We start from the raw sequence: 55,967 nt of genomic DNA on the forward strand, positions 1-55,967 counted from the left end.
CCGGTACCCGACCCGTCGTCCCGTGTTGCCTGATAGACCAGCGCTCCCGCGATCAGCAGCGCCCCGACGACCCCGGCCACCAGGACGGGCCCCCGGCGGGGCGCGCCACGTGACGGCGCGACCCGTTGCGGCTGCTCCGGTGACGTACGGGAAGGGGCGGGGGCGCCTGCCTCCCCGGTCCGCTCGCCCCGGGGCGGGGCGGACGCTTCCGCCGACCCGCCGGAGGGCTTCGCCGTCCCGCCGGCGGCCAATCGGCTCAGCTCCTCCTCGATCTGTTCCGCCGTCACGGTGACCTCTCCGCCCACCAGTCCGTCGACCACCGGGCCCAGCGGCCCGGAATCCGCCTCCGTGGCCGCCGCCAGGATCTGTCCGAGCGAGCGCAGGTCCGCCACCGGGCCCGGATCGTCCTCCGGTGCGCTTCCGAACCCGGTGATGACGATCCGTCCGTCATTGGCGAGGAGGACGTGCTCGGGGTCCGCGCCCCGGTGGGGTGCGCCCGCCTCCCGGGCCGCCCGCAGGCCGGCGAGGACCTCGGCGCCGACCCGTGCGGCCTCGCGCACGGGGAGGGGGCCGTCCGCTTCGAGCGCTTCGGCCAGGCTGAGGCCGGGGACCAGTTCCGCGGCCACCCAGGGGAGACCGTCCGCGGAGACCACCCGGAGGATCCGTGCGACGGAGGGGTGCGAGATCCGGGCGGCGGCCCGGGCCCCCCGTTCCCGCCGCGCGCACCACGAGGCCGCTTCGTCGGCCGGCAGTCCGGCCGGGGGCCGGAACTCCTTGAGCGCGACCACCTGGCGGTCCGCTTCGTCCAGGGCGCGCCAGACGGTGCCGCTCGCCCCCTCGGCGAGGACGTCCAGGAGCCGGTAACGACCTGCGATCACCGTCATGTCATCACGGTAGCCGAGGAACCTCCGACGGGCTCGGGTCCTGCACCGGTCGCACATCGCGCAAGGTCGTGGGGATCTTGGTGGTGGAGATCACACGGGACTGCGGACCCGTAGGGGAGGGATCGGAGTGCAGGATGGTTCGTGATGGTTCGGCAGGTGTTCGAGTGCTGTCCAACTCGCCCTGGAATCAGATGTATTCAGACAGTCATCGTCAACCCCCGTACGAGTGCGATGAACCCCGCCGGCGGGATACACGGGTGTCACGACGGGGCGATAGGGTTAACCTGCCCGGGTCGGGTGCCCTTGTACGGGTGGGGAGTGACATGGAACAGATAACGATGCGCGGCAGGCCGCGAGTGCCTGCCATCACCTGCGGGAGCAGTGCGACCAGTTCGCGGCTCGACCGCCATCTCGCGGTGCTCGGCGGACCCGCCGTGCCCCAGCGCGAGGCGGCCGAAGCGACCCTGCTCATGCGGGAACTGACGACGCGTACGCACGAGGCACCGGTGCACGGCCAGCGCAGCCGCAGCGCGCGGGTCTCCCTCTTCGCACCGCTCCGCCGCCTGCGCCGCTCGCTCTTCGGCACGCGTCACTAACCCGGGCCGCCCGGCCGCTCCACGGCCCCGACCACGCCCCCGCCGGACGCGTCCCCGCCCGTCCGGCGATCCGTCGTACCCCGAAGCCCAGCCGCTGAGGGTTCGGAAGCCCAGCGGTCCAGGCACTCGGAACCTCCGTGCCCCGTGCCTGGACCCCGACGGCCCGTCAGGCGATCACTCCCGCGCCCCTCAGTTCCTTCACCTCCGACTCCGGCAGCCCGAGCTCCCCGAGCACGTCGTCCGTGTCCTGACCGAGGGCCGGGATCCGCCCCATCCTGGGCTCCGGCGCGTCCGGGAACACGATCGGCGGCAGCAGCGCGCGCAACGGACCCACCGGCGATTCCACCGGGCGCCAGCGGTCGCGGGCCGTCAATTGCGGATGCTCCGCGAGCTCGGCCACCGAGTTGAGCCGGGCGCATGCGATGCCCGCCGCGTCCAGGGCGGCCAGTGCCTCGGCCGCGGTCAGCGGGGCCAGCGCCGCCGCGACCGCCGCGTCCGTCGCGGCGCGCCCGGCCACCCGTGCCGCGTTGGTCGCGAAGTCCGGATCCTCGGCCAGTTCGGGCCGGCCGAGCACCCGCTCGGCGAGCCGCCGCCACTCCCGGTCGTTCTGCACGGACAGCAGGACCAGACTGCCGTCCGCCGTCGGATAGGCGTCGTAGGGGGCGATCACCGCGTGGGCGAGTCCCGTGCGCGCCGGGGCCGTACCCCCGTGCATCCCGTGGTGGAGCGGGTGCCCCATCCACTCGGCGAGCGAGTCGAGCAGGGAGACCTCCACCGGACCTCCCCGGCCGGTCGTTCCGCGCCGGACGAGGGCGGCGAGGACGCCCGAGAAGGCGTACATCCCGGCCGCGATGTCGGCGGCCGGGATCCCCGATTTGACGGGCCGGTCCGGCGTGCCGGTCACCGACACCAGGCCGGCCTCGCACTGCACGAGCATGTCGTAGGCCCGCTTGTGCGCGTACGGTCCTTCCGCTCCGTAGCCCGAGACGTCCACCGCGACCAGCCGCGGGTGCGTCGCGCACAGGGTGGCGGCGTCGAGGCCCAGACGGGCCGCCGCGCCCTGTGCCAGGTTCTGCACGAAGACGTCGGCGCCGGCCACCATCCGCTGGGCGAGCGCCAGCCCCCGTGGGTCCTTGAGGTCGATCGCCACCGATTCCTTGCCTCGGTTGCACCAGACGAAATGGGAGGCCAGGCCCCGGGCCGCGCTGTCGTACTCCCGGGCGAAGTCGCCGCCGTCGGGGCGCTCGATCTTGATGACGCGGGCGCCGAGGTCGGCGAGCTGCCGGGTGGCGAAAGGGGCGGCGACGGCCTGCTCGACGGCGACGACCGTCATTCCGGAGAGGGGGAGTGGCTGAGTGCTCATGACCGTCCTGCCTACCGTGCCGAACCGGGCGCTGTCACCAGGGGACGCGTCACTGCGGCCGGCCGCCCGCCGGACCGGCCCCGGAGAGGGCGGCGCACCACGGCGGGGCGAACGGTGCACCACGGCGCGGCGGGGTCAGAGGAGTGCGAACTGCCCTCCCGGGCCCTCTTCCCGATGGTCCAACACGGACGCGGGGCGGCGGGCGCGGGGCGGCGGCGGCAGCACCCCGGCGGCCCGGAGCTCCGCCCGCCCGAGGCCACCCTCCGCGAAAGCGGCCCGTTCCGGTTCCCGCGCCCCGAGCAGTGCGAGCGCCGTGATCAGGTCCAGCAGCTCCGAGGTCCACTCCCGGGGCCAGGCGGCCGGTCCGATCGCCTCCAGGGAGCCGGGTTCCGCCGGAGCCGTTCGGCGTGCGAACCACTGCTCCAACACCCGCACCCCACCGACCCGGTACTCCCAGGCCTCCTCCGGCACGGGGGAGATCCGCCCGCCGTCGAGGTCCAGGAACTCCCCCTCCGAGGCGTACGCCAGCGTCGTCGGCCGGTCCGGCACCGCCGCTCGCACATAGGGGCGTCGCCCACCCGGTAGCCGGGGCTTCGCCCCGCTCAGGGCGCCGCGCAGCTGCACGTCGGCAAGGCTTCGGCCGAGGGCCACGCCCGCCGCCCACACCTCCGGGTCCCTGGGCAGCGGGACGCGGCAGCCGGCGGCGGAGGGCAGCGCCGCGGCCACCGTCCACGCCAGCCACTCATGGGCACCGACCTCGCGCCGGTACCGAGCCCCGAGGAGGTCGAGCAGACCGGGGGCGACATTGGGCTCCCGGCCCCCGGGACGGCGGAACAGCGGTCGGATGCGGCCCGGGCGGCCCGCCGGTGAACGGCCCTCCGGCAGCGCCGCCGTCACCAGGAGCGGAGGGCCGCCCGCCCCCGGCAGGTAACCCTGCTCGACGACGAAGACCTGTGGTTCCCCCGTCACCCGCCACAGCTCCGGCCGGGCGGTGTCGATGAGTCGGTGGTCCGGCAGCAACCACTGCTCCTCGAACGGCCCGGAGACCACCCGCACCGGGTCCGGGCACGGCCCCGACTCGCCCGCCAAGCGCGCGGTCCCGGTCCGCTGCCCGGGCAGCGCACCCACCGTGCTCCCCGGTGTCCGCGCCCGACTCGACCGGAAGAGGGCCTCCCGCTCCGTCCCCTCGGCGGCCATCAGCCGGTCCCAGCGGGTCCGCAGCGTGCGGGGGTCGGGAGCGACGATCCACGACCGCCCGAACCGCAGCGGTGCCACGGACCACGGCATCAGCTCGTCGAGGAGGGGTGCCTCGTCGACCGCTCCGGGGATGTCCGTTCCAGGGGCTTCCGTCACGCCCCGCATGCTAACGACCGCCGTCAGTGCGCTTCCACCGTGACCGTGAAGGAGAAGCGGTCGCCGCGGTAGCGGATGCGGGCCACGTCGACGACCCGGCCGTCCTCGTCGTACGTGACGCCGGTGTAGTGGAGGATCGGGGAGAGCAGCGGCACCTGGAGCAGTCCCGCCGTCTCCGGGTCCGCGAGACGGGCCTCGACCGTGTCCGTGATGCGGCTGATCCGCACCCCCACCACGTCCCGCAGCACCTTCGTCATCGGCCAGCGCTCCAGGTCGGCCGGGTCGATCGCGGCGGCGAGCTCGGGCCGCACCGCGTTCTCCGCCCAGTTCGTCGGCTCGCCGCTCTCCCCGTCGCTGCGCAGCCGTCGGTACGCCACGACCTCCGACACGTCCGGGAAGTGCTCCGCGAGCTCCCCGGGCACCGGCTCGGTGCCGTGTCCGAGGACCGTCGTCCGTTCGCCCGACTGCTGGGCCACGATCGCGTCGATCGAGCCCAGCAGCCGGCGCGGGGCGGACCGCCGGGCACCCGGCTCGATGAACGTGCCCCGCCGCCGGTGCCGGCTGATCAGCCCCTCCTCCTCCAACTCCTTGAGGGCCTGCCGCATCGTCAGCACGCTCACGCCGTAGTGGGCGGCGAGCTGCTCCTCGGTGGGCAGCCGCAGCGAGGCGTCGGGCGTGCGGCCCAGTATCGAGGCGCGCAGCGACTGCGAGACCTGGTACCAGAGCGGCAGCTTGCGGTTCAGGACCAGCGAGTCGGGGGCGAAGGCGGTCACGGCGTTCTCCGTACGACGGCGTTACGTCCGGGCTCTACGACCGGAAGTGGCGCTCAAGACCCTGCCACACGTCGTCGTACCCCTTCTGCAGGTGGTCGGCGTTCGCCGCCTGCGGGGTCGCCGTCACCGGCCAGCGGGTCTCGAACATGAAGGCCAGGCCGTCGTCGATCTTCTGCGGCTTCAGCTCGGCGGCGCTGGCCTTGTCGAAGGTCTCCCGGTCCGGGCCGTGCGCGGACATCATGTTGTGCAGCGAGCCCCCGCCCGGCACGAAGCCGCCCTTGCCCGCGGTCTTGGCGTCGTAGGCGCCCTCGATCAGGCCCATGTACTCGCTCATGACGTTCCGGTGGAAGTACGGCGGGCGGAAGGTGTCCTCGCCGACCAGCCAGCGCGGTGCGAAGACCACGAAGTCGACGCCCGCGAGGCCGGGGGTGTCGGACGGCGAGGTCAGCACGGTGAAGATCGACGGGTCGGGGTGGTCGTAGGAGATCGTGCCGATGACGTTGAAGCGCCGCAGGTCGTAGACGTACGGAGTGTGGTTTCCGTGCCAGGCGACGACGTCCAGGGGCGAGTGGTCATACGTCGCCGACCAGAGGTTGCCGCAGTACTTGTTGATCACCTCGACCGGACCCTCGACGTCCTCGTAGGCGGCGACGGGCGCGCGGAAGTCGCGGGCGTTGGCGAGCCCGTTCGCACCGATCGGGCCGAGGTCCGGGAGCTGGAACGGGGCGCCGTAGTTCTCGCAGACGTAGCCGCGGGCGGTCGCGTCGAGCAGTTCCACGCGGAAGCGGACCCCGCGCGGGATCAGGGCCACCTCGCCCGGGTGGGCGGCGAGCAGGCCCAGCTCGGTGCGGAGGAGGAGCCCGCCGCGCTCCGGAACGATCAGCAGCTCGCCGTCCGAGTCGCCGAAGACCCGGTCCATGGAGGTGTTGGCGTGGTACAGGTGCACGGCCATGCCGGCGCGCTGGGTCGCGTCGCCGTTGCCGCCGAGGGTCCACAGACCGGCCAGCCAGTCGGTGCCGGGAGCCGGCTCGGGCAGGGGGTCCCAGCGCAGTCGGTTGGGATCGGGCACGGTCTCGGTGAAGGGCGAGCCGATCAGGGCGCCGTTGTCGATCCGGGTGAACGGCGGGTGCGCGGCCGAGGGCCGGATCCGGTAGAGCCAGGAGCGGCGGTTGTGGGACCGCGGCTCGGTGAAGGCGCTGCCGCTGAGCTGTTCGGCATAGAGGCCGAGGGGTGCGCGCTGCGGCGAGTTGCGCCCGTCCGGCAGCGCGCCGGGCACGGCCTCCGAGCCGTGCTCGTTGCCGAAACCGGTGCTGTAGGTGAGCGCCTCGGCCGTCTTTCTGGCCTGCTCCGTGGTCATCGCCCGCTCCTGTCCTGAGGCCACAAGGGAATCCTATGGATGACCGTAGGATTCCCTTGTGCCTCTCGTCAACGGGGACGCCCGGCGTGATCGGCATCGAACGGAGGAAAAGCGGGGCTCGGGGCTCGGCCCTCGGGGTGACGGGTGCGGGGCGGATTGCAGGGTGCACGACGGGGTCAAAAAGATGAACACTGCTCTACTCTCACGCGCATGTCGTGGACCCGAAGGTTCGTCTCCGTGCTCTCGGTCGTGCTGGTGGCCCTTGCCGCAGCCCTGTTCACCGCTCCTCCCGGCCAGGCCCACGAGGAGCGCCCCGTCACCCTCCCCGACGGATCCGGCACCGTGCCCGCACTCCGCACGGGCGAACCCGACCTGCTCGTCTGCAAAACCGACCGGGCCGATTTCGAGCAGCGGATCTCCGGCTTCCCCGGCCCCCTCAAGGCCCGCAACCTCAGCCTCTTCGACCGCTGTGTCCGCGACGGCCACCGTCACCTCCAACAGGCCGTCGACGCGGTCGACCGGCCCGGCCTCACCATCGCGATCCTCCCCGGCCTCTACGAGGAGGAGCCCTCGCTGCCCCCGCCCACCGGAGCCTGCGCAAGCCTCGACGCCCCGCAGTCCGCCCTCGGTTACCAGATCCTCAGCTATGCCCAACAGCGACAGTGCCCGCACAACCAGAACCTGGTCGCGATCCTGGGAAAGAAGAACCTCCAGGTCGAAGGCACCGGCGCCTCCCGACTCGACGTCGTCATCGACGCCAAGTACCAGAAGCTCAACGCCATCCGCGCCGACGGCTCCGACGGCATCTACTTCCGGAACTTCACCGCCCAGCGCACCACCTTCAACTCGCTCTACGTCCTCGCCGCCGACGGGTTCGTCATCGACGACGTCCTCACCCGCTGGAACGACGAATACGGCTTCCTGACCTTCGCCTCGGACCACGGTCTCTACAAGGACTGCGAGTCCTACGGGAACGGCGACTCCGGCATCTACCCCGGCTCCGCCTCGAACATCAACGACGGCCGCGGCTACGACGTCCCCCGCTACTCCATCGAGATCACCGGCTGCCGCAGCCACCACAACATGGTCGGCTACTCCGGCACCGCAGGGGACTCCGTCTGGGTCCACGACAACGAGTTCGACCACAACATGGGCGGCGCCTCCATGGACTCCGCCTTTCCCGGGCACCCGGGACTGCCGCAGAACCACGCCCGTTTCGAGCGCAACCTGATCCACCACAACAACCAGGACTACTACCCGTACGTCGCCGACGGCACGTGCGCCAAGCCGCCCGTCGACCGCGGATACGAAAAGGGCGTCGTCTGTCCCCAGATCTCCATGCCGCCCGGCACCGGCATCATCACCGCGGGCGGCAACTGGAACCTCTACGAGGGCAACTGGATCTACGGGCACCAACGCGCCGCCTTCTTCCTGAGCGCCGTCCCCGCCTTCATCCGCGGCGAGTCCGCCTGGGACAAGCAGACCGACACCTCCCACCACAACCGCTACGCCGGCAACCACCTCGGCGTCGACAAGGACGGCACGGCACGGCCCAACCGCACCGACGTCTGGTGGGACGGCCAGGGCAGCGGCAACTGCTGGCAAGTCGACGTCGACGCGTCCACCCCCGGCGCCCTGCCCAGCTGTGGAGCCCGCCGGGGCGAGGTGTCAGGCGCCACCGGCCGGATCGTCGGCGAGCCCGTCAAGCTGGCCCAGCTCCTGGTCTGCGCCGACTACAGCGTCCAGGCGCGCCGTCTCCCGGCCGGCTGTGACTGGTACGGCGCCCGCGGACTGCAGCGCGTCGAGACCCAACTCGCCCTCGGCAGCGCCCTGGTCCTCGCACTCGTCGGCGCCGCACTCCGGCGGCGGCGCCTGCGCGGCAACCGACTCGCGGGCGCAGCCCTCCTCATCGGACTGGTGGGCCTGGCCCTCGACGTGGCAGGTTCGACCCTCGCGCTCACCGCGACCTTCCTCCCCGCGCTCGCCCTGCTCCTCATGGGCGCCTGGTGGACCCTGACCGGTCACGCCTTGCGCCCCACCCGCCCCGCCCTGGCCTGGACCACCGTGGCCCTCGGCGTCCTCACCCTGCTCGACGCCTTCGACAAGGCGGTCCTCATGATCCCGGGCATCCCCCTGAGCCCCGCCTGGCTCCGCCTCCTCCTCGGTCTCGTCTGGCTCCTATGGGCGGTGATCGCGGCCGGCGCCCGCACCTCCGCCCCGGTCGCTCCCGCGGCCGACCGCCAGGAAGCGGTGACGACGTGACGCCCCGACACGCCGATCCCCACCCGGCCACCGCTCCGTCAGCAAGCTCCGGTCGGCCCGGGGGTGCCGCATCCCGACGGGCCGTGTCCGAGCGGCGTGCCGCACCCGGGCGGGCCGGCGCGTCCCTGGTCGCCGCCGCGCTGCTCCTGGTGGGCTGCGGAGGACGGGCCACCACCCACCACAAGCCCGGCACCAGCCACCAGGAGGCCACCGGAAGCAGCGGCGTCCTGCTCCCGACCCGGGACGAGGCCGGCCATCGCCTCAGGGAGCTCCCGGCGGCGGTCGCCCCCACCGTCCGGGCCGATGCCCGTCCCGACCCCGAAGGCGGTTGGAACGTCCACCTCACCGTGGAGAGGTTCCGCTTCACCCCGGAGAGCACCGGCGCCGCGGCCCTCCCGGGCCGGGGCCACGCCCGTCTCCTCGTCGACGGCCGCGAGACCGGTCGCCTCTACGGCCCCTGGGGGTACGTGCCACCGGGGGCCCACACCCTGACCGTCCGGCTCCACGCCGACGACCACACCGTCTGGGCGGTCGCGGGGGAGGCCGTCCAGAGCACGGTCTCCCTCGACGGCCTTCCGTCTTCCGCCCCCACCGGAAGGTCAGCCCCCACCGGAACGCCCGCCCCCTCCGTGTCGCCGACCCCCCGGCCCGCCGAGTCCGATCGCACCCTCACCCTCACCGTCACCGGAACGACCGTCCAACCACCTCCTTCCCGCATCGAACTGAAGAAGGGGGAGCGCCTCACCCTCCGCGTGACCAGCGACCGTGCCGACACCCTCCATGTGCACGGCTATGACCGCGAGCTGCCGCTCGCTCCCGGCATGCCGGCGTCGCTCACCCTCACCGCGGACCGCACCGGCCTCTTCGAGGTCGAGACCCACGAGTCCGGACTCCTGCTCACCCAACTCGCCGTCCGGTGAGCGCTGCCTCGGCCGCCCAAGCCGGTGTCCATCCCCAGACCGGAACGCTCGGCACCCCACTCGCCCATGGCATCGGCTCCCCACACGACCTCCCCCTCCCGCCGTTCTACGCCTATGCGGGAGCCTTCGCCGCGCTCCTCGTCTCCTTCCTCGCCCTCGGCCTGCTCTGGTCCTCCTCCCGGTTCCGCGGCGACCTCGCCGGCCGTCCGCTTCCCGCCGCCCTGCAGGGGGCGGCCGATGCGCCGGCCACCCGCACCGCCCTCCGCCTACTCGGTGCCGCCACCGCCCTCCTCTTCCTCCTCCACCTCCTCCTCGGCCCCGACGACCCGGACCGCAATCCGGCGCCCGGCGCCCTCTACGTCCTCCTCTGGGTCGGGCTCGTCCCCGCCTCCCTCCTCTTCGGCCCCGTCTGGCGCCTCCTCAACCCGCTGCGCGCCCTCCACGCCCTCCGTCCACCCCCGAACCCGCGCCCCCTGCCGGCCGCGGTCGGCATCCGTCCCGCCGCCGCCGGGCTCTTCCTCTTCACCTGGCTGGAGCTCGTCGCCCCCGACAGCGCCTCCACCACAACCCTGTTGGTCGCCCTCGCCGTTCACGCCTGCTGCCAGCTCCTGGGGGCCGCCCGCTACGGCGACCGGTGGTTCGCCCACGGCGACCCCTTCGAGGTCTACTCCTCCCTCCTGGCCCGGCTCTCGCCCCTCGGTCGCCGCGCCGACGGCCGGCTGGTCCTCCGGTCCCCCTTCGACGGCCTCGACTCCACGCCACGGGTCCCCGGTCTCGTCGCCACCGCCTGTGTCCTCCTCGGCTCCACCGCCTACGACGGGATCTCCGACAACCCCCGGTGGATCACCGTCCTCCAAACCTCCCCCCTCGGTCCCGTCCCCGTCGCCACGCTCGGCCTCCTCGCGGCGGTCGCCCTCGTCGCCGTGTGCTACGGCCTCTGTGCCGGTGCCCTGCGCCTGATGAACCCCGCCCTCACCACTCCACTGACCTCCTTCGCCCATGCGCTCCTGCCCATCGCCCTCGGCTATCTCGTTGCCCACTACTTCTCGCTCTTCGTGCTCGAAGCGCCACGTACCGTCATGTTGGCAGGGGGGGCTGACAGCGCGCCCCCACCCGCTCCACCACTGGGTCCCGGAGGCCTGGCCACCCTCCAGGTCGGCGCGATCGTCACCGGTCACGTCCTCGGTGTCGTCGCCGCACACGACCGGTCCGTGCGGCTCTTCCCGCCGGCCCGGGCCGTCGCCGGTCAACTCCCGCTGTTCGCGCTGATGATCGCGTACACCCTCGGTGGCATCGGCCTGTTGATCGCCTGATCGCCTGATCGCCTGATCGCCTGATCGCCTGATCGCGGCGCGTTGCCCCGTCCCCGGCCGATCGCGCATCCGATCGGGCGGCGTCCCGCCCTCGGGGCCGGAGCCGGACCGGTGGCCGCCCGGCCCCGCACGAGGCCAACCGATCGCCCCGGCCGGGCCGGGGCGGCATCATGGACCCGTGCCCCAGACTCGTGCTCGAACGCCGCAGCTCCTCCGCCGTGCCCCCGTGCAACGGCGCAGCGCCGAGCGGCTGACCCGGATCCTCGACGCCTGTGCCGTGCTCCTCGACGAGTCCGGGTACGAGTCGTTGAGCACCCGCGCCGTCGCGGCCCGCGCGGGCGTTCCCATCGGTTCCGTCTACCGCTTCTTCGGCAACAAGCGGGCGATGGTGGCGGCCCTCGCCCACCGGAACCTCGACCGCTACGCGGAGCGCGTTTCGAGCCGCCTCTCCGTGGCCCCGCTCCTCGACGCGCGCGGTGCCATCGACGGCGTCCTCGACGAGTTCATCGAGATGAAGCGGACCGTCCCGGGCTTCGTGCTCGTCGACTTCGGCCTGCCCGCCGCCGCGACCGGGACGGACGAGGAGGCCGACGGCCTCGCCGGCGAGGACCCCAACCTGCTCGTCGCCGAACGGATCTGTGCCCTCCTCGCCGCCCATCTGGACCGCCCCGCCGACGCGGACCTGCAGCGCAAGGTCCTGGTCGGCGTGGAGGCCGCGGACGCCCTGGTCCGGCTCGCCTTCCGCGCGGACCCCTCCGGGGACCCGTCCCTCGTCGCCGAAACGCGCTGCCTGCTCCACGCCTATCTGGCCCCCTCGCTCTCCTAGGACGCGCTTCGAAGGACCTTCCCGGTCTGCGAGGTTCCCGCACGCCCCTCCCGCCCGTGCCTACCGGTCGGTATGCTCGGCGTCACCCGACGCCTCCAGGGAGACGCCATGTCCAGCGCCCTGCGCATCTGCCCCCTTTGCGAAGCAACCTGCGGACTTGCCCTGACGCTCGACGGCACCCGCATCACCGGGGCGCGCGGCGACCGGGAAGACGTCTTCAGCCAAGGCTTCATCTGCCCCAAGGGTGCCGCCTTCCCCGAGATCGACGCCGACCCCGATCGGCTGCGCACCCCCATGGTCCGCAAGGACGGCAGGCTCCAGGAGGTCACCTGGGGCGAGGCCTTCGACACCATCGCCGCCCGCATCCGACCGCTGGTCGAGGATTGCGGGCCGGATTCCGTGGGCATCGTCCTGGGCAACCCCAATGTCCACACGATCGCCGGCGCCCTCTATCCACCCCTGCTGATCGGTGCACTGGGCACGCGGAACCTCTTCACCGCTTCCACGCTCGACCAGATGCCCAAGCACGTCTCCAGCGGGCTGCTCTTCGGGGATCCCCTGGCCGTCCCCGTGCCGGACCTGGACCGCACCGACCACCTGCTGATCCTCGGGGCCAACCCACTGGACTCCAACGGCAGCCTGTGCACCGCCCCCGACTTCCCCGGCAAGCTCAAGGCGCTGCGGCGGCGCGGTGGGACCCTCACCGTCGTGGACCCCCGGCGCACCCGTACCGCCCGCCTCGCCGACCGGCACGTCGCCGTCCGCCCCGGCACCGACGCCCTGCTGCTCGCCGCACTCGTCCACACCCTCTTCGACGAGGAGCTGGTCGACCTCGGCCCCCTCGCCGCCCACGTGCACGGCGTGGAAGAAGTCCGTCGCGCCGTGCACGAGTTCAGCCCCGAGGCGGTCGCCCCCGTCTGCGACCTGGACGCGGAGACCGTTCGCGCCATCGCCCGGGAGCTCGCCGCCGCGCCCACTGCCGCGGTGTACGGGCGGATGGGCAGCTCCACCGTGGCGTACGGCACCCTCGGCAACTGGCTCGTCGACGTCCTCAACGTCCTCACCGGCAATCTCGACCGGCCGGGCGGAGCGCTCTTCCCGCTCTCCGCCACCGCACCCGCCCCACGTCCCGCCGGTCCCGGCAGGGGCTTCGTCCTCGGCCGTCGTCACAGCAGGGTCTCGCACCATCCCGAGGTCAAGGGAGAGTTGCCGCTCGTCGCCCTCGCCGAGGAGATCGAGACGCCGGGGGAGGGGCGCATCCGTGCACTGATCACCATTGCGGCCAACCCCGTCCTCTCCGCACCCGACGGAGACCGACTCGACGCGGCGCTCGGTTCCCTGGACCTGATGGTCGCCGTCGACCCGTACCTCAACGAGACCACCCGGCACGCCGACGTCCTGCTGCCCCCGCCCCCGCCCTCCCAGAGCGCCCACTTCGACTTCGCCTTCAACGGCTTCGCCGTCCGTGATCAGGTCCGCTACACCCCCGCGGTCGTCGCCCTCGAAGCGGGGCGCATGGACGAGTGCGAAATCCACGCCCGGCTGATCCTCGCGGTGTCCAACGGGGACAGTCCCGGAGCGAGTCGCCCCGGGACCCCGGGAGAAACGGGCGCTCCGCCCTCCGTCGTCGACGACCTCGCCATCGACCTCACGCTCGCCAAGGCCGTCACGCAGCAGCACTCGCCGGCGTACGGGGCGGACCCCAAGGAGTTCGCGGCCCGGCTCACCGGGGGCACGGGGGCCGAGCGGCGGCTCGACCTGATGCTGCGACTCGGCCCGTACGGTCTGACCCTCGACGAGTTGAAGGCGCATCCGCACGGCATCGACCTCGGCCCGCTGAAGCCCCGTCTGCCGGAGCTGCTGAAGACCCGGAGCGGACGGATCGAACTGTTCCCCGGCCCGCTCGCCGCCGATCTGCCCCGGCTGCGTGCCGCCCTGGACGCCACACCCGACCCCGGAGTCCTCCAGCTCGTCGGCCGCAGACACCTGCGCTCGAACAACAGTTGGCTGCACAACACACCTGCTCTGGCAGGAGGTTCGAACCGCTGCACGCTTCAGGTCCACCCCCGGGACGCCGAACGGCTCCGGCTGGTCGACGGCGCCCCGGCCCGGGTGAAGGGGGAGGGGGGCGAGCTGGAAGTGCCGGTGGAGGTCACCGATGACGTGCGCCCGGGTGTGGTGAGCCTTCCGCACGGTTGGGGGCACGACCGGCCGGGCACCCGGCTCGCCGTGGCCTCCGCCCGTCCCGGCGTCAACGTCAACCAGTTGCTCGACGGGTCCCGCATCGATCCCCTCTCCGGCACCGCCGTCCTGAACGGCTTCCCCGTCGAGGTGGCGCCCCTCCAGGACTGACCGGCCCTCCCTCCGATAGGCCCCTCCCGCGGGGCGCCGTAGTGGGCGGGAGCCGCCCGTGTTCCGCGCGTTGCCCCCTTCGCGGCGGCGGAAGCAGGGGGCTGGTGTCCGTTCCGGCCGTCGCTCGGCAGCGGTCCGTCGAAGGCCGTGGCACCCCTGGATGCGGGCCGGTCCCGCTCCGGCGCTCCCACCGGAACACATGATTCTGCTGCCGGGCGCCGTCGATGTCTGCGGAGCCCGGTGCGACCGGTGGGCACCGCTCCCGGGGGGCGAACCGGCATTGCGGCCCGACCGGTTCCCGTACCGGGCGGGCCCGTCGGCGCGCCATCGTGCACCTGCTCGCCGGCCCGGTGAGGGCGGGCCGGGGGCGGTGCGGGCGCACGGCGGTGCGGGTGGGCCGGTCCCCTGCCGTACGGGTGGCGGAGGATTTCCTCACGCGGCGGTCCGCTCCGGCCCCGGGCGGTCTGCCCTCGGCTCCGGCCCCGGGCGGTGCGGGGAATGGGCCGGACGGGCGAAGTCGGAGGGTGGTGCGGCCGGGTCGACACGGGAGACGGTCGATTCGTCACGGATAGTCCGATTATCGCACTAATCATGTGCCGTGCTCACGACTGGAGGACCCTCCCCATGACGAATGCCCCCACCCGCACCCTGCTCCGTGCGGTGCTCGCCACCCTGGCGCTCGGCGGTGTGGCCGTCGCCGGCGCCCCGACCGCGTTCGCCGCACCCGGTGACAACGGCGACGTCAAGGTCCACCGGTCGACCACGAGCGACAGCAGTCAGGTCAACGAACCCCACGTCGGATGCCCGTTCCGCCTCGCGGCCTTCAACTTCGACGGCCTCCAGAGCCTCCACTACGAGATCTTCCCGCAGCCCGGCCAGCCGGGTAATCAGGACGATCCGGTGACGGACGGAGACATCGTCGTCAACGCCGACGGTGATGGACACACCGGCAACATCAACCTGCCCACGGGCATGTACAAGCTCGAGTGGACCTGGCAGGGCCAGAACGGTGCGGCGAAGCAGAAGGTCTTCCGCGTCACCTGCGTCAACGGCAACGACAATGGTGGTCCCGGGGGCGGTCCCGGGGGTGGCCCCGGCGGCCCCGGGCGGCCCCCGCACGGCCCGGTCGGTGCAGGCGGCGGCGGAAGCGCGCAGATCGCTGCCGAGGACTCCTCCGCCTTCGGCATCGGCGCGGCCGTCGCCGCCGGTCTCGCCGGCACGGCCGGAATCGTCCTGATCCGTCGCTCGCGCCGCCGCAACGATGGCGCCGCGTAGGTCCCGCTTCACGCGCAGGCAACGGCGCTTGCTCCGGCTCGCCAGGACGGTGGTCCTCACCACCGTCCTGGTGGTCGGGGGGTTCTGGTGGATCGGTGGCGAGGAGCCGGCCGGCCCGAGACCCACTGCCGGACCGGTTGCCGCCGATCGGGTCGGTGTGACGCCAACCGGACCGTCCGCCGGTCCGGACCAGAAGGCGAAGCCCAGGGCATCGCCCAAGGCCACGCGTGCACCCCGATCCACGTCGCCGTCCGCGCCGGCCCCGCTCGCCCGGTCGCGCCCCCTCGTCGTCGCCGTTCCGGCCATCACCATCGAGTCCCCGGTGATCGAGCTCGGCCTCGACGACGAAGGTCGGCTGGGGACCCCTCCCGCCGACGACCCGAGGGTCGTCGGCTGGTACGCCAAGGGGCCCACCCCCGGCGAACGCGGGACCGCCGTCGTCGTGGGTCACCGCGACACCCGGACCGGCCCCGCCGTCTTCCTCAACCTCGACTCGCTCAGTGCCGGAAACACGGTCCGGGTCGCCCGTGCCGACGGCAAGGTCGCCGTCTTCACGGTCGACCGCGTCCAGACGTACGCCAAGAGCGACTTTCCCGACAAGGAGGTGTACGGGTCGACCGGGCGGCCCGAGTTGAGACTGCTCACGTGCGGTGGGGCGTTCGACCGGGGCAAGGGCTACGAGGCGAACGTCGTCGTCTTCGCCCACCTCACCGAGGTCGCCCAGAAGGTCTGAGGATCGGGCCAGGGGCGGGTCGGGGGCAGGGCCGGTGTGCCGGGCCGACCGCTGACGGGCCGGCCACGGGGCGTGCGTCCCCGGGCCGGAGACGGTCGGTCAGGAGCCCCGGGGCGCCGGGAGCCCCCGTCCGGTCGCACGCGAGCCCGGAACAACCGAATGCGCGCCCCGGTCGACGGAATCCAGCCGCTCCGTCGACCGGGGCGCACGTCGTGCCCGCTCCGCACCCGAGCCGGTGGGGCGGACCGGGGGCCAGGGGGCGTTTCGACCACCGGTGCGCCGCCCCGGTCCGTGCCGCCGACCGGAGGGTCGGAGCGCGACCCCGTTCCTCCCGAAAGGCATCGAGGGCCCGACGGGGCAAGGGGGCACCTGCCAGTTCCCGGGGCGCACTCCTGTCCGGGTGCGAGGTGGACGGCGCGCGGGTCCGACCGGCACGATCGAGCGACGCGGTGGATCGCTGCCGGGTGAGACCGGGGGCACTCCGGCAGGCCCTGGCGCCACAAAACTAACGACGCTAGTTTGGGCGCGACGGCGGATCGGACGGGACCGCGGACCCCACCGTGGACCGCACGGAACCGCCGGTGAACCGGTCGCCCCCCCCGGCAGGCAACGTGAGGAGACAGCGGATGAAGGCCCACGACGCGATGTACATCGGCGGGGAATGGCGCCCCGCCTCCTCCACCGACCGCATTCCCGTGGTCAATCCGGCGGACGAGCAGGTCATCGACCATGTTCCGGCGGGCACCGTGGAGGACGTCGATGCCGCCGTCCGGGCCGCCCGCACCGCCCTGCCCGGCTGGGCCGCCACCCCGCCCGCCGAGCGCGCGGCCCGGATCTCCGCCCTCCGCGACGCGCTCGCCGCCCGCAAGGAGGAGATCGCCGCCACCGTCACCGCCGAACTCGGAGCCCCGCCGAAGCTCGCCGCCGCGGTCCACGCAGGGTTGCCGATCGCCGTGGTCGGCTCGTACGCCGAACTCGCCGCCACCCACCCCTTCGAGGAGGAGGTCGGCAACTCCACCGTCTACGCCGAGCCCGTCGGCGTCGTTGCCGCGATCACCCCGTGGAACTACCCGCTCCACCAGATCGTCGCCAAGGTCGCCCCGGCCCTCGCCGCCGGCTGCACCACCGTCCTCAAGCCCGCCGAGGACACCCCGCTCACCGCTCAGCTCTTCGCCGAGGCCGTCCACGAGGCGGGCCTGCCCGCCGGAGTCTTCAACCTCGTCACCGGCCTCGGGCCGATCGCGGGACAGGCCCTCGCCGAACACCCGGACGTGGACCTCGTCTCCTTCACCGGTTCCACCGCCGTCGGTCGCCGCATCGGGGCGCTCGCGGGCGGCGCCGTCAAGCGCGTCGCCCTCGAACTCGGCGGCAAGTCCGCCAATGTGGTCCTGCCGAGCGCCGACCTCCCCAAGGCCGTCGCCGTCGGCATCGCCAACGTCATGTCCAACTCCGGTCAGACGTGCAGCGCCTGGACCCGGATGCTGATCCCCGCCGACCGGTACGAGGAGGCGGTGGCGCTCGCCGTCGAGGCCGTTGCCGCGTACGTGCCCGGGGAGCGCATCGGCCCCCTGGTCAGCGCCGGGCAACGGCAGCGCGTCCGCGGTTACATCGAGAAGGGGATCGAGGAGGGCGCCCGGCTCGCTGCCGGCGGCCCCGAAGCCCCGCGCGAAACCGGCTTCTACGTCTCCCCGACCGTCTTCGCCGACGTCACCCCCGACATGACCATCGCCCAGGAGGAGATCTTCGGCCCCGTCGTCTCGCTCCTCCGGTACGAGGACGAGGAGGAGGCCCTCGCCATCGCCAACGGCACCGTCTACGGTCTCGGCGGCGCCGTCTGGGGGGAGCAGGCCGAGGCCGTCGCCTTCGCCCGGCGCATGGACACCGGCCAGGTCGACATCAACGGTGGCCGTTTCAACCCGCTGGCCCCCTTCGGCGGCTACAAGCAGTCCGGCGTCGGCCGGGAGCTCGGCGCGCACGGTCTCGCCGAGTACCTCCAGACCAAGTCCCTGCAGTTCTGAGCCCCGAGGAGCACCGCACGTGAGCGTGATCCGCGCCGCCGTCCTGCCCGCCGTCGGTTCTCCCCTGGAGATCACCGACATCGAGCTGCCCGAGCCCGGTCCCGGCCAGGTCCGGGTCCGGCTCGCAGCCGCCGGGGTCTGCCACTCCGACCTGTCCCTCTCCAACGGCACCATGCGCGTGCCGGTTCCGGCCGTCCTCGGCCACGAGGGCGCGGGCACCGTGGTCTCCGTCGGCGAGGGCGTCACCCACGTCGCCCCGGGCGACGGCGTCGTCCTCAACTGGGCGCCGTCCTGCGGCGACTGCCACCCCTGCTCGCTCGGCGAGGTCTGGCTCTGCGCGAACGCGCTGACCGGCGCCGCGAACGTCCACGCCCGCACCGGGGACGGCACCGAACTCCACCCCGGCCTCAACGTCGCGGCCTTCGCCGAGGAGACGGTCGTGGCCGCGAACTGCGTCCTGCCCGTTCCCGACGGGGTACCGCTCGCCGACGCCGCCCTGCTCGGTTGCGCCGTCCTCACCGGCTGGGGCGCGGTCCACCACGCGGCACGGGTCCGCGCCGGCGAGACCGTCGCCGTCTTCGGCGTCGGGGGCGTGGGCCTCGCCACCCTCCAGGCCGCCCGGATCGCGGGAGCGTCCACCGTCGTGGCGGTGGACGTCTCCCCGGAGAAGGAGGCCCTGGCCCGGGGCGCGGGCGCGACGGAGTACGTCGTGGCCTCCGGGACCACGGCCAAGGAGATCCGGAAGCTGACCGGCGGCCAGGGCGTGGACGTGGCCGTCGAGTGCGTCGGTCGGGCCGTCACCATCCGGACCGCCTGGGAATCCACCCGACGCGGCGGTCGAACCACCGTCGTCGGCATCGGCGGCAAGGAGCAGCAGGTCACCTTCAACGCCCTGGAGCTCTTCCACTGGGGCCGCACCCTGGCCGGCTGCGTCTACGGCAACTCGAACCCGGCCGAAGACCTGCCGGTCCTCGCCGAGCACATCAGGGCCGGACGGCTCGACCTCGGCGCCCTCGTCACCGAGCGCATCACCCTGGACGGCATCCCGGGCGCCTTCGACAACATGCTCGCGGGCAAGGGCGGTCGCGCCCTGGTCGTCTTCCCCTGAAGCCCCGCACCGCGCGGAAGTCCGCACCGGCCCACTCGCCGGCACGGGCTTCCGCGCGCCTCACAGGTCCAGGACGAGACGGGCCCCGCACGAGCGGCCCACACAGATCATCATCGTCGTCCCCGAAGCCCTCTCGTCCTCGCCGAGGACGGAGTCGTGGTGCTCGGGCGTTCCGGCGAGCACCTTCGTCTCGCACGTGCCGCACCAGCCCTCCTCGCAGGAGTACGCGACGCCCGGCACCGCTTCGCGCACGGCGTCGAGCAGGGTCCGGCCCGGCGCGACGCGCACGGTCCGTCCGCTCCGACGCAGCTCCACCTCGAAACCCCCGGAGCCTTCGACCCCTCCGGAGCCTTCGACCCCTCCGGAGCCTTCGGGAGCCTCGAAGCCTTCGGGACCTCCCGAGCCGTCGGAAGCGGAACCGGCGGTCTCCTCGGGTCGGGGCGCCGGCGCCGCGCCGAACCGCTCCGTGTGCAGCGGCCCCGACCAGCGGTCCCGCACCGCCCTCAGCAGCCCTTCCGGGCCGCAGCAGTACACGGCCGTCCCGGTGGGCAGTCCGGAGAGGGCGGCGTCCAGGTCGGGCAGCCCCGCCGTGTCCTGCGGGACGAGCGTGGCCCCGGAGAGCGCGGAGAGCTCCTCGCGGTACGCCATGGCCGCGAGGCTCCGGCCCCCGTACAGCAGGGACCACGATCCCGGCGGCAGCGCCCGCACCATCGGCAGCAGCGGGGTGATGCCGATGCCTCCCGCGACGAACAGGTACCGATCGGCGGGGACCAGCGGAAAGCGGTTGAAGGGACCCCGCGCGCCGAGGACCGTGCCCTCGCCGACGCGGGTGTGGACCTCCTCCGAACCGCCGCGGCCCGCCCGCTCCCGCAGCACCCCCAGCCGGTAGGTGCTCCGGTCAGCGGGGTCCCCGCAGAGCGAGTAGTGCCGGACCGCCCCCGACGGCAGCGCCACCTCCAGGTGCGCCCCGGGTTCCCAGGGGGGCAGGTCACCCCCCGCCGGATCGGCGAGGAGCAGCCCCCGGACGCCGTCCGCCTCCTCGACGACCGACCGGACCACGAGTCGGAACATGGACATGAACGGGTCACCTCGGAATTCTCGATCGGTCAGCCGGACGTCGAACCGCGGGACGGCCGGCCTTCGGAGCAGTGGCCTCCGGGACGAAGGCCTGCGGACTCAACGCTTTCGCGGGGGCGGGAGCAGCGGCTCCGGCCACACCCGGCACAGCCCTCCGTACAGCACCGACGCCACCAGGAAGGAAGCCGGCAGGCTAAGGTCCACCCCGCCGGTCAGCCCGGTCAACGGCCCGGTGTACAGCGGGTTGTTCACCCACAGCACGCCGACCGTCGAGCCGGCCGCGAAGGCCATCGCCGCGCGGGGGTTGACGCCGCCCGCGTACCAGTAGCGGCCGCCGCCGCCCGTGGTGAACGAGCGCAGCGCCTCCGCGTCGTACCTGCCCCGGTGCAGCACGTAGCCGACCGAGAGCACCGCCGCCCACGGGGCGACGACCGTGAGCAGCAGGGTGACGAACGCCGACATCGCGTCCATCGCGTCGTACACCACCGCCCCGAGGTAGAGCACCGCCGCCGCGAGCAGTGCGACCACCGTGGTCACGGCGGCCCGGGAGGAGCGCCAGAACACCGAGTTGGCGGAGAGCCCGGCCGCGTACAGGCACAGCCCGGCCTGGGGCAGGGTGCCCGCGAAGCCGAAGAGCACCACGGCCGCGGCGAACCAGCCGGGCACGGCATCCGTCAGGCCCTGCAGCCACGGCTCGTCGGGCACGGGGAAGAGCGTCGTCACGTACGCCCCGGTGAGCAGTGCGGCGAGGCTGCTGAGGAACATCGAGGTCCCGCTCGCCCGCACCACCCGGCGGGTCGGTGTGGTGGCCGGCATGAAGCGGGTGTAGTCGCCCTGGAAGGTGGCGTACGACAGCGGCACCGTCGCGGACGCGGTCGCCGCGAGCAACCAGGTGTGCAGGGCGCTGTCCAAGGCCAGGGTCCCGCCGGCGTACCCCGGGTCGAAGCGGGGAGCGAGCACGAGCACCGTGCCGAGCAGGACCGCGCCGCCGGTGAGCGCCGTGATGCGGTACGTGCGCACGAGCGCCTCGTGGCCGCGCACGGCGACCAGTGCGACCGCCGCCGCCGTCACGAACATCGCGACGGTCAGGGCACCCGGCCCGGTGGGAGTGGAGAGCAGTCGGTGTCCCGCGACCATGACGGCGGTGCCGCCCGTCCACACCGCGATCGCGAAGAAGCCGAGCGCCGTGACCACCGTGATGGTGTTGCCGACCACCCTGCCCCGCACCCCGAAGTGCGCCCCGCTCGCCACCGGGTCGTTCGTGCCGGTGCGGATGCCGAACCGGGCGAGCGGGGCGAGCAGTGCCGTCCCGATGGCGACGCCCACCGCGATGGCACTGGCCGACGCCCACCATCCCAGGCCGAAGACCACGGGCAGTGCGCCCAGGACCACGGTGCCGAAGGAGAACTGTGCGGAGGGCCAGATCCAGCCGAAATCGGCGGGCGTCGAGGTGCGTTCGGCATCGGGCACCGGCGCGACGCCGTCGTGGTCGACCGCCGCACGGGGCGGCGTCACGGTGGACGCCGCCCCGGTCGGTGTGGTGGTCATGAGGCGCCTCCGGTGCGTTCGGGCAGGTCCTGGCCGGGCAGCACGTCGACCACCCGGAGGGCGGCGCAGGCCGCCCCCGAGAGCCGCTCGCCGCTCGTGAGGTCGAAGGTCGTGTGGTGCAGGGGACACGTGATCCGCAACCTGTCCCCGTCGACCCTGCCGTACTTGAGCCGGCCCCCGCGGTGCGGGCAGACGGCAGCGGCGAGGACCTTGCGACCGCCGACCTCGACCAGGACCAGGTCTTCGGTCACCTGGCGGACGGCGGGTTCCGCGGCGTCCCGCCGCCCGGCGGGCCCGGCCGTCATGCGACGGTCTCCCGGGCCCGCGCGATCGCCGTCTCCGTCGCCTCGCCGACGATGTCGGAGGCCAACCGCACGCCCGCCCAGATCTTCGCCAGGTCCGGCTCGTCCAGGGCGCGGATCGCCGTGCGCATGTGGCTGCTGTGGTACGAGTCGATGTACAGGTGCTCGGTGTAGTAGGCGTCGTGGACGATGCCGAGCCGCCGCGCCGCGCGGGCGAAGCTCTGGAAGGCGTACAGGACGCTGGTCTCGAAGTAGGCGTACGCCCCCAGGAAGTACTGGGGCGAGGGCGCCCGGCTCGCCAACCAGTGGAACATGTTGACGTACGCGTAGCACTCCGGCGACGTCTCGTCGAGGTAGTCGTCGAGGCGGAGGCTCATGCCCAGCTCGGTGAGCAGGTCGCGGTAGAGCTGGGAGTGCGCCTTCTCCTCGTTGCCACAGCCGAGTTCGTCGATCAGGACCCGGAAGACGGCCATCGCCGAGCGGTACGGCAGCCGGGGAACCACCGGGAGCAGCGACTCGGACTCGGTGAGCCCGTCGAGTGCGAACTCCCTCACGACGACCTTGAACTGTTCGAGCGTCGCCTGCTCGGCGAGGAAGGTCGCGCTCTCCGGCAGTGCGGCCTCTTCCTCGTCGAGGAACTCCTTGAGCGCCCGGAGCAGTTCGCCGGTCGAACCGAACCGGGGCGCGGAGGCCTCGTAGGCCCGGGCCTTCGGCAGGATCCACCGCTCCTCGATCGCGGCCATCGACCCGTAGTCGCCGAGGTTCGGCACGCGTCTGTAGAACGCGTGGAGTTCGCGCTGGGCGGTCGCGACCGGGGCCGCGACCGAGTGGACGGCCACCGGGGCGGACGAGGCGGGAGTGGTGCTCATTCCGCCGTCGCCTCCTCGTGCGTGGTGGGGGAGCCGATGATGCCGCGGTGGTGCAGCTCCTTCTTCACCCACCGGTACCAGTCGTCGCGGAAGATGCCGTACCGCTCGCAGACGGCATTGACCTCGGCCTGCCGGTCGGGGGTGGGGTCGACCAGCATCGCGTTGCACAGGCCGGGTTCGACGTTGGCCAGCGGACCGATGAAGCCCTGGATGCCACGGGCGTCGACGAGCAGGTTCTCCCAGCCCTCGAAGACGGGGATGCCGGTGTCCGCCTCGGCCATCCGGCGGGTGAAGGCGGCGTCGCCGCTCGACTCCTTGATGCCGGCGATCCCGGGGATCTCCCGGCAGATCCGGATCAGGGTCTCGAACTCGATGCGATTGCCCGACAGCGCCTCCTCGTTGTAGAGGAAGATCGGCACGTCGACGGCCGCGCGGATCGACCGGTAGTGCTCGAAGATCTGCTCCTGCGTCACGTCGGTGCCGAACGGAGTGGTGATGACGATGGCGTCGACGCCGATCTCGGCGGCCGTGCGCGCCCGTTCGATCACCGAGGCGGTGTCGGGCAGTTGGATCCCGGCGAGCACCGGGAGTCCCTCGGCGTGCTTGACGGTGTACGTGACCACGTCCTGCCACTGCCGGGCGTCGAGCTTCCAACCCTCGCCGGAGGACAGGGCCGGCATGAGGCCCGTCACCTCGGTCCGGATGTGGTCCAGGAGGCGGACGACGCTCTGCTCGTCGACGGTGCCGTGCTCGTCGAGGGGAGTGATCAACGGGACGATCGTCCCGGAGTAGGAGTAGCTGTCAGGCATGAGTGGGGTGCCCTTCGGATGTCTTCTCGCGCCGTCGGGGACGGCGTGGTCTCAGAGGTTCTCGGAGGCGACCGTCAGTACCAGCGAGCGCTGGTAGAGGTCTTCCAGGTAGGCCGGGAACGAGGCCTCGGCGCCGGCGGCGACCGGGACGACGGGCAGGCCGGCCGTCCGGATGAGCCGGGGGCTCGCCGTGTGCAGGGTGCCGCGACGGGCGATCACCTGGGAGAGCATCAGACGCTCGTGGACGGGCAGTCCGTCCAGGCCGGGCGTGGTGAAGGCCAGGCGGACGTCTTCCTCGTCGTAGGCGATCCGGTCGATGGCGAGATCGGTGTGGAGGACGTCCATGAACGGGTAGTACTCGTCCTGCACACCGCGTTCGTAACCCCACACGAGGTCGTCGCAGCGGCCGACCTGTTCCCAGTTCATGACGACCCGGCCGGCCTCTCCGGCGGCCAGTCGGCCGGCGAAGAAGGCCTTGGCGGCGGACCGGACGGTCTCGTCCCCGCTGTGCATGCCCATGAAGAGCGTGGCGTCGACGAACACCTCGCCGCCGGGGGCGGCCGTCTCGGGGGCGGGGTCAGGCCGCATAGCGCTCGAGCACCTTCCGCATCCGCTCCATCGCACCGGCGAACACCTCGGGCTCGCGGGCCAGGGCCAGGCGGACGAAGCGCTCGCCCTTCTCCTTGCTGTTCCAGTAGAAGAAGGTGCCCGGCAGGACGTACACCTCCTCGTCGAAGAGGACGGCCTGCAGCTGGGTGGCGGTCAGGTGCTCGGGCTTGATCCGGAACCAGGCGACGCTGGTGCCGACGACCGGCTCCTGGAACTCCAGGATGCTGCCGCTGAGGGCGGCGCGGGCGGCCTCGCCGTTGGTCGTGATGACGTCGCGGACCGAGGCGAAGCCGTCGGAGATGGAGTCCTCGACGTACTGCGTGACCATGTTGAGGACGAACGGCGAGACGTTCAGGAGGACGCTGGTGTGGAGGTTGTAGACCTCCTCCTGGATGTCCCGGCTGGCGGTGATCATGGCGCACTTGGCGTCCTGGATCGGCCAGGTCTTGCCGGTGTCCTCCATGACCATGTAGGTGACGCCCGACTCCTCGAGGAGCCGGTAGATGTCGACCCGTCCGATGCCCTCGTCGCACAGGGCGAAGGAGGCGAAGCAGAAGTCCATCACCAGCACCTTGCCGTGGTCCACGCAGTAGCGGACGACCTCGCGGAAACCCTCCAGCTTCTCGGCGAGCAGGGTGAAGCCGGTCGGGTTGTTGGGGTCGACCAGGTAGAGGGCGTCCGCGTCGACCTGCTCGACCAGCCGCTCGTAGATGGCGTCCTTCTCGTGCAGCGCCGACTCCGCGAGCGGGGAGATCGGCACCTGCATGTTGCGCAGCAGGTCCACCAGGTTGTCGAAGCAGGGCTCCACCAACTGCACCGACATGCCGCGCTGCTTGAGCAACATGCCGGCGACCATGGTGGAGACGCTGGCGGAGTACGACAGCAGGGTCCGGTCCATCGCCCGGGCGGTGGGCTGCCGGTGCAGCCGGAAGAAGGCGTCGATGAACTGGCGCTCGAAGTGGGCCTGCTGCTTCGACTCGGATTCGTGCCAGAGTTCGGGGAGCCGCGAGACGATCCGTTCCTGAGAGGCGGACTGGCGCTGGTGCGTGTGGGCGTCGGCCAGGTTGAACCGGGTCTTCAGGGCCTCGATCTCGTGCTGGGTGAGGTCGACGAAAGTGCTGACGTCTGCCTTGTCGGTCAACGACATGAAGAACTCCCGCTGTCGATACGAAACTCGTCCGGAATTCCGGCGGCGTGAATGACTGTAGGAGCTTCGACCGGCCTTGCGAATAACGGCCGGGTCACGCAATTAATAATCACCGCGATGTTCTGCGGGCAAAAAAAAGGAACGACGGCCAGGCATTCCGCGATCGGGAATGCCTGGCCGTCGTTCCTTTTCCGAGCCGCCGGTGACGGCTTTTCTTGTTACTCGGTGGCGGCCCGCAGCAAGATGTCCTCGTACACCTTCGGGTCGTCCGAGGCGATCACCGGCCAGCCGATCCCGTACGCGCCTTCCCAGCCCACGTCGATGCCGGGGTTGGCGTGGTCGGAGCCGTCGGGCAGGAACAGGTGGGGGCTGCAGTTGATCCGGTCGCTCTTGGACAGGGCGGCCTGGTCGGCGAGGGCGCGACGGGCCCGCCCGTCGTCGAGCGCCTCGGCGAGGACGTCCACGTCGACGGCGCCGGTGTCGGCGGCGACGTCCAGGATCACCTTGCGGTGGCTGATGCAGCGCGACTCGGCCCAGAAGGCCTTGCGCAGGCCGAGGTCGAGCTGCTCGGAGGCGTTCAGGCTCTGCTCCTTCGCGGCGAGCACGGCCTCCAGGGCGGGCAGCGTCGTCGACGGGTACAACCAGTCCTTGGCCTGCCACAACTGCCAACCGGCAGCCGGCTCCAGACTGGCCATCCGGGCCACCTCGCTGTCCGTGCCGGGGCGCGGGCTCGGGGCGTCGTTCAGCAGTTCCAGGGGGAAGGCGCGCAGGTCGAAGGAGACCTGCGCCTCCAGGCCCAGTCGGGCCCGAGTGGCGTGCAGCCGGTGGATGGCGATGTGCGCGAAGGAGCACCAGATGTCGGAGAAGACGGTGACGACTCCGCGCGGCGGGGTCAGGTCGGCAGTGGTCGGGTCGGGCATGGTTCTCCTCGGATCGTGCGTCGGCGAGTGGTGTTCAGCCGGCGGGGGACTCATGGGCGTCCAGCGCCGCCTCGAGGTCGAGGTCGGCGTCCGGCAGCCAGGCGGGCAGGGACGGGATGCGGGCCATCGCTTCGAAGAGCCGGGGTACGGCGTCCTCCCGGACGGTCGGTCCGTGGGCGCTGAGCAGTCGTGCCGGGCGCAGCGCGGCCAGTTGGCGTACGGGACGGACGAACTTCGCCTCGTCGACCAGCGCGGTCCACGGGGCTATCGCCCGGTTCAGGACGTCGAACCCGTCAAAGAATTCCTTCTCGTCGAGGTCGGCGAAGTCCTGGGCTATTTCTGTTACGACGGTTCCGAAACTATCGGAGGTGTACAGTGTGCCGTCCGAATGGTTGAAAACCGCCAGGGTTCCAGGTGAATCGAAAGTGGGCGGTCGGTGAAAACTGAGGTCGTGGTCGCCGATTCTCGTGCGGCTTCCCGGGTTCGCGGTCACCACCCGGTCCTGCGGAATGTTGAACTCCTCTGATATTCGGGTCACCGATATTGCGTTGGCCAGTACCTTCGCGTTCGGTGCGGCCCGGAGGATGCCGGCGAGCGCGCCGGTGTGGTCGCGGTCGTCGTGGGTCACGACGACCCATCGCAGATCGGTCGGGTCGATGAGCGACCAGAGGGACTCCAGGAAGCCCTCCCGGTCGACGGGCATGCCGGTGTCGACGAGGAGCGGCTCCCCGGACCGTAGGAGGAAGGCGTTCACCGGTTGGTCGCCGAGGCCGGGGATGGGGAGGGCCGAGGGGAGGACGTGGATGTCCGGCCCGGCGGTGTGGGGCGTCTTCATGTGCAGCCTTTCGGGAGCCCCCGATCGGGCCGGGGCCCCCGGGGTGCCCGGGGGCGCGCCGGCCTCGATCAGACGAGCTGGATGGTCAGGGAGCCGGCGATCAGCAGGGCGAGGCCCAGGGCGCGCGGCTTGGTCAAGGAGCGCTGCGGAAGCTTGAACAGGCCCTTGTGGTCGATCAGGGCCGAGGTCAGCTGCTGTCCCGTCACGGTCAGGGCGATGGTCACCGCCGCGCCGATGGAGGGGATGAGCAGGAAGGTGCCGGTGACGTACGCGGCGGCGCAGGCGCCGCCGAGCCAGCCCCACCAGGGCATCTTCTTCAGCGGGGCGATCTTGGGCTTCGGGGTCTTCCTGGTCGTGTAGAGCACGAGCAGGACGACGGCGATCGTGAAGGTCGCGACGGCGAAGCTGATCACGGCGACGGTGATGGGCTCCTGCAGCCGGGCGCGCAGCTGGGCGTTGACCGCTCCCTGGACGGGCAGGACGGCGCCGGCGAGGATGCCGAGGGCGAGCCAGCCGATGCGCCCGGCGCTCGACATCTTGGGGGCGCCGGGAGGGGCCGCGGCCTTCATGCCCCGGATGATCACGACGATGCCCGCGAGCACGGCGGCGGCGCCGATGACGATCCCGGCGCTCAGGTCCTTCTGCTCCAGGCCGAGGAGGCCGAAGAGGTCGAGGGCGAGCGAGGCGAACATCTGGCCGGTGACGAAGAGCCCGACGGCCGCCAGTGCGCCGAGCCGGGGGAAGAGCAGGATGCCGCTGGTGATGTAGAGCGGACTGGCCAGTCCGCCGAGCAGCTGCCAGGGCTCGACGTCGGGCAGCTTGCCGAGCGCGCCGAGCGCACCGGCCGCCACCGCGAGCACGACGAGCAGCGTGGTCGCGACGCCGAGCTGAATGGTCGAGGCGCCGTACGGAGTGCCGACGGCCGAGTTGAGCTGGAGGTTCACCGAGGCCTGGACGGCCAGGAGGCAGCCGACCAGCAGGGCCGCGGCGAGGAGCGCGGTGTGCATCTGGATCTCCCTGGGGCGGGGATGGCGAGCGTTTAAGTGGACAGTAAGTCCGTTTAGCATGGCACGAGGCATGGCAAACGGACAAGGTGTCCACTTGTCTTCGAGGGAAGTAAGGTCTGCCCCATGAGCGAGGAAGAGCAGCAGCGCGGCCGTCGGGCAGCCTCCGTGCATCGGGTCGACGGGCTCCTCGGTGACCTCCAGGCCCCGGACGAGCAGCCGGTCGCTCCGCGCCGACGCGCCGACGCGGAGCGCAACCGCGCCCAGATCCTGGCCGCCGCCGAGCGGCTCTTCGCCGAGCAGGACCCGCGGACGGTCACCATGGACCGGATCGCCAAGGCCGCCGGCGTGGGCCGCGCCACGCTCTACCGGAGCTTCTCCGACCCCTCTTCGGTCGCCGTGGCACTGCTCGACGAGCACGAGCGGCGGCTGCAGGGCCAGCTCATCTACGGACCCCCGCCCCTCGGGCCGGGCGCCCCCGCGGGGGAGCGACTCGCGGCCTTCTACCTGGCGATGCTCGATCTGCTCGAACGGCACCTGCCGCTGGCACTGGGGGCCGAGACGGGTCCCGCGCGCTTCCGGACGGGGGCTTACGGATTCTGGCGCGTGCACGTCCGGACCCTGCTCGTCGACCACGGCGTCCAGGACCCGGACCCGTTGATCGACATCGCGCTCAGTCCGCTGTCGCCCGAGCTCTACCAGTTCCAGCGGCACGAACTCGGCCTGTCGGTCGAGCGCATCGGAAAGTCCCTGGCGGATTTCGCCCGCCAGTTGTTGCACTCAGGAAGTGGTCGCTGACCTGCCCTTCGGCGGGATCTGCCGTGTCGGTGCGCTGCCCGCGCCGGGGTCCGGGGACGGGCCTGCGGTGTCGAGCAGCCGGGTCGTCGGGTGGACGAGCCCCGGCAGGATTAACTCCCAGATGCGGCGCAGCCGTTCTTCCGCGGGATGGTGCAGGCCGCTGCCCTCGACGGACCAGGGCTCGTCGTTCCGTGCATTCGGGTGGCGGATCTCCAGTTCGACTCCGGTGATCACATAGTTGATCAGCGTGGCGACCGCCGCTGCGTCCGCGTCCGGGTGCAGGGCCTTCTCGGCCGCCGCGTACCTCACCAGGCGCTCGACCTCGCGCCTCCAGGGGCACTCCTGCTCGATGCCGGAGGCGGTCGACTGCAGCTCACGGGCGAGGCGCTCGCCCGCCCGTGCCGTGGGGTCGGTCTCGAAGAGCCGGATCAGTGCGTGGGTGGTGATGACCAGTTTGTCGATCGAGGTGCCGCCGACCCCCTCCATGGACAGACAGGCGGACTCGACGGTGATCCGGGTGACCGCGCGGGCCCGTCCGCACACCGCTGTGGCCAGGTCCGACTTGGTGGCGAAGTGGAAGACGAGGGCACCGGTGGTCACCCGGGCCTCGCCGGCGATCCGGGCCAGTGAGGCCCGCTCGTAGCCCACTCTGTCGAACACCCGAGCGGCCGACGACAGGATCTCCTGTCTCGTCCGCTCCGCCCGTTGCTGAATCGCCATGGTTCCCCCGTGGGCTCGCGAGAAGGTGTCAGACCGTCAGGTTCCGGCCTGAGCTTGTGACCGCCTCGAAATTATCCGGCCGAGGGGCGACGAAACGTGCCCTTTCCGTACGCGCGGCCAGAACTGGGGCTTGACGGACATCTCCGATCCAGGTCGGGGGCGTTCTACCCGCGTGGCACGCTTGCGAACTGACCGGAACCGGGAGCATGGCCTGTCAGGTGGATTCGGCCGCTCCGGTGTTCGCGGAAAGCCGTGACCGGGAGCGGGATACGGCCACGCCCGCCAGGCACATCGCACCCCCGAGAAGGGCCAACGGCGCAGGCAGTTCGCCCAGGAGCCCCCAGGCCAGGAGGATGACCAGGGCGGGCACGGCGTATGTCGTCGCCCCCATCCGGCCCGCTGTCGTGCGGGCCAGTGCGTAGGCCCACGTGGTGAAGGCCAGCGCGGTCGGGAACACCCCCAGGTAGACCATGTTCAGGGTCGCGCCCAGGGGGGCCCGGGCGGCCTCCTCGACCAGGTGCCCCGCGAACGGCAGACAGGCGACCGCCCCCACCAGGCACCCGAAGGTCGTCACCTGGAGGGCGCTGCCGTGTGCGAGCGCCGGCTTCTGGGCCACCGCTCCGCCCGCGTACGCCATCGCGGCGAGCAGGCAGAGGACCACCCCGAGCACGGAGACGTGGCCGCCGGAGGGGCCGCCGGACGTCGACAGGCCGACCGCCACGGCCCCGGCGAAGGAGACCGCCATGCCCACGAGCAGGCGCGGCGGCAGGGACTCCCGGAGGAACCGCGCCCCGAGCAGGGCCATCAGGATCGGTCCGATGTTCACCAGCATGGCCGCCGTGCCCGCGTCGACCTCCTGTTCGCCCCAGTTCAGCACCACCATGTACACCCCGAACCAGAGCAGTCCCGAGAGCGCGATTCCGGGCCAGGCCGCCCGGGGCGGCAGCCCCTCCCGCCGGACCAGGAGCACCGCGCCGAGGACCAGGCCTCCGGCGAGCAGTCGTCCGAGCGCGAGTGCGCCGGGGGAGTAAGCCGCTCCGGCACTGCGGATGGAGACGAAGGCCGAGGCCCACAGGAGGACGGTGACCACGGCGGCGGCGAGCGCGAGCCGGGAGGGTGGCTTCTGCATGCTCCGACGGTAGGTCGTGGACGTTTCGGCGCTCACCGCACGGTCGTGGGGGCGGGCGCCCGATCCCTCACCGCAGTGCGGCCGGGGCGATGCCCAGGGCGCCCCGCAAGGCCGTCTCGCCCCGTGGGGTCACCTTGACCGCCCGCTCGGACCCGATCCGCACGCACCACCCGGAGTCCAGGGCGTGCCGGCACAGCGCGGCGCCCGCGACCCCCGCGAGGTGCGGGAGCCGCTCCGTCCGGTCGAGACAGCCGCGGGCGAGGGGGCGCCGCCCCTTCCGCACCAGGAGCACGCCCTGCTCGGCGAACCACTCCAGGCCCCGGTCCGTGAGTGCGAAACCGGTGTCCTGGCGCAGCAGTCCGCGCTCGGTCATCGCCGCGGTGACGGTGATGCCCAGCCGTCCCGCGAGGTGGTCGTAACAGGTCCGGCCGCGGGCCATCGCCCGCCCGGCGCTCGCGGCCCGCAGCGAGTGCGGCGGTGCGGGCGTCGCGGGTTCGGACCGGGTCGCCAGGTCCTCGACGAGGTGCGCGACCCCGGGATCCGCAAGGCGTACGTACCGGTGCCTTCCCTGGCGTTCCTCCGTGAGCACCCCGCCCGCGACCAGCTTTCCGAGGTGCTCGCTGGCGGTGGACGGCGCCACGCCGGCGTGCCGGGCGAGTTCCCCGGCGGTCCAGGCCCGACCGTCGAGCAGGGCGAGCAGGAACGCGGCGCGGCTCTCGTCCGCGAAGAGCGCCGCGAGGGCGGCGAGGTCACTGGCTGCCATGGGACGAGCCTGCCCCCCTCATGCTTCGGCGGCGGCCGAAGCGTCCTGCGGGGCCGGTGCTGCCGCCCGTGGAGGTGCGGCGGTTCCGTGCGCCGGTGCGTCCTGCGGGCGCGGGGCCGTTTCCCGGCGGGCCGCCGGGATCGCCTCGTACTGCAGGCGCAGTCCGTCGAGCAGGGCCCGCAGTCCCGTTTCGAACGCGCCCTCGTCGACCTTCTGGCGGTGCTCGGCGAGGAGGTGGGCCCGTCCGAGGTGGGGGTAATCGGCCGGATCGTACGCCGTCTCGTCGTCGACGAAGCCGCGGGCGAAGGATCCGAGGGCGGAGCCGGTGATGAAGTACCGCATCAGCGCGCCGATGGAGGTGGCCTGTGCCGGGGGCCAGCCCGCGCGGACCATGGAGCCGAAGACGGCGTCGGCCACCCGTAGGCCCGCCGGACGGCGGCCGGGTCCCTGGGCGAGGACCGGGACGATGTGCGGGTGGTCGGCGAGGGCGGCGCGGTAGGACACCGCCCAGTCGTGCAGCGCCGTGTGCCAGTCCCGACCGTCCTCCTCCGCGAACATCGACAGGTCGATCTTGGCGCTCACCGCGTCCGCGACCGCGTCGAGGATCTCGTCCTTGGTGTGGAAGTGGTTGTAGAGCGAGGGCCCGCTCACTCCGAGTTCGGCGGCGAGCCGCCGGGTGGAGAGGGCGGCGAGTCCCTCTGCGTCCACGAGTGCGCCCGCCGTCTCGACGATGCGTTCTCGGCTGAGCAGGGGCTTGCGCGGTCGGGCCATGGCGCACATAGTAGGCCTGCACAAAAAAACTAGCAGTGGTAATTTAATGGTCGAGTGGGGTGGCACCGCATGGATCTGGAGCTGAGCGAGGAGCAGGAGGCCGTACGGCGGCTCGCCGAGGAGTTCGTCGCGCGCGAGGTCGCTCCGCACGCCGTCGCCTGGGACCGCGCCGAGGAGGTCGACCGGGGCATCGTGAAGAAGCTGGGCGCCGTCGGCTTCCTCGGGCTCACCCTCCCGGAGGAGTACGGCGGCTCGGGCGGCGACCACCTCGCGTACTGCCTGGTCACCGAAGAGCTGGGGCGCGGCGATTCCTCCGTCCGGGGCATCGTCTCCGTCTCGCTCGGCCTGGTCGCCAAGACCATCGCCGCCTGGGGCAGCGAGGAGCAGAAGCAGGAGTGGTTGCCCCGGCTGGCCACCGGTGAGGCGCTCGGCTGCTTCGGCCTCACGGAGCCGGGCACCGGCTCCGATGCCGGAAACCTCGCCACCCGCGCGGTCCGCGACGGCGACGCGTACGTGATCAACGGCAGCAAGATGTTCATCACCAACGGCACCTGGGCCGATGTCGTGCTGCTCTTCGCCCGCACGAACGACACCCCGGGCCACCGCGGCGTCTCCGCCTTCCTCGTCCCGGCCGACGCCCCCGGTCTCACCCGCCGCCCCGTCCACGGCAAGCTCGGCCTGCGCGGTCAGGCCACGGCCGAACTCGCCCTGGCCGACGTGCGCGTCCCGGCCGACGCGATGCTCGGTCCCGAGGGCAAGGGGTTCGCCGTCGCCATGTCCGCCCTCGCCAAGGGGCGCATGTCCGTCGCCGCCGGCTGCGTCGGCATCGCCCGGGCCGCCCTCGACGCCGCCGTGCGCTACGCGGGGGAGCGCGAGCAGTTCGGCAAGCCCATCGCCTCGTACCAGCTCGTCCAGGAAATGATCAGCGACATCGCGGTCGACGTGGACGCGGCCCGGCTGCTCACCTGGCGGGTCGCCGACCTGATCGACCGCGGCCGGGACTTCGCCACCGCCGCCTCCATGGCCAAGCTGTACGCCTCCGAGGCCGCCGTCCGTGCCGCGAACAACGCCCTCCAGGTCTTCGGCGGCTACGGCTACATCGACGAGTACCCGGTCGGAAAGCTGGTCCGCGACGCCCGCGTCATGACCTTGTACGAGGGCACCAGCCAGATCCAGAAGCTCATCATCGGCCGTGCGCTCACGGGCGTTTCGGCGTTCTGAGTACTCCCCTGAGTATCCGGGCGGATGTGGCGGGGGCCACGTCCGCCCGATGCTGTGGGGCATGAGCGACACACCGGTCAAGCAGCAGAACACCGCCGCCTACTACGCCCAGGCCGTCGTCTCCTTCGGGATCGCGATCGCCGCCGTGACCGTCGGCATCTACCGGCTCGACGCCGACGCCTGGGTGCGGGCCTTCCTCGCCGTCTCGGTCCTCTACCTCACGACTTCCGCCTTCACCCTCGCCAAGGTCGTCCGCGACCGCCAGGAGGCCGGTCAGATCGTCAGTCGGGTCGACCAGGCCCGCCTGGAGAAGCTCCTCGCCGAGCACGATCCCTTCCAGAAGCTCTGAGGAGGCCGCCCCGGGTGCGGGCTCGCCGTCCGGACCCCTCCCGGAGCCCCGTGGCGCCCCCTTCCGGGAGTCCGGAGGGCCCGGAGCCCTAAGCGCTTGCTCACCCTCGTTGTATGGTGTTGTTCTCTACGGGGTCCGAGGAGGAGTGTGGGATGAGCGCGGCGGAGGAGACGCCCGGGGGCGAGGAGGTGCCCTGGGGCGAGGTCACGCCCGAGGCGGCCCGACGGCTGCTCGTGGCCGCCGTCGAGGCGTTCGCCGAGCGCGGCTACCACGCCACCACCACCCGGGACATCGCGGGGCGCGCCGGAATGAGTCCGGCCGCGCTCTACATCCACTACAAGACCAAGGAAGAGCTGCTCCACCGGATCAGCCGCATCGGCCACGACAAGGCCCTGGAGATCCTCCGGGCGGCGGCCGACGGGGACGGCACGGCCGCCGAGCGGCTCGCCGACGCCGTGCGTTCCTTCGTCCGCTGGCACGCCGAGCGCCACACGACCGCGCGGGTCGTCCAGTACGAGCTCGACGCGCTCGGCCCCGAGCACCGCGCCGAGATCGTGGAGCTGCGCCGCGAGTCCGACGCGGCGATCCGCCGCATCATCAACGAGGGCGTCGCCGCGGGCGAGTTCGTGGTGCCGGACGTGCCCGGCACCACGGTCGCCGTCCTCTCCCTCTGCATCGACGTCGCGCGCTGGTTCAATGCGCAGGGCCGCCGGACGCCGGACGAGGTCGGTGCCCTCTATGCCGACCTCGTGCTCAGGATGGTCGGCGCTCAGAAGTAGTAGCGGGACACCGATTCGGCGACGCACACCGGCTTCTCCGCGCCCTCGCGCTCCACGGTCACCGTCGCCGTGACCTGGACGCCGCCGCCCGCCTCCTCGACCTTCGTCAGCACGGCCGTGGCGCGCAACCGCGAGCCGACCGGGACGGGTGCCGGGAAGCGCACCTTCTCGGTGCCGTAGTTGAGGCCCATCTTCATGCCCTCGACCCGCAGCACCTGCGGGACGAACAGCGGCAGGAGCGACAGGGTCAGATAGCCGTGCGCGATGGTCGTGCCGAACGGGCCGGAGGCCGCCCGCTCGGGGTCCACGTGGATCCACTGGTGGTCCCCGGTGGCCTCGGCGAACAGATCGATGCGCTTCTGGTCGATCTCCAGCCATTCGCTGTGCCCCAACTGCTCGCCGACCCCCGCGCGCAGTTCCTCGGCGGAGGTGAAGATCCTCGGCTCGGCCATGTTCCTCGTCCCTTCTCGTACGACATACCCGATGGTCGGTGTCTAAGCGCTTGCTCAGCATGTGGGGTGCGCGGGCCGCTGTCAACGCCCGGAGGGGGCGGGCCAGTAGGGTCGCCGGGTGTCGCAGATCCCAGAGAAGATCCACGAACTCACCGTCGGCCAGCTCTCCGCCCGCAGCGGGGCCGCCGTCTCCGCCCTCCACTTCTACGAGGCGAAGGGCCTCATCAACAGTCGTCGTACCAGCGGCAACCAGCGCCGCTACGGTCGAGAAGCCCTCCGCCGGGTCGCCTTCGTCCGTGCCGCACAGCGGGTCGGCATCCCGTTGGCCACCATCCGGGAGGCGCTCGCCCGACTTCCCGAGGAGCGCACCCCCACCCGTGAGGACTGGGCCCGGCTCTCCGAGGCGTGGCGGGCCGAACTCGACGAGCGCATCACACGACTGGGCCGGCTCCGCGACCACCTGACGGACTGCATCGGTTGCGGCTGCCTCTCCTTGGACACCTGCGTGCTGTCCAATCCCGACGACCACTTCGGACAGAGCATGGCGGGCTCGCGCCTGCTGCCGGTTCGACGTCCGGGGGGAAGCGCCGAGGACTAGCCCGACCCCTGGGGGCGAACGCGTTCTCGGCGCCCCCGCCGGTGGGGGCGCCGCGCCCCCCCGCCGGTGAGGGGCGCCCTCGATCGCGTGCCCGGGCCGGAGGGGCGCCGCAAGGCCTCCGGCGGGGCCGGGTCATCCGCCGGTCGGGGCGGGGACGGCATCGAGGTGCCGTGCGAGCTCGGAGGGATGGGTCAGCTGGGGGTAGTGTCCGGCCCCGGCGATCTCGGCCACCGGGAAGTCGACGGCCGTGACCAGCGGGTCCGTCGAGCCCACGATGATCTGTACCGGGACGGTCAGCCGGTCCAACAGGGCCTGCGACCGCCGGCGCTCGGCGAGGTCCGCGCGCAAGGCCGCGGTCACCCGGCGCGCCACCCCGGGGCGGCGCAGATCGGCTGCGGCGCTCCGTACTTCCGGGCCTTCGGGAACGCCGAGCGTCCGGGCCAGTCGGGCGGCGGGCATCCGGCGCAGTACGGGCGCTGCCAGGCCCGAGCGGGCGAACCGCGGAGCGGGTTCCTGGAGGAAGGCCGGCGAGACGAGCACCAGCTTGCTGATCCGGTCGGGGTGGTCGACGGCGAAGCGGACCGCGGGTCCGCAGGCCAGGGAGTGCGCGACCAGTACGGGGCGGGTCTGCGTCGGGCCCAGCAGGTCCGCCAGCCACGCGTCCGTCGCCCGGGTCGTGGCCGCCGAGCGCCCCAGGCCGGGGAGGTCGGGGGCGAGGACCGGTCCGGGGAGGTGGGCGGCGAGCCGTGTCCAGAGGTCCGCGTTCATCGGCAGCCCGTGCAGCAGGACGTGGCCGGGGCGGCGCCGCTCTCCGGCCACCCAGGTGGGGCTGCCCGCCACGGTGTGGAAACCGTACGGGCGCAGCCAGGGCGATGCGGCGCCGAAGCGGGTGGCCACCAGGTCGTCGGCCCAGGTGCGCAGGGCGTCGGCGGCCGGGGGTGTTTCCAGGCCGACGCTCGCGGCGAAGGCGCGGGCGGAGGCCGTCGGGTAGCGGTCGGTCGACAGGAAGGACAGCGTCTCGGGGTCGACACCGGTCAACCGTCGGGGCAGCCGCCGCAGCAGATCGGTGGAGACGGTCCGGCGGGGTGCCCGCACGCCGGTGTGGTCGGCGATCGTGCCGATCAGTTCGGGCAGCAGCGGGGTGTCGTCGTCGAGCACCCAGTAGTGCTCGCCCGCGGGCGACGCGGGGACCTCCGCCAGGAACCGCGCGAGGTAGTCGATCGTGGTGATCGGCAGGAAGGTGTCCGGGCCGCCCGGCAGGGCGGGGAGCCGCCCGTTCCAGAGGTCCTCGACGAGGGTGGCCATGCCGATGTACTGGCCCGGCCCGATCACGGTGCTGGGGTTGGCGACGGTCAGCGGGACCGACAGCGCTTCGGCCCGGGCGCGCACCGCGAGGTCCCCCTCGAGCTTCGACGCCTCGTAGGCTCCCAGGCCGGCGTAGTCGGGGTGGTCCCCGGCCGCGCTCACCCGGTAACCGCTGATGTGCACCAACCGTCGCAGCCGGGGCAGTGCGGCGGCCCATTCGACCACGTTGAGCGCCCCGGTGACGTTGGTCGCCCGCGCCTCCTGTTCGCTCAGTCCGAAGGCGAAGCGTGCGGCGGCGTTGTAGACGTCCCGGACCTCGGGCAGCCCCGTCAGCGGTCGGGTGATGTCGGCGGTGACGACGTCGAGCCCGCGGGTGTCGACCCCCTGGGAAGCCAGCCAGGGGGTGAGGGTGTCGCGGCGCACGGCTGCTGCCACCCGCTGACCCCGGGTGAGCAGTTCGGCGACCAGCGAGCGGCCGATGAAGCCGGTCGCGCCGAAGACGATCGCGTCCATGAAGTCTCCTTAGTAGATCGGTCTACATATTTTTTGGGCAGCGAAGGACCCGCCGTTCCCGGCGGGTCGCATCAGCTCAGCAGGACGCCGATCTGGCGGGCGACCCGGTCCATCGGCTCCCGGCTGCGGTGCGTCCGGGCCAGCAGGAGCGCCCCCTCCACGAGGGCCAGGACCGTGACCGCCAGGTCATCGGCGTCCGGGCGACCCGCCAGGCGTGCGCGCAGGGCCTCCTCCCACGAGGAGTAGACCTCCGAGCACGCTTCCTGGAGGGGGTCGCTGGTGCTGGCCATCTCCAGTGCGACGGTGGCCACCGGACACCCCTTGCGCCAGCCCGACTCCTCCAGTCGGTCGCCCAGGTGCTGCAGCACCGCCTCGACGAACCCCGCCACCGACGGACGGGAGTCGGCCAGGCCCTCCAGTGTGTCGCCGATCGTCCGCCCGGCCCGCCGGAGGGACTCGCCGACCAACTGGTCCTTGCCGCCGGGGAAGTGGAAGTAGAGCGAGCCGCGCGGCGCGCCGCTGGTCGCGATCACCTGGTTGAGCCCGGCGCCGAGGTACCCCCCGGTCTCGATCAGCTCCTGTGTCGCGTCCAGCATCCGGTCCCGCGTCTCCGCGCCCTTCAGTCCCATGGGAGCACAGTAGACCGATCTACATATTCTCTCAACCGTCCTCGTGCCGGCCGCCCCGGTTCGACACCGCTGCGTGCCGGGTTCCGCGCGACGCCCGCCCGGCCCCTCCCGGAGGGGACGGGCGGGCGCCAGCGGATCAGGAGGCCGGGACCTCGTCCACGAAGGTCGTGCCGGCGCTGCGCAGGGCGGCCACCTTCGCGGCCACCTGGGCGGGGCTGAGGACCCGGTCCTTGACGTGCAGGACGTAGTCGACCTGCTGGTCATAGGCACGCGGCGCGGTCGACGGCTGACCGTTGAGGTCGATCAGCCACTGGTTGAAGTTGATGGACATGGGGCGTTCGGGCAGGTAGGCGGCGCCGTGCGTGCCGAAGAGAGCACCGTCCACGTAGTAGGTGATGGCGTTCCCGTCGATGGTGACGACGAGGTCGTGCCAGCCGGTGAAGCTGGTGCGGCTCTCGCTGTGCTGGTTGACCGCCTGCCAGGGGTCCGGGTTGTAGGTCTCCCAGGAGGTCGTGTAGAGGATGTTGGCGGGCTCTCCCCAACCGCCGTTGGGCAGGTACTCGAAGTCGTACTCGGCGTAGTCGTCGGCCATCGGCGCCTTGAGGTCGTTGATGGTGAAGAAGGTCTGGACGACGCGGTCGCCGTCGGGGCCGTACGCGGGAGCGTCGGAGAACTTCACCCGCGCCGCGTACGTTCCGTTCTGGAACTTCGTCGCCTTGGTGAGGACTTCGGTCTGGACGGTGCTGGAGCTGGTGCCGGCGCTGGAGGTCTCCAGGTTCATCACCGTGTTGCCGCCCTGGGTGACGAAGGTGACCTTCGAGGGGTCCCAGGTGGCACCGGGAACGCCCGGGCCGCCGGAGTTGGAGCGGACGCTCCAACCGTGCGAGGACAGGGCCGGATCGGTGTGCGAGGCGTACGAGAAGTCGTCGAAGAGGGTCTGGCCGCCGGCCGGCGGGTCCGTGGGCGGATCGGTCGGGTCCGTGGGCGGGTCGGTCGGCTCGTTCCCTGCGGGCGCCGTGCCCCAGACGGTCTCGCCGGCGAGCTGCGCGGTGACGTGGGACCAGTCGGCGTACGAGGTCTGGGCGCCGTTGAAGGAGTAGTCGTCGCTCTGTTGCAGCGTCTGCCAGGTGGACAGGTAGAAGCGGAGCTGCATGTCGCCGGTGTCGGAGCCGGGGGCGAGGGAACCGGCCGCCGGGGTGAAGCCGACCTCCAGGTAGCGGTCGGCGGTGGCGGTGGGGTGGGGGAGTGTGCCGAACGTGCCGGTGATGACGGAGCAGCCCTTGACCGCCCAGGAGCACGCGAAGCGGTACGAGGCGGTCGGAGTGTCCGCCTTGAAGTAGTAGCGGATCTTGACCTGGCTCAACGGGACGCTGTTCGAGCCGGTGTTGCGGAGCTTGAGCCAGGGCTCGCTCTGGTCCGCGGTCGCCCCGCTCGCGCTCGTCCGGTACTGGACGGCGAGGACGTCGCCCGGGGCGGCGGAAGCGGTGCCGAGGGGCAGGGCGGTGAGGGCCGCGCCGCCCACGAGGGCGGTCAGGGCGAGGGCCGCGCGGGTGCCGCGGCGGGTGGGACGCGTACTCATCCGACGTTCCTTTCGTGCACTCCCGCCGGTTGCGGGAGAAGTGGGGGAAGGGGTGGAGCGGGACGGCGTCAGACGGGGGCGTGCGCCGCCCGGTCGGGGAGCGTGTCGTGCGGTACGCCGAGCGCGGCGAGCCGTGCCCGGTGCCCGGTGAGCCGGGAGGAGAAGTCCCGCCAGTCGTCGGTGCGGCCCCAGGCGCGTTCGGCGAGGGCGCACAGGCGGGGATAGGTGAGGTACTCGATGTGCGCGGGCGTGGTCACGAATTCGGTCCAGAGCTGCCCCTGTACGCCGAGGACCCGTGGGGCGAGGTGGGGTTCCTCGGGTGGCGGCGCGAGGTCGAGTCCGTGTACGGCGCGCAGGTCGAGGACGTGGCCGGGCTGGGCGGGCGGCTCGTGGACGCCGTCCCCGCGGGCGTAGTCGAAGTAGGTCGAGCGGTGGTCGGCGTGGACGACGTCGTGGCCCCGGCGGGCGGCGGCCCAGGCGTGCCGGGGCGTCCGCCAGCTCATCACCGTGCATTCCGGGGGGAGCGCGGCACCGTCCTCCGCCCAGGCGACCGGTCGGCGTCCGGCGCGCACCACGTGCTCCGCCACCCTGCCCAGGAACCACCCGTGCAGGTCGCGCGGACCGGCCAGCCCTTCCCGGGCGGAGCGGGCGAGGGCGGCCGGGCTGGTCTCCCATTCGTCGGTGGGACACTCGTCGCCGCCGATGTGGACGTACGGGGAGGGGAAGAGGTCCATCACTTCGTCGAGCACCGTGCGGAAGAAGTCCAGGACGTGGTCGCCGACGCCGAGCACATTGGGGCACACGCCCCACTGGGTCCACACGTCGAGCGGTTCCTCCGGGCGGTTGCCCAGCTCCGGGTGGGCGGCGAGCGCGGACCGCACGTGACCGGGCACCCCGATCTCCGGAACGACGGTCACGCCGCGGGCCGCTGCGTGGGCGACCAGTCCGGCGAGCTCCTCACGGCTGTACGCGCCCCCGTGCGGGCGGTCGTCGAAGCACCCGCTGCCGGCGGGACCGACCATCGACCGGGCGCGCCGACCGCCGATCTCGGTGAGCCGGGGGTACGCGGACACCGGCATCCGCCACCCCTGGTCGTCGGTGAGGTGCAGGTGGAACACGTTGAGCTTGTGGAGGGCCAGGAGGTCGACGAAGCGGTACAGGTAGGAGACGGGCTGGAAGTGGCGGGCGACGTCGAGCAGCATGCCGCGCCAGCGTTGGGCCGGAACGTCGGTGATCTCCACTCCGGGCAGGTCGACCTCGACGGCGCGGCGCCCGGGAGCGGACGCCTGGGGCAGGAGTTGACGGACGGTCTGGACGCCGCGCAGCAGACCGGTGGGTCGGGCGGCCCGCAGCAGCACCCCGCGGGAGCCGACGGTCAACCCGTACCCCTCTTCCCCGAGTCCGGTCAGGGCGGGGACGAGGGCGAGGACGAAGGAGCCGTCGTCGGCGTGGTCCAGCGGGAGCCCGGTGGTGGGCGTGAGATAGCTGCGCAGCAGGTCGGCGGCGCCCTCGGCACCCGGCGTGATGCGCAGGCGGGTCGTGCGGTCCATGCGGAAGCGGCCGGGGTGGACGGACAGCGTGGTGGGGCGGGGGACCAGGGAGAGTTCGGGACGGACGGGAGCGGGGGCGGAGGCCGACCACGGGGTGCGGCCGGGGGAGGGGGCGGGGTGCGGGAGGTCCACGGGGCGTGTCTCCGGTTCTGGTGTGCGGCGGGGCGCGGGACGGATCGGACCGGGCGACGGTGGCGTACCTCTGCGGTCGCTCCGGCGGGGCGTGGTGTGCGGCGCGGGCGGGGCCCCGGTTCAGCCCTTCACCCCTCCGGCGGTGAGACCGGAGGTGACGTGGCGCTGGAGGGCGAGGAAGACGATCAGCGCGGGCAGGGCGAAGAGGGTGGCGGCGGCCATCGTGGCGCCCCAGTCGGTGCCGAAGGTCGACTGGAACGAGGAGAGCCAGACGGGCAGCGTGCGGCTGTCCTGCTGCTTGATGATCAGGAAGTTGGCGTAGGTGAACTCGTTCCACGCGGTGATGAACCCGAACAGCGAGGTCGCCATGAGACCGGGTGCCAGCAGGGGGAAGACGATCCGGCGGAACGCGCCGACCCGGGTGCAGCCGTCCACCTGGGCGGCCTCCTCCAACTCGGGCGGGATGCCGGCGATGAAGCCGCGGAGCACCACCACGGTGAACGGCAGGGTGATCATGAAGTAGACGAGGGTGAGGGTGGGCAGCCGGTCGAGCATGTTCGTGTCGCGGGAGATGATGTAGATCGGGATGATCAGGGACTCCCAGGGCGCCATCTGGGCGATGAAGACGGCCAGGAGGAAGGTGCGCCGGCCGCGCCAGCGGAGTCGGGCCACGGCATAGGCGGCACCCAGGGCGACGAGCAGGGAGAGGAGGACGGCTCCCAGGGTGACGAGGATGCTGTTGCGCCAGAACAGCCCGAAACCGTCGGCACCGACTGCGGTGCGGAAGTGCTCCAGGGTCCACTCGCGCGGGATGAGCTCGGGGTCGTAGGACTGGATGTCGCGGGACGGCCTGAAGGCGGTCGCCACCATCCAGTAGACGGGGAACAGGCAGCAGACGACGGTGAGGGCGGCGGCGGCGAGCAGGGGCACCCGGCGCAGGCGCCGGAGGGAGTCCCGCCCCCGTGGTGCGCGGCGCGGGGCGGCGCCGTGCGGAGTGGTCACGAGTGCTCCCCTTCCTGGCGGAACAGTTGGCGGAAGTAGAGGACGAGGACGCCGCTCATCAGCAGGACCGTCACCATGGAGGCGGCCGATCCGAGGTCGTAGCGCTGGTTGGCGAGGGCGGTCTGCACCGCGTAGACGGGCAGGATGGTGGTGGCGTCGCCCGGTCCGCCCCGGGTCATCACCCAGATCTGGACGAAGGCCTTGAAGGTCCAGATCACTTCCAGGGAGAGCACGAGCATGAAGATCGGCCGGATGAGGGGAAAGGTGACGGACCGGAAGATCCTGGTGGCGCCGGCCCCGTCCAGGCGGGCGGACTCGTAGAGCTCTTCCGGGACGGTGGTGAGCGCCGAGTACAGGGTGATCGCGGCGAACGGCACGGACTGCCAGACCACGAGGACGACGACGATCGCGAAGGCGGCGCCGCCGTGGGCGAACCAGGCGTACCCCTCGAAGGAGGTGAGGCCCAGACCGGTGAGCACCTCGTTGACGATGCCGAACCGGGAGTGGAAGAGCCACTGGAAGACGGTGGTGGCCGCCACGACGGGCACGGCCCACACCAGGACGAGCGAACTCAGGACCACCGTCCGGCCGACCCTGCCCAACCGCTCGGTCATCAGGGCCACCAGGGTGGAGAGGACCATGATGGCCAGGACGTTGACCGCCATGAAGAGGAAGGTGCGGCGGACCACCTCCCAGAACCGGGGATCGCCCAGCAGGGTCTGGTAGTTGCGCAGTCCGACGAACTCCGCGTCACCACGGATCAGTTCCCGCAGGCGGAAGTCCTGGAAGGAGATGAGGAGGGCCCTGGCGAGCGGGTAGAGCAGGAGGTAGAGCATGCCCAGGACCGCGGGTGCGATCAGCAGGTAGGGTCCCGGGGCGAGGCGGCGGCGCCGGTTCGGCCGCCGGCCCCGTCCGGGGGTACGGGTGTCCGGCATCGGGTCAGGAACCGCTGTTCAGCGTGGTGGTGATGGACCGGGACGCCTTGGCGGCTTCGTCCTCGGGGTCGCGGCCGATGAGCACGGCCGTCATGTAGTCCTTGACGGGGTTCTTGGCCTCGACGGCGGCCCATTGGGGGGTGTTGGGCGTGGCGTGGCCGTTGGCCGCCCCCACCGCCATCGCCGCGGCGCCGGGATCGGAGGCGACGGCGCCCGCGAGGACGGTCGTGTTCGGAACGTAGCTCATCGCGAGGGCCAACTTCTTCTGCCAGGTCTCGCCGGTGAGTTCCTTGATGAAGGCGTACGCCTCCTCCTGGTGCGCGGCAGCGACGGGGACGACGAGGTCGGAGCCGCCGGTGAAGACGGCGCCCGGGGCGTCGGCGGTCTTCCCCGGGATCGGGAAGAAACCGAGCTTGCCCTTGAGGCCCGGGTTGTTCTGCACGATGACCTTGGCCCCGCCGGGGGCGGCGATGACCTGGGCGACCTCGCCCTTGGCGACGACCTCGGCCTGGAGCGGGCGGGACTCGTCGGAGTCCTTGGGGCCCTTGCCGAGGGACTGGAGCCGCTTGTAGAAGTCCATGGCGCGCAGGGCTTCGGGGCTGTCGAGGCCGCCCTTCCAGCCGTCGCCGTCCCGGGTGGCGAGGTCGCCGCCCTCGTCCCAGACGAAACCGGCGAGGGCGAACCAGTTCTGGCCGGGGAGGTAGATGCCCTGTACGCCGTCCCCGTTGAGCTTCTCGGTGGCGGCGAGCCACTGTGCGCGGGTCTTGATGGCCGCGGCGTCGATGCCGGCCCGCGCGAAGAGGTCGGTCCGGTAGATGACGACGCGGTTGGCGGCGTAGTACGGGATGCCGTACTGCCTGCCCTCCCAGGCGCCGGGTTCCGCGAGGCCCTTGAGCCAGGCGTCGCCGCCGAGCTCGGCGACCTTGTCGCTGAAGTCGGTGAGGCCGCCGCTCTGGGCGTACTGGGCGACCTGGGTGTTGCCCACTTCGATGACGTCCGGGGCGTCGTTGCTGGCGAGGGCGGCGGTCACCTTCTCGCCGATGCCTTCCCACTCCTGGATCTGGATCCTGACGTCGATGTCCGGATGGCCCTTCTCGAAGCCGGCCTCGAACTCCTCCTGGAAGGCGTCCGACACGCTGTCGCGCATCAGCCACACGTCGAGGGCGGTCCGGGCGGAGTCGTCCCGGCCGGTGCCTTCGGCGGACGAGGAGCAGGCGACGAGTCCGGTGCCCAGCAGCATGGCGCCGAGCAGGGCGAGTGGGCGGTGCTTCACGGTTCACCTCGGGGAGCTGGAGAACAAGGGGGGGGCGACCCCGACCTGTCCACTTACCAGTTCGGGGTTTACCAGTTGATGCGGGATGAAGGTGGCATGGACCAATGGTGGCGTCAACCCCCCATGCCAAGAACCTTCTTGGCCAATCCAGCGTCTGCTTCGACTGGATCACGTCGAAATGCTCTAGAGGCTGACCCTTGACCAGCAGACCAGTTAAGATTGACCAGCGAACATCCCGACGACGAACGAGAGCCCCGTATGGAGATCGACGCGGCAGCCTCCGGCGCGATGCTCAAGCGTGAGAGGGTCCGCGACGCGATCCTCGAACTCATCGAGGTGCGGCGGCCGGGCGACCCCATCCCCTCCGAGCGCTCCCTCTGTGCCAAGCTGGGCGTGTCCCGCCCCACGCTGCGCGCGGCCGTCGACGAACTGGTCGTCGCCGGCCTGTTGGTGCGCGAGCACGGGCGCGGCATGTTCGTCGCCGCAGAGAAGATCACCCAGGAGCTGGTCTCCGACCGGACGGCCTTCAGCCTGCCCCGGGCCGGCGGGGCGTGGACCAGCAGGCTGTTGGAGTTCCGCACCCTGCCCGCCGGTGCCCGGGTCGGCCGCAAGCTCCGGATCTCCCCCGCGGCCGAGATCCACTACGTGGCCCGTCTCCGCCTCGTGGACGGTTCCCCCATGGCCATCGAACACCTGCACGTCCGGGCGGACCTGGTCCCGGACCTGACCCGGGGCGAGCTGGAGCAGGGCGACCTGTACGAGCACCTGCGCGACCGGCACGGGGTCCAGGTCAAGGAGGCGGTGCAGTCGATCGAGCCGACCGTCGTCACCCGCACCGAGGCGGATCTGCTGGACGTGCCCGAACTGTCCCCGGCGCTCCTCTTCGAACGGCTCACCACCGACGCCCGTGACCGTCCGGTCGAGTACGTCCACTCGCTCTACCGGGGTGACCGCTACCGCATCGTCTCGCGCCTCGCCCTCACTCCCCAGGACGAACGCGCGGCTCCGAAGGACGGCCACCACCCGGGCATCCCGCCGGGGGACTTCCCGGGCGGCGACCCGGTCACCTTCTCGACCAGGGGCGTGGTGCAGCAGAACGGTTGACGGGCCGGCTTCCGCCCGCGCCGCTCGTCATGCGCGCGGGGCCGACCGGCAACGAGGGGGCGTCGAAGGCGTCGCCCCCGTGCTCCCGCACCGGAGCAGCGGGCGGGGTCGTGCGCCGATCGTCGACGGACCGGTCGCATCCGCCTTCTGGACGGGGCGGGTCGAAGGCTCGGGCCGGGGTCTCGTCCCGGAGGCGGAGCAGGTCGGACGGCCCGGAACGCCGAAGGGGGAGGTTCCGCTCAAGCCGCCGGAGCGAGCGGGCGGTGCCGGTCTCCGCGTGCCCGGGCCAGCGCCCCGGAGGTCAGCACGGCCCGCGGGACGCCCACCCCGCAGTCCCCGCACACCGGGCCGAGCCACGGTTCGTACGGATCGCCCGGACCGGACCACTCGATCCGCGGTCCCGCACACACCGGGCACGCCTCGCCCGGGCCCCGCTCCAACGCGGCGATCAGACGCCGCAGCACCTCGGGCAACGGCTCAGCGGGGTGCACCGCCGGATCGCCGCACCGCACCACCCCGTTGCCGCCCCAGACGCGGTGGTGCCAGCGGTCGAGCGCCGCGAGTCCGCGCAGCCCCTCCTGCTTCTCGCGCCGTCGCCGGGCGGCGAACCGCTGTTCGTAGGCGAGCCACACGGCCCTGGCCTCTTCCAGCTCGTCGAGCGCGGCCACCAGTCTTCGCGGGTCGAGGTCCCGGTCCTCGGGTTCGAACCTGTGCCTGCGGCACAGGTGGTCCCAGGTGGCGCGGTGCCCATAGGGCGCGAACCTCTCCAGGCACTTGCGCAGCGAGTACCTGCGCAGTGCCGTGTCGCACCCCGGATCGCGCACCTGTCTCGCAAGACTCCGGAAACCGGCCATCCCTCGCCACCTCCGTCGCTGGTCCTTTCGCGCTATCAGGAGGGACGAACGGGAGCCCCGCTGCGTTCCATCGGCACCTCGGGGGATCCGTCCCCCGAGGCGCCCGCGCGACTCGGAGCCGGGGCGGCGGACGTGGCCGACCGCGCCCGTCGCACCGGCTCCGGAGCCCTGCCTACCGCCCCGTCCGGGTCGCCGAAACGATCAACCGGGCCAGGTCGGTGTGGCGGATGTCACTGTGGGAGCGGACCGCTTCCGCCGCATCCACGCTGATGCACCCCGAGCCCGGTACGCCCTCCCGAAGGGCCTCCGCGAGGGTGCGCCGGACCGTTCCCGGAACCGCCTGCACGCCGTCGTGTCCGAGGGCGCCCCAGCGCGGGTCGTCCGTGCCGAGCAGCCCCGCGGTCTCGCCGGCCAGGGACGCGGAGTCGTTCGCGAGCCGGGAAGCCAGGGGGTACATCACCCCGAGCGCGGTGTCGTGCCGCGAGTAGCAGGCCACCACCGGCCCCCGGACCCGGCGCTGGACGTCCCGCAGTGCGCCGGACCGTTCGGGAGCGTGCGGCAGTCGTGCGGCGAACGCGTAGTGGGAGAAGGCGCCCTGAAGGAGGGTCACGGAGGCGACCGGTCGTGCCCCGGCGGGCAGTCCCCGCAGGGCGTACGCGACGAGTCGGGCGCCCATGCTGTGGCCCACCAGGTGGACCCGCAGCCCGGGGGCGGTGCGCGCGACCTCGCCGAGCAGCGGTCCGAGCCCGTGTTCGCCGACCTGACCGGCCCGCTTCTTCATCACGTAGTACGTGGCCTGGCGCAGCGCTTCCTTGGCGCCCTTCCAATACCGCTTCAGCCCCTCGCCGAAGCCTGCCGCCGTCTCCGCGCCCGGGCCCTCGACGGCGTCCGTGAACAGCGCGCACACGGTCACCGGGTCCGCGACCAGGAACTCCGGCACCGGTGCCGAGGCGTCGGCGGCACCACCCGCGAAGCCGGCCGGACCCGCCCCGGGAACGTCCGCCAGGGCGCGCAGCAGGGTCCCGAACTCCGCGAACGCGGACTCCGAAGCCGGTGCCGCGGACAGGAGTTCGGTGAGTCGGCCGATGACCGGCTCCTTCTCGGGGAGGGCCGTCACGAGGGCCCGGTAGTCGGGGACCGGCTCGTCCGTGAACATCATCGAAGGCCAGATCACCCCCGCGTAGCCCGCCTCTACACCGGGCGCGAGCAACCCGGGGAAGGGGGCGAAGAAGTCGGAGTAGAGACGGGTCGCGCCGGACGGGGAGTTGTTCCACCCGTGCGCGAACACCACCAGGTCGTCGACGCCCTGCCGCGCCAGCGCGGCGAGGGCCGAGACCTGGCCCGGCGGCCCGTCGCCGTCCTTGTCGAAGGTGATCTCCCGGTACGGCTCCACACTCATCCCGGCCACGGTCCGACCGTCCCTCCACGTCGAGGGGCCGCAGCGCCGATGCGCCCCGTGCGCGGGCGGCGGCTCCCCGGCCAGCATGCCCACGTACGGTCCCGTCCAGACGTGCGAGGGAGGTCGGCGGGGCAGGGCCGTCGAGGTCCCGTGCCAGGAGGGGCGCGGGGGGCGGGCGCGTGGGGGCGGGCCGCCCCGGGAACGCCCCGCCCGTCCGCACCGGGTACGGGTCAGCGGTAGAGCAGGTGAGCGCTCCGCACCGCCCGGAAGGCCGCCAGGTCCGTCTGCCACGCCCCGACCACCTCGTCCACGTCGGCGCCCGCGTCGATCAGCGTCCGCACCCGGGAGGAGCCGGTCAGCTTGTCGATCCAGTGGTCCGGGCGCCAGGCGAAGCCGGACCACGAGGTGCGGGCGGTGACGAGGAGCCCGATTCCGGTGCGCACCGGGTCGAAGGAGTCCCGGTCGTGGACGTGCAGTTGCACCCCGCCCACGGTCCTTCCCCGGAACTTGGAGAAGGTCGGGGCGAAGTACGCCTCGCGGAAGTGCACCCCGGGCAGGTCGAGCGCGTTCGCGGCCCCCGCCCACCGACGGTCGACCCCCTCGGCGCCGAGGAGTTCGAAGGGGCGGGTGGTGCCGCGCCCTTCGGAGAGGTTCGTGCCCTCGAAGAGGCAGGTGCCGGAGTAGACGAGCGCGGTTTCGGGCGTCGGCATGTTCGGGCTGGGCGGTACCCAGGGGAGGCCGGTCGCGTCGAAGAACCCGGTCCGCCGCCACCCCGTCATCCGCACCGTCTCCAGGGGGACGGGCGAGGGCAGGAAGGCGTCGTTGAAGAGCCCGGCCAGCTCGGCCACCGTCATGCCGTGCGCCTGTGCGATCGGCTCCCGCCCGACGAAGCTCGCGTACTCCCGTTCCAGTACGGGGCCGAGCGCCGCCCGTCCGCTCGCCGGGTTCGGCCGGTCCAGGACCACGAAGCGCTTTCCGGCGAGCGCGGCGGCGGCCATGCAGTCGTACAGCGTCCAGATGTACGTGTAGAAGCGCGCCCCGACGTCCTGGATGTCGAAGACCACCGTGTCCGCCCCGGAGGCGGTGAAGACGTCTGCCAGCGGCTGCCCGCTCTTCAGGTACGTGTCGTAGACGGGCAGCCCCGTCGCCGGGTCGTCGTGCCGGCCCTCGGAACCGCCGGCCTGGGCGGTTCCCCGGAATCCGTGCTCGGGGCCGAAGACGGCGACCAGGTCGACCCGTTCGTCGGCGTGCATGACGTCCACCACGTGACGTGCGTCCGGGGTGATGCCGGTCGGGTTGGTGACGATGCCGACGCGATCGCCCGCGAGCAGGGCGTACCCGTCCGCCGCGAGCCGCTCGAAACCCGTGCGCACCCGGCCGTGCCCGGGGGACGGCGCGGCGGCGGCCGGAGCGGTGGCCGCCGCCGCTCCGAAGGCGCCTCCCGCCGCCAGTAGGTTCCGTCGGGACAGGCTCATGCGGGACCTCCTCGGAGTGGCACGGGCCCGCACGCTAGCGTTTCCGGTCGCCCTGGGGAACGAGGCGTGCGGGCGGGTCTTCCGCCATTCCATACCGACTGGTTAGTCTGTCCCGGTCGTCACAGCCGAGAGGGTGGGTCCATGACCGCGGACACGAACGAGCTCCAGGGTGCCGGCGTCGTCGTCACCGGAGCGGGCGGTGGCATCGGAGCCGCACTCGCCCGCCGCTTCGCCGCCGAGGGCGCCAGGGTCGTCGTCAATGACCTCGACCCGGAGCGCACCAAGGCCGTCGCCGAGGAGATCGGTGGCGTTCCCGTCCCCGGCGACGCCTCCGCCGTCGTCGCCGAGGCCCGTGAGGCGCTCGGCGGCACCGTCGACGTCTGGTGCGCCAATGCCGGACTCTCCTCACCGGGGGACGCCTTCGCCGACGAGGACGTCTGGGCCGCCGCCTGGGACGTCAACGTCATGGCCCACGTCCGTGCGGCCCGTGCCCTGCTCCCCGAGTGGCTGGAGCGGGGCCGCGGCCGTTTCGTCTCCACCGTCTCCGCCGCCGGACTGCTCACCATGATCGGTGCGGCGCCCTACAGCGTCTCCAAGCACGGTGCGTACGCCTTCGCCGAATGGCTCTCCCTCACCTACCGCCACCGCGGACTCAAGGTCCACGCCATCTGTCCGCAGGGCGTCCGCACGGACATGCTCACCGCCGCGGGGTCCGCCGGCGAGCTCGTCCTGGCACCCACGGCCATCGAGCCCGAGGACGTCGCCGACGCCCTCCTCGACGCCGTGCACGCCGACCGCTTCCTCGTCCTCCCGCACCCCGAGGTCGCCGGCTACTACCGCAACCGATCCGCCGATCCCGAGCGGTGGCTCGACACGATGAACCGCGTCCAGCAGACCTGGGAGACGGGCACCCGTGAAAACGGAGCGCGGACTGATGGGAAGATTTCCTGGCGGGAACGAGTTCCCCTGACTGAAAACGATCACTAGGGAAGGCGGCGGAGCATGGCCAGGACGACGGACGAAAGCGGCGCCCCCGTCCCCCAGAGGCTTCTCGCCGCAGCCACCCGGCTCTTCGCCGAGCGGGGCTACGACCGCACCTCCGTCCAGGAGATCGTGGAGGCCGCCGGAGTCACCAAGGGGGCCCTCTACCACTACTTCGGCTCCAAGGAGGACCTCCTCCAGGAGGTGTACTCCCGGGTCCTGCGCCTCCAGCAGGAGCGGCTCGACGCCTTCGCGGACGCCGACGCGCCCGTCGAGGAGCGCCTGCGGGCCGCTGCCGCCGACGTCGTCGTCACCACCATCGAGAACCTCGACGACGCCGCCATCTTCTTCCGCTCCATGCACCACCTGAGCCCCGAGAAGAACAAGCAGGTCCGAGCCGAGCGGCGCCGCTACCACGAGCGCTTCCGGGCCCTGGTCGAAGAGGGGCAGCGGTCGGGCGTGTTCTCCGACGCGACCCCCGCCGACCTGGTCGTGGACTACCACTTCGGCTCGGTCCACCACCTCTCCACCTGGTACCGCCCGGACGGCCCGCTCGCTCCCGAGCAGGTCGCCGGACACCTCGCCGACCTGCTCCTCAGGGCCCTGCGCCCCTGACCGGCCCGCGGTCGCCCCGGTAGGACCGGCCGCCCCCTCTTCCCGGAGGGGGCGGCCGGTCCTCGGGCGGGCCGCCTAGCGGTACTTCTTGAGCTCCCGGCGCGCCAGCGACCTCTGGTGCACCTCGTCCGGTCCGTCCGCGAGCTTCAGCGTCCGCGCCGCCGCCCACAGCTCGGCGAGCGGGAAGTCCTGCGAGACGCCGCCCGCCCCGTGCGCCTGTACGGCCCTGTCGATGATGTCGACGACGGCGCGCGGCGTCGCGATCTTGATGGCCTGGATCTCGGTGTGCGCGCCCCGGTTGCCCACGGTGTCCATGAGCCAGGCGGTCTTGAGGACGAGGAGCCGCAGTTGCTCGATCGTCACCCGGGCGTCGGCGATCCAGTTCTGCACGACGCCCTGCTGGGCGAGCGTCTTGCCGAAGGCGGTGCGGGAGACGGCGCGCCGACAGGTCAGTTCGACGGCCCGTTCCGCCATGCCGATGAGCCGCATGCAGTGGTGGATGCGGCCGGGGCCGAGCCGGGCCTGCGCGATGGCGAAGCCGCCGCCCTCCTCGCCGACGATGTTCGACGCCGGGACCCGGACCCCGTCGAAGACCACCTCGGCGTGACCGCCGTGGTAGTGGTCCTCGTAGCCGTACACCCGCATCGCGCGCCGGACCTCGACGCCCGGGGCGTCGCGCGGCACGAGGACCATCGACTGCTGGCGACGGAGGTCGGCCCCCTCCGGGTCCGTCTTGCCCATGACGATGAAGACCTTGCAGTCGGGGTTCATCGCCCCGGAGATGTACCACTTGCGGCCGTCGATCACGTACGCGTCGCCGTCCCGCCGGATCCGGGTCTCGATGTTCGTCGCGTCGGAGGAGGCGACCTCGGGCTCGGTCATGGCGAAGGCCGACCTGATCTCGCCGGCGAGGAGCGGCTCCAGCCACTGCTTCTTCTGCGCCTCGTCGCCGAACTGGGCGAGCAGTTCCATGTTCCCGGTGTCGGGGGCGGCGCAGTTGAGGGCGGTCGGGGCCAGTTGCGGGCTGCGGCCGGTGATTTCGGCGAGCGGCGCGTACTGGAGGTTGGTGAGCCCGGCGCCGTACTCCGCGTCGGGCAGGAAGAGGTTCCAGAGGCCCTGTCGCTTGGCTTCGGCCTTGAGGTCCTCGACGATCGGCGGGGTGTCCCAGGGGGAGGCGAGCAGGGCGCGCTGCTCCTCGGCCACGGACTCGGCCGGATGGACGTGTTCGTCCATGAACGCGAGGAGCCGGGTCCGCAGCTCCTCGGTGCGGGCGTCGTAGGAGAAGTCCATGACGGTTCAGCCTTCCTGAAGGGTGGTCAGGCCGTGCTCGATGAAGACGGGGACGAGGGCGCCGATGCGGTCGAAGCCGGCACCGACGGTCTGGCCGAGGGTGTAGCGGTAGTGGATGCCCTCCAGGATCACGGCGAGCTTGAACCAGGCGAAGGCCGTGTACCAGGAGAGGGCGCTGACGTCCCGGCCGGAGTGCGCCGCGTAGCGCTCGACCAGCTCGGCGGCGCTCGGATGTCCGGGGGCCGTCGCGGTCGTGGAGACGGGCGATTCCGGCAGGTCGAGCGGCGTGCTGTACATGACGAGGAGGCCGAGGTCGGTGAGCGGATCGCCGAGGGTGGACATCTCCCAGTCGAGGACGGCCCGGATCCGGTCGTCCTCGCCGATGAGGACGTTGTCGAGCCGGTAGTCGCCGTGGACCACGGTGGGCGGGGGAGAGGCGGGCAGCGCGCCGCCGAGGGCCGCGTGGAGCTGCTCGATGCCGGGCAGTTCCCGACCGCGCGAGGCGTCGAGCTGCTTGCCCCAGCGGCGCAGCTGTCGGTCGAGGAAGCCCTCGGGCCGCCCGAAGTCCCCGAGCCCCACCGCCTCCGGCGCGACGGCGTGCAGATCGACGAGCGCGTCGACCAGGCCGAGGACCGCGGCGCGGGTGCGCTCGGGGCCGAGCGGGGCGAGTTGGCGGGCCGAGCGGTACGGCGTGCCCTCGACGAACTCCATGACGTAGAACGGCGCGCCGAGCACCGATGTGTCCTCGCTGAGCAGGACCGTCCGGGGGACCGGCACGTCCGTCGGGTGGAGGGCGCTGATGACGCGGTGCTCGCGCCGCATGTCGTGGGCGGTGGCGAGGACGTGTCCGAGCGGGGGGCGGCGGACGACCCAGCGGTCGGAGCCGTCGCTCACGACGTACGTCAGGTTCGATCGGCCGCCCTCGATCAGTCGGGCTTCGAGGGGGCCGGACACCAGGCCGGGTCGCTCGCGGTCGAGGAACCGGCGCAGCTGTTCGGGGTCGAGGCCAGGTGGCGGGGCGGAACTCATGCGGGCGTACCTCCGGATCGACTTCGGTCGCCGTTCATGATGACCGACCAGTCGGTATGTCGTCCAGGGGGTGGTGGAGAAGCCCGCGCGCACTCCGGCCCCGCCCGTGCCCCCCGAGGGAGGTGCGGACGGCTCCGGAGCGCGGCCCCGCCCGCTGCCCACCGGGGGCACGGGCGACCCTCATGCGTGGCAGGCCACCGGCATCCCGCCGTTCATCGCCGCCATGTCCCCGAACACCGCGACCGGGTCGAGCGGGTGCCCCTCCGGCAGGCCCTCCAGCTCCGCGTACGCCCGGTGCAGGTTCGCCACCAGTCGCTCGCTCTCCCGCCACGCGGCGAACTCGCCCAGTTCGGTCCGCCGTGCCGTCTCCAAGGGGGTCGCTCCCCTGGCGTACCCCTCGGCCGCCACTTCCTGCACCCAGCGCAGGTACCGCTCCGTGGCCTCGTACGCGGAGGGGTCGGTCACCCGGCCGTGCCCCGGCACCACCGTCGGGGCGTCGAGGGACCGCAGCAGGTTCAGCGCGCGCAGCGAACCCACCAGCGAGCCCATCGGGAGGAACGGCGTCCCGCCGTGGAAGACCAGGTCGCCGGTGAAGACCACGCCCTGCTCCGGGAGGTGCACGATCGAGTCGCCCGTGGTGTGCGCGGCACCCGGGTGGAGCACCCGCACCTCCGTGTCGCCGACGTGGAGCGTGAGCCTTTCGTCGTAGGTGACGGAGGGCGGCAGGATGTCGACGTGGCCGAAGTCGGTCTGGGGCCACAGCAGATGGAGCTGGTGTCCGGCCGCGAGCTGCTCGGAGCGGCAGTTCTCGTGCCCCACGATCCGGGCTTCCGGCCGGAAGACGCCGTTGCCGTAGGTGTGGTCGCCGTGGTGGTGGGTGGAGACGATGGTCCCGGGCAGCGGCAAGCCCTCGGCGAGCACTGCTCCGCGCAGCAACCTCGCCCGTCGTTCGGTGGCCGCGGTGTCGACGAGCAGCGACTCGCCCGCGTCGCCGAGGAACCCGGCGTTGTTCAGGCACCAGCCGCCGTCCGGCTGGACGAAGGCGTGCACGTTCGGAGCGAGCTGGACCACGTAAGGGTCGTTGGCGGACAAGGATTCCCCCCTGGATGAGAGCCCGACTGGACAGGGGGAAGGGTGCCAGCCGCCGCACCCCGGTGAAAAGCTGGTGAGCCGGGCCCCCGTCCCCGCCCCCGGGCCTCGTTTTTCGCACCCGGGCCCCGGTCCCCGCACCCGGGGACCGGTTTCCGGTCCGGCCCGGGCCCTCCCGGCTTGCGGGTGGACCCGGACGCACCGAGGGTCGAGGGTATGAAGGCGATCAGCTACAGCCGGTACGGCGGTCCCGAAGTCCTGGAGTACGGCGAACTGCCCGACCCCAAGGTCGGCCCCGATGACGTCCTCGTCAAGGTGCGGGCCGCCGCGGTCAACCCCGTCGACTGGAAGGCACAGGCGGGTTATCTCGACGGCATGCTCGACACCGTGTTCCCGGTGGTCCCCGGTTGGGACGTTTCCGGGGTGGTGGTCCGTCCGGGCGTCTCCGTCACCGAGTTCGCCGAGGGCGACGAGGTGATGGGGTACGTGCGCGAGGACTTCCTCGCGCACGGCACCTTCGCCGAGTACGTGGCCGCGCCCGTCCGCACCCTCGCCCGCAAGCCCCGTGCCTTCGGCTTCGAAGAGGCCGCCGCGCTGCCGCTCGCCGGCCTCACCGCGTACCAGGTGCTCCGCCAGGCCCTCGCCGTCGGCGCCGGGGACACCGTCCTGGTGCACGCGGCGGCCGGTGGGGTCGGCTCGATGGCCGTGCAGATCGCCCGTCACTTCGGTTGCCGGGTGATCGGTGCGGCCAGGGAGGCGGGCCTGGAGCGGGTCGCCGAACTCGGCGCGGAACCCGTCCGGTACGACGAGGACACCTTCGCCGACCAGGTCCGGGCCCTTGCCCCGCTGGGCCTGGAGGCCGTGCTGGACACCATCGGCGGGCCCTTCCTGAAGCTCTCCGCCCCACTCCTCGCCCCGCGGGGGCGACTGGCCTCCATCGCCGACGGGGAGGTCCTCGCCCTCGGCGGTCGCTACTTCTGGGTCCGTCCCGATGCCGCTGACCTCGCGGCCCTCGCCGACCTGGTCGACGAGGGCGCCCTCGCGGTACGGGTGGCCAGGACCTTCCCCCTGGAGCGGGCGGCCGACGCCCAACGCGCCAATGCGGCCGGCGGCCTCAACGGCAAGGTCGTGGTGACGGTCCCCTAGGACTCACCAGATCACCGCGACCCCGAAGGCGGCGAGCGCGATCGTGCACCCTGCCGCGAGCAGCGCCCCCCGGTGCGAGAGCGGGAGCGGCCGGGCCGTCCCCAGGGAACGGATCCGTTGGTGGGCCACGCCGAGGAAGGCGATCCACACCAGGGCCGAGAGCGCGAGTCCGGTCAGTTCCTTCGCCGTGAGCTCGTCGCTCACGGTGAGCTTCACGGCGAGCACGGCGACCAC

The 55,967-nt window shown here is 72.3% G+C and carries 53 protein-coding genes (1 of these 53 running past the window's edge); 19 read left to right on the forward strand and 34 right to left on the reverse strand.

From position 1 onward, the window contains the following. Positions 1–884, reverse strand: partial view of a hypothetical protein gene (locus ACFW22_RS17110; protein ID WP_386404550.1) — the 5' portion only. 88 nt of this gene lie to the left of the window's left edge; the window shows 884 of its 972 coding nt (coding positions 1–884); it begins with the start codon at positions 882–884; its stop codon lies beyond the left edge, outside the window. 323 nt (positions 885–1,207) lie between these two features. Here ACFW22_RS17110 and ACFW22_RS17115 point away from each other — a divergent pair, with 323 nt between their 5' ends. Further along, positions 1,208–1,480, forward strand: coding sequence for a hypothetical protein (locus ACFW22_RS17115; protein WP_386404553.1), 273 nt, complete (start codon positions 1,208–1,210; stop codon positions 1,478–1,480). A 166-nt stretch (positions 1,481–1,646) separates the two neighbouring features. Here ACFW22_RS17115 and ACFW22_RS17120 read toward each other — a convergent pair whose 3' ends face one another. From ACFW22_RS17120 to hmgA, 4 genes are all read right to left on the reverse strand, one after another. Continuing rightward, entirely contained in the window at positions 1,647–2,843 is a 1,197-nt protein-coding gene (locus ACFW22_RS17120) for a CaiB/BaiF CoA transferase family protein (protein WP_386404556.1), read from the reverse strand. A 135-nt stretch (positions 2,844–2,978) separates the two neighbouring features. After that, a complete protein-coding gene (locus ACFW22_RS17125; protein ID WP_386404559.1) occupies positions 2,979–4,205 on the reverse strand; it encodes a type ISP restriction/modification enzyme in 1,227 nt (408 codons plus the stop codon). Positions 4,206–4,219: 14 nt separating this feature from the next. After that, entirely contained in the window at positions 4,220–4,969 is a 750-nt protein-coding gene (locus ACFW22_RS17130; protein ID WP_386404562.1) for a GntR family transcriptional regulator, read from the reverse strand. 34 nt (positions 4,970–5,003) lie between these two features. Then, positions 5,004–6,326 (reverse strand): homogentisate 1,2-dioxygenase, encoded by a 1,323-nt coding sequence (gene hmgA, locus ACFW22_RS17135; RefSeq protein WP_386404565.1) that lies wholly within the window; start codon positions 6,324–6,326, stop codon positions 5,004–5,006. A 210-nt stretch (positions 6,327–6,536) separates the two neighbouring features. Here hmgA and ACFW22_RS17140 point away from each other — a divergent pair, with 210 nt between their 5' ends. The 9 genes from ACFW22_RS17140 to ACFW22_RS17180 all read left to right on the forward strand — a co-directional run bounded on the left by ACFW22_RS17140 (position 6,537) and on the right by ACFW22_RS17180 (position 19,133). Further along, positions 6,537–8,588: a right-handed parallel beta-helix repeat-containing protein gene (locus ACFW22_RS17140; protein WP_386404568.1), complete on the forward strand. Its 2,052-nt coding sequence runs from the start codon at positions 6,537–6,539 to the stop codon at positions 8,586–8,588. A gap of 83 nt (positions 8,589–8,671) precedes the next feature. Beyond that, positions 8,672–9,508 (forward strand): hypothetical protein, encoded by an 837-nt coding sequence (locus ACFW22_RS17145; RefSeq protein WP_386404571.1) that lies wholly within the window; start codon positions 8,672–8,674, stop codon positions 9,506–9,508. Positions 9,509–9,579: 71 nt separating this feature from the next. Then, entirely contained in the window at positions 9,580–10,821 is a 1,242-nt protein-coding gene (locus ACFW22_RS17150) for a hypothetical protein (protein ID WP_386404706.1), read from the forward strand. Positions 10,822–10,999: 178 nt separating this feature from the next. Continuing rightward, a complete protein-coding gene (locus tag ACFW22_RS17155) occupies positions 11,000–11,647 on the forward strand; it encodes a TetR/AcrR family transcriptional regulator (RefSeq protein WP_386404574.1) in 648 nt (215 codons plus the stop codon). 108 nt (positions 11,648–11,755) lie between these two features. Beyond that, the gene (locus tag ACFW22_RS17160) at positions 11,756–13,999 is read left to right on the forward strand and encodes a molybdopterin oxidoreductase family protein (protein WP_386404577.1); all 2,244 of its coding nucleotides are present in this window, start codon (positions 11,756–11,758) and stop codon (positions 13,997–13,999) included. A gap of 624 nt (positions 14,000–14,623) precedes the next feature. Further along, positions 14,624–15,274 carry a hypothetical protein gene (locus tag ACFW22_RS17165; RefSeq protein ID WP_386404580.1) on the forward strand — a complete coding sequence of 217 codons (651 nt, stop codon included), beginning with the start codon at positions 14,624–14,626 and terminating at the stop codon, positions 15,272–15,274. After that, on the forward strand, positions 15,261–16,007 hold the full coding sequence (locus tag ACFW22_RS17170) for a class F sortase (protein WP_386404583.1): 747 nt from the start codon (positions 15,261–15,263) through the stop codon (positions 16,005–16,007). The genes ACFW22_RS17165 and ACFW22_RS17170 overlap by 14 nt, the downstream gene beginning before the upstream one ends. Positions 16,008–16,633: 626 nt before the next feature. Continuing rightward, positions 16,634–18,025: an aldehyde dehydrogenase family protein gene (locus tag ACFW22_RS17175; protein WP_386404586.1), complete on the forward strand. Its 1,392-nt coding sequence runs from the start codon at positions 16,634–16,636 to the stop codon at positions 18,023–18,025. A 25-nt stretch (positions 18,026–18,050) separates the two neighbouring features. Further along, positions 18,051–19,133, forward strand: coding sequence for a Zn-dependent alcohol dehydrogenase (locus tag ACFW22_RS17180; RefSeq protein WP_386404709.1), 1,083 nt, complete (start codon positions 18,051–18,053; stop codon positions 19,131–19,133). Positions 19,134–19,193: 60 nt separating this feature from the next. On the opposite strand, the gene ACFW22_RS17185 is transcribed toward ACFW22_RS17180, so the two are convergent. The 10 genes from ACFW22_RS17185 to ACFW22_RS17230 all read right to left on the reverse strand — a co-directional run bounded on the left by ACFW22_RS17185 (position 19,194) and on the right by ACFW22_RS17230 (position 28,256). Then, a complete protein-coding gene (locus ACFW22_RS17185) occupies positions 19,194–20,210 on the reverse strand; it encodes a PDR/VanB family oxidoreductase (protein WP_386404589.1) in 1,017 nt (338 codons plus the stop codon). Positions 20,211–20,309: 99 nt separating this feature from the next. Next, positions 20,310–21,758, reverse strand: a complete 1,449-nt coding sequence (locus ACFW22_RS17190) for a purine-cytosine permease family protein (RefSeq protein WP_386404592.1) — start codon at positions 21,756–21,758, stop codon at positions 20,310–20,312. Beyond that, positions 21,755–22,063, reverse strand: a complete 309-nt coding sequence (locus ACFW22_RS17195; RefSeq protein WP_386404595.1) for a Rieske (2Fe-2S) protein — start codon at positions 22,061–22,063, stop codon at positions 21,755–21,757. Before ACFW22_RS17195 ends, ACFW22_RS17190 begins: the two co-directional genes overlap by 4 nt. Continuing rightward, complete coding sequence (locus ACFW22_RS17200) at positions 22,060–22,929, reverse strand: iron-containing redox enzyme family protein (RefSeq protein WP_386404598.1); 870 nt, start codon at positions 22,927–22,929, stop codon at positions 22,060–22,062. Before ACFW22_RS17200 ends, ACFW22_RS17195 begins: the two co-directional genes overlap by 4 nt. Beyond that, positions 22,926–23,738, reverse strand: a complete 813-nt coding sequence (locus ACFW22_RS17205) for a dihydrodipicolinate synthase family protein (protein ID WP_386404601.1) — start codon at positions 23,736–23,738, stop codon at positions 22,926–22,928. The genes ACFW22_RS17200 and ACFW22_RS17205 overlap by 4 nt, the downstream gene beginning before the upstream one ends. Positions 23,739–23,789: 51 nt before the next feature. Beyond that, on the reverse strand, positions 23,790–24,326 hold the full coding sequence (locus ACFW22_RS17210) for a DUF6190 family protein (protein WP_386404604.1): 537 nt from the start codon (positions 24,324–24,326) through the stop codon (positions 23,790–23,792). After that, entirely contained in the window at positions 24,316–25,494 is a 1,179-nt protein-coding gene (locus tag ACFW22_RS17215; protein ID WP_386404607.1) for an aminotransferase class I/II-fold pyridoxal phosphate-dependent enzyme, read from the reverse strand. The genes ACFW22_RS17210 and ACFW22_RS17215 overlap by 11 nt, the downstream gene beginning before the upstream one ends. A gap of 218 nt (positions 25,495–25,712) precedes the next feature. Next, positions 25,713–26,414, reverse strand: a complete 702-nt coding sequence (locus ACFW22_RS17220) for a DsbA family protein (RefSeq protein ID WP_386404610.1) — start codon at positions 26,412–26,414, stop codon at positions 25,713–25,715. A 34-nt stretch (positions 26,415–26,448) separates the two neighbouring features. Then, positions 26,449–27,249: an MBL fold metallo-hydrolase gene (locus ACFW22_RS17225; RefSeq protein WP_386404613.1), complete on the reverse strand. Its 801-nt coding sequence runs from the start codon at positions 27,247–27,249 to the stop codon at positions 26,449–26,451. A gap of 68 nt (positions 27,250–27,317) precedes the next feature. Then, entirely contained in the window at positions 27,318–28,256 is a 939-nt protein-coding gene (locus tag ACFW22_RS17230; protein WP_386404616.1) for a DMT family transporter, read from the reverse strand. 123 nt (positions 28,257–28,379) lie between these two features. Here ACFW22_RS17230 and ACFW22_RS17235 point away from each other — a divergent pair, with 123 nt between their 5' ends. Further along, positions 28,380–29,051 (forward strand): TetR/AcrR family transcriptional regulator, encoded by a 672-nt coding sequence (locus ACFW22_RS17235; protein WP_386404619.1) that lies wholly within the window; start codon positions 28,380–28,382, stop codon positions 29,049–29,051. On the opposite strand, the gene ACFW22_RS17240 is transcribed toward ACFW22_RS17235, so the two are convergent. From ACFW22_RS17240 to ACFW22_RS17255, 4 genes are all read right to left on the reverse strand, one after another. Beyond that, a complete protein-coding gene (locus ACFW22_RS17240) occupies positions 29,034–29,771 on the reverse strand; it encodes a TetR family transcriptional regulator (RefSeq protein ID WP_386404622.1) in 738 nt (245 codons plus the stop codon). The two genes, ACFW22_RS17235 and ACFW22_RS17240, sit on opposite strands and share 18 nt — an antisense overlap. A 214-nt stretch (positions 29,772–29,985) precedes the next feature. Next, positions 29,986–30,900, reverse strand: coding sequence for a DMT family transporter (locus ACFW22_RS17245; RefSeq protein WP_386404625.1), 915 nt, complete (start codon positions 30,898–30,900; stop codon positions 29,986–29,988). A gap of 67 nt (positions 30,901–30,967) precedes the next feature. Next, positions 30,968–31,663: an ArsR/SmtB family transcription factor gene (locus ACFW22_RS17250; protein WP_386404628.1), complete on the reverse strand. Its 696-nt coding sequence runs from the start codon at positions 31,661–31,663 to the stop codon at positions 30,968–30,970. 18 nt (positions 31,664–31,681) lie between these two features. Further along, on the reverse strand, positions 31,682–32,434 hold the full coding sequence (locus tag ACFW22_RS17255) for a TetR/AcrR family transcriptional regulator (protein WP_386404632.1): 753 nt from the start codon (positions 32,432–32,434) through the stop codon (positions 31,682–31,684). Positions 32,435–32,503: 69 nt separating this feature from the next. Between ACFW22_RS17255 and ACFW22_RS17260 the strand changes: the two genes are divergently transcribed. The 3 genes from ACFW22_RS17260 (at position 32,504) to ACFW22_RS17270 (ending at position 34,783) form a co-directional block, all read left to right on the forward strand. After that, a complete protein-coding gene (locus ACFW22_RS17260; RefSeq protein ID WP_386404635.1) occupies positions 32,504–33,655 on the forward strand; it encodes an acyl-CoA dehydrogenase family protein in 1,152 nt (383 codons plus the stop codon). A gap of 61 nt (positions 33,656–33,716) precedes the next feature. Next, the gene (locus ACFW22_RS17265; RefSeq protein ID WP_384874923.1) at positions 33,717–34,004 is read left to right on the forward strand and encodes a YiaA/YiaB family inner membrane protein; all 288 of its coding nucleotides are present in this window, start codon (positions 33,717–33,719) and stop codon (positions 34,002–34,004) included. Between the two features lie 152 nt (positions 34,005–34,156). After that, entirely contained in the window at positions 34,157–34,783 is a 627-nt protein-coding gene (locus ACFW22_RS17270) for a TetR/AcrR family transcriptional regulator (RefSeq protein WP_386404638.1), read from the forward strand. Here the strand turns inward: ACFW22_RS17270 and ACFW22_RS17275 are convergent. Beyond that, complete coding sequence (locus ACFW22_RS17275; protein ID WP_386404641.1) at positions 34,774–35,235, reverse strand: MaoC family dehydratase; 462 nt, start codon at positions 35,233–35,235, stop codon at positions 34,774–34,776. The two genes, ACFW22_RS17270 and ACFW22_RS17275, sit on opposite strands and share 10 nt — an antisense overlap. A 118-nt stretch (positions 35,236–35,353) precedes the next feature. Here ACFW22_RS17275 and soxR point away from each other — a divergent pair, with 118 nt between their 5' ends. After that, positions 35,354–35,833, forward strand: coding sequence for a redox-sensitive transcriptional activator SoxR (gene soxR / locus ACFW22_RS17280; RefSeq protein WP_386404644.1), 480 nt, complete (start codon positions 35,354–35,356; stop codon positions 35,831–35,833). Positions 35,834–35,965: 132 nt separating this feature from the next. Here the strand turns inward: soxR and ACFW22_RS17285 are convergent, their stop codons facing one another. The 7 genes from ACFW22_RS17285 to ACFW22_RS17315 all read right to left on the reverse strand — a co-directional run bounded on the left by ACFW22_RS17285 (position 35,966) and on the right by ACFW22_RS17315 (position 44,751). Further along, positions 35,966–37,651 carry an alpha/beta fold hydrolase gene (locus tag ACFW22_RS17285; RefSeq protein ID WP_386404647.1) on the reverse strand — a complete coding sequence of 562 codons (1,686 nt, stop codon included), beginning with the start codon at positions 37,649–37,651 and terminating at the stop codon, positions 35,966–35,968. Positions 37,652–37,722: 71 nt separating this feature from the next. Next, positions 37,723–38,280, reverse strand: coding sequence for a TetR/AcrR family transcriptional regulator (locus ACFW22_RS17290; RefSeq protein ID WP_386404650.1), 558 nt, complete (start codon positions 38,278–38,280; stop codon positions 37,723–37,725). Between the two features lie 136 nt (positions 38,281–38,416). Beyond that, a complete protein-coding gene (locus tag ACFW22_RS17295; RefSeq protein ID WP_386404653.1) occupies positions 38,417–39,859 on the reverse strand; it encodes a cellulose binding domain-containing protein in 1,443 nt (480 codons plus the stop codon). 68 nt (positions 39,860–39,927) lie between these two features. Continuing rightward, positions 39,928–41,457, reverse strand: a complete 1,530-nt coding sequence (locus ACFW22_RS17300) for a beta-N-acetylhexosaminidase (RefSeq protein WP_386404712.1) — start codon at positions 41,455–41,457, stop codon at positions 39,928–39,930. A 204-nt stretch (positions 41,458–41,661) separates the two neighbouring features. Next, positions 41,662–42,543, reverse strand: a complete 882-nt coding sequence (locus ACFW22_RS17305; RefSeq protein ID WP_386404656.1) for a carbohydrate ABC transporter permease — start codon at positions 42,541–42,543, stop codon at positions 41,662–41,664. Then, positions 42,540–43,478, reverse strand: a complete 939-nt coding sequence (locus ACFW22_RS17310) for a carbohydrate ABC transporter permease (protein ID WP_386404659.1) — start codon at positions 43,476–43,478, stop codon at positions 42,540–42,542. The genes ACFW22_RS17305 and ACFW22_RS17310 overlap by 4 nt, the downstream gene beginning before the upstream one ends. A 4-nt stretch (positions 43,479–43,482) precedes the next feature. Then, complete coding sequence (locus ACFW22_RS17315) at positions 43,483–44,751, reverse strand: extracellular solute-binding protein (protein ID WP_386404662.1); 1,269 nt, start codon at positions 44,749–44,751, stop codon at positions 43,483–43,485. A 258-nt stretch (positions 44,752–45,009) separates the two neighbouring features. Between ACFW22_RS17315 and ACFW22_RS17320 the strand changes: the two genes are divergently transcribed. Beyond that, complete coding sequence (locus ACFW22_RS17320) at positions 45,010–45,855, forward strand: GntR family transcriptional regulator (protein ID WP_386404665.1); 846 nt, start codon at positions 45,010–45,012, stop codon at positions 45,853–45,855. A 239-nt stretch (positions 45,856–46,094) separates the two neighbouring features. Here ACFW22_RS17320 and ACFW22_RS17325 read toward each other — a convergent pair whose 3' ends face one another. From ACFW22_RS17325 to ACFW22_RS17335, 3 genes are all read right to left on the reverse strand, one after another. Then, positions 46,095–46,709, reverse strand: coding sequence for a hypothetical protein (locus ACFW22_RS17325; RefSeq protein ID WP_386404668.1), 615 nt, complete (start codon positions 46,707–46,709; stop codon positions 46,095–46,097). A 172-nt stretch (positions 46,710–46,881) separates the two neighbouring features. Next, the gene (locus ACFW22_RS17330) at positions 46,882–48,108 is read right to left on the reverse strand and encodes a serine-threonine protein kinase (RefSeq protein ID WP_386404671.1); all 1,227 of its coding nucleotides are present in this window, start codon (positions 48,106–48,108) and stop codon (positions 46,882–46,884) included. 230 nt (positions 48,109–48,338) lie between these two features. Next, complete coding sequence (locus ACFW22_RS17335; protein WP_386404673.1) at positions 48,339–49,583, reverse strand: exo-beta-N-acetylmuramidase NamZ domain-containing protein; 1,245 nt, start codon at positions 49,581–49,583, stop codon at positions 48,339–48,341. 141 nt (positions 49,584–49,724) lie between these two features. Here ACFW22_RS17335 and ACFW22_RS17340 point away from each other — a divergent pair, with 141 nt between their 5' ends. Both ACFW22_RS17340 and ACFW22_RS17345 read left to right on the forward strand, forming a co-directional pair. Then, a complete protein-coding gene (locus ACFW22_RS17340; protein ID WP_386404675.1) occupies positions 49,725–50,570 on the forward strand; it encodes an SDR family oxidoreductase in 846 nt (281 codons plus the stop codon). A 15-nt stretch (positions 50,571–50,585) separates the two neighbouring features. Next, entirely contained in the window at positions 50,586–51,179 is a 594-nt protein-coding gene (locus ACFW22_RS17345; RefSeq protein ID WP_386404678.1) for a TetR/AcrR family transcriptional regulator, read from the forward strand. Between the two features lie 75 nt (positions 51,180–51,254). Here the strand turns inward: ACFW22_RS17345 and ACFW22_RS17350 are convergent, their stop codons facing one another. The 3 genes from ACFW22_RS17350 to ACFW22_RS17360 all read right to left on the reverse strand — a co-directional run bounded on the left by ACFW22_RS17350 (position 51,255) and on the right by ACFW22_RS17360 (position 54,590). Further along, the gene (locus ACFW22_RS17350; RefSeq protein ID WP_386404681.1) at positions 51,255–52,469 is read right to left on the reverse strand and encodes an acyl-CoA dehydrogenase family protein; all 1,215 of its coding nucleotides are present in this window, start codon (positions 52,467–52,469) and stop codon (positions 51,255–51,257) included. A gap of 6 nt (positions 52,470–52,475) precedes the next feature. After that, positions 52,476–53,498: a phosphotransferase family protein gene (locus ACFW22_RS17355; protein ID WP_386404684.1), complete on the reverse strand. Its 1,023-nt coding sequence runs from the start codon at positions 53,496–53,498 to the stop codon at positions 52,476–52,478. A gap of 180 nt (positions 53,499–53,678) precedes the next feature. Continuing rightward, positions 53,679–54,590 (reverse strand): MBL fold metallo-hydrolase, encoded by a 912-nt coding sequence (locus tag ACFW22_RS17360; RefSeq protein WP_386404687.1) that lies wholly within the window; start codon positions 54,588–54,590, stop codon positions 53,679–53,681. Between the two features lie 213 nt (positions 54,591–54,803). On the opposite strand from ACFW22_RS17360, the gene ACFW22_RS17365 reads away from it, so the two are divergent. Further along, complete coding sequence (locus ACFW22_RS17365; protein WP_386404690.1) at positions 54,804–55,733, forward strand: NADP-dependent oxidoreductase; 930 nt, start codon at positions 54,804–54,806, stop codon at positions 55,731–55,733. 3 nt (positions 55,734–55,736) lie between these two features. Here ACFW22_RS17365 and ACFW22_RS17370 read toward each other — a convergent pair. Further along, positions 55,737–55,967: hypothetical protein (locus ACFW22_RS17370; RefSeq protein WP_386404693.1), on the reverse strand; the 231-nt coding region annotated here is incomplete at its 5' end.

This window comes from Streptomyces sp. NPDC058872 (genome assembly GCF_042743065.1).
Classification (GTDB): domain Bacteria; phylum Actinomycetota; class Actinomycetes; order Streptomycetales; family Streptomycetaceae; genus Streptomyces.

Bases quoted from the DNA above. Each gene is read 5' to 3' on its own strand.
- ACFW22_RS17265 (WP_384874923.1), top strand. From the start codon at position 33,717: ATGAGCGACACACCGGTCAAGCAGCAGAACACCGCCGCCTACTACGCC.
- ACFW22_RS17190 (WP_386404592.1), bottom strand. From the start codon at position 21,758: ATGACCACCACACCGACCGGGGCGGCGTCCACCGTGACGCCGCCCCGT.
- ACFW22_RS17215 (WP_386404607.1), bottom strand. From the start codon at position 25,494: ATGTCGTTGACCGACAAGGCAGACGTCAGCACTTTCGTCGACCTCACC.
- ACFW22_RS17200 (WP_386404598.1), bottom strand. From the start codon at position 22,929: ATGAGCACCACTCCCGCCTCGTCCGCCCCGGTGGCCGTCCACTCGGTC.
- hmgA (WP_386404565.1), bottom strand. From the start codon at position 6,326: ATGACCACGGAGCAGGCCAGAAAGACGGCCGAGGCGCTCACCTACAGC.
- ACFW22_RS17205 (WP_386404601.1), bottom strand. From the start codon at position 23,738: ATGCCTGACAGCTACTCCTACTCCGGGACGATCGTCCCGTTGATCACT.
- ACFW22_RS17310 (WP_386404659.1), bottom strand. From the start codon at position 43,478: ATGCCGGACACCCGTACCCCCGGACGGGGCCGGCGGCCGAACCGGCGC.
- ACFW22_RS17295 (WP_386404653.1), bottom strand. From the start codon at position 39,859: ATGAGTACGCGTCCCACCCGCCGCGGCACCCGCGCGGCCCTCGCCCTG.
- ACFW22_RS17285 (WP_386404647.1), bottom strand. From the start codon at position 37,651: ATGGACGCGATCGTCTTCGGCGCGACCGGCTTCATCGGCCGCTCGCTG.
- ACFW22_RS17160 (WP_386404577.1), top strand. From the start codon at position 11,756: ATGTCCAGCGCCCTGCGCATCTGCCCCCTTTGCGAAGCAACCTGCGGA.
- ACFW22_RS17170 (WP_386404583.1), top strand. From the start codon at position 15,261: ATGGCGCCGCGTAGGTCCCGCTTCACGCGCAGGCAACGGCGCTTGCTC.
- ACFW22_RS17260 (WP_386404635.1), top strand. From the start codon at position 32,504: ATGGATCTGGAGCTGAGCGAGGAGCAGGAGGCCGTACGGCGGCTCGCC.
- ACFW22_RS17220 (WP_386404610.1), bottom strand. From the start codon at position 26,414: ATGCCCGACCCGACCACTGCCGACCTGACCCCGCCGCGCGGAGTCGTC.
- ACFW22_RS17230 (WP_386404616.1), bottom strand. From the start codon at position 28,256: ATGCACACCGCGCTCCTCGCCGCGGCCCTGCTGGTCGGCTGCCTCCTG.
- ACFW22_RS17175 (WP_386404586.1), top strand. From the start codon at position 16,634: ATGAAGGCCCACGACGCGATGTACATCGGCGGGGAATGGCGCCCCGCC.
- ACFW22_RS17120 (WP_386404556.1), bottom strand. From the start codon at position 2,843: ATGAGCACTCAGCCACTCCCCCTCTCCGGAATGACGGTCGTCGCCGTC.
- ACFW22_RS17245 (WP_386404625.1), bottom strand. From the start codon at position 30,900: ATGCAGAAGCCACCCTCCCGGCTCGCGCTCGCCGCCGCCGTGGTCACC.
- ACFW22_RS17140 (WP_386404568.1), top strand. From the start codon at position 6,537: ATGTCGTGGACCCGAAGGTTCGTCTCCGTGCTCTCGGTCGTGCTGGTG.
- ACFW22_RS17115 (WP_386404553.1), top strand. From the start codon at position 1,208: ATGGAACAGATAACGATGCGCGGCAGGCCGCGAGTGCCTGCCATCACC.
- ACFW22_RS17185 (WP_386404589.1), bottom strand. From the start codon at position 20,210: ATGTCCATGTTCCGACTCGTGGTCCGGTCGGTCGTCGAGGAGGCGGAC.
- ACFW22_RS17250 (WP_386404628.1), bottom strand. From the start codon at position 31,663: ATGGCAGCCAGTGACCTCGCCGCCCTCGCGGCGCTCTTCGCGGACGAG.
- ACFW22_RS17355 (WP_386404684.1), bottom strand. From the start codon at position 53,498: ATGAGTTCCGCCCCGCCACCTGGCCTCGACCCCGAACAGCTGCGCCGG.
- ACFW22_RS17320 (WP_386404665.1), top strand. From the start codon at position 45,010: ATGGAGATCGACGCGGCAGCCTCCGGCGCGATGCTCAAGCGTGAGAGG.
- ACFW22_RS17195 (WP_386404595.1), bottom strand. From the start codon at position 22,063: ATGACGGCCGGGCCCGCCGGGCGGCGGGACGCCGCGGAACCCGCCGTC.
- ACFW22_RS17255 (WP_386404632.1), bottom strand. From the start codon at position 32,434: ATGGCCCGACCGCGCAAGCCCCTGCTCAGCCGAGAACGCATCGTCGAG.
- ACFW22_RS17330 (WP_386404671.1), bottom strand. From the start codon at position 48,108: ATGAGTGTGGAGCCGTACCGGGAGATCACCTTCGACAAGGACGGCGAC.
- ACFW22_RS17340 (WP_386404675.1), top strand. From the start codon at position 49,725: ATGACCGCGGACACGAACGAGCTCCAGGGTGCCGGCGTCGTCGTCACC.
- ACFW22_RS17345 (WP_386404678.1), top strand. From the start codon at position 50,586: ATGGCCAGGACGACGGACGAAAGCGGCGCCCCCGTCCCCCAGAGGCTT.
- ACFW22_RS17270 (WP_386404638.1), top strand. From the start codon at position 34,157: ATGAGCGCGGCGGAGGAGACGCCCGGGGGCGAGGAGGTGCCCTGGGGC.
- ACFW22_RS17290 (WP_386404650.1), bottom strand. From the start codon at position 38,280: ATGGGACTGAAGGGCGCGGAGACGCGGGACCGGATGCTGGACGCGACA.
- ACFW22_RS17125 (WP_386404559.1), bottom strand. From the start codon at position 4,205: ATGCGGGGCGTGACGGAAGCCCCTGGAACGGACATCCCCGGAGCGGTC.
- ACFW22_RS17365 (WP_386404690.1), top strand. From the start codon at position 54,804: ATGAAGGCGATCAGCTACAGCCGGTACGGCGGTCCCGAAGTCCTGGAG.
- ACFW22_RS17235 (WP_386404619.1), top strand. From the start codon at position 28,380: ATGAGCGAGGAAGAGCAGCAGCGCGGCCGTCGGGCAGCCTCCGTGCAT.
- ACFW22_RS17240 (WP_386404622.1), bottom strand. From the start codon at position 29,771: ATGGCGATTCAGCAACGGGCGGAGCGGACGAGACAGGAGATCCTGTCG.
- ACFW22_RS17225 (WP_386404613.1), bottom strand. From the start codon at position 27,249: ATGAAGACGCCCCACACCGCCGGGCCGGACATCCACGTCCTCCCCTCG.
- ACFW22_RS17165 (WP_386404580.1), top strand. From the start codon at position 14,624: ATGACGAATGCCCCCACCCGCACCCTGCTCCGTGCGGTGCTCGCCACC.
- ACFW22_RS17210 (WP_386404604.1), bottom strand. From the start codon at position 24,326: ATGCGGCCTGACCCCGCCCCCGAGACGGCCGCCCCCGGCGGCGAGGTG.
- ACFW22_RS17325 (WP_386404668.1), bottom strand. From the start codon at position 46,709: ATGGCCGGTTTCCGGAGTCTTGCGAGACAGGTGCGCGATCCGGGGTGC.
- ACFW22_RS17335 (WP_386404673.1), bottom strand. From the start codon at position 49,583: ATGAGCCTGTCCCGACGGAACCTACTGGCGGCGGGAGGCGCCTTCGGA.
- ACFW22_RS17275 (WP_386404641.1), bottom strand. From the start codon at position 35,235: ATGGCCGAGCCGAGGATCTTCACCTCCGCCGAGGAACTGCGCGCGGGG.
- ACFW22_RS17350 (WP_386404681.1), bottom strand. From the start codon at position 52,469: ATGGACTTCTCCTACGACGCCCGCACCGAGGAGCTGCGGACCCGGCTC.